The organism is Lachnospira hominis (ex Liu et al. 2021), assembly GCF_014287955.1.
Lineage (GTDB): Bacteria > Bacillota > Clostridia > Lachnospirales > Lachnospiraceae > Lachnospira > Lachnospira hominis.
The window spans coordinates 1-57,671 of record NZ_JACOPD010000008.1 but is presented as its reverse complement, the minus strand read 5'-3'; the positions used below and the strand labels follow the sequence as shown (position 1 = coordinate 57,671).

General features: G+C 39.3%; 44 protein-coding genes and 3 pseudogenes (1 of these 47 running past the window's edge). 3 read left to right on the top strand and 44 right to left on the bottom strand.

Annotated features, from left to right (window positions below):
• From H8S01_RS14490 to H8S01_RS10975, 33 genes are all read right to left on the bottom strand, one after another.
• Positions 1 to 149, bottom strand: partial view of a helicase-related protein gene (locus H8S01_RS14490; RefSeq protein ID WP_243036948.1) — the 5' end (the start) only. It extends 2,398 nt beyond the left edge of the window; the window shows 149 of its 2,547 coding nt (coding positions 1-149); its start codon is at positions 147 to 149; its stop codon lies beyond the left edge, outside the window.
• 3,842 nt (positions 150 to 3,991) lie between these two features.
• Entirely contained in the window at positions 3,992 to 4,294 is a 303-nt protein-coding gene (locus H8S01_RS14485; RefSeq protein WP_243036946.1) for a TnpV protein, read from the bottom strand.
• An 855-nt stretch (positions 4,295 to 5,149) separates the two neighbouring features.
• Positions 5,150 to 5,518, bottom strand: a complete 369-nt coding sequence (locus H8S01_RS11125) for a hypothetical protein (RefSeq protein ID WP_005340528.1) — start codon at positions 5,516 to 5,518, stop codon at positions 5,150 to 5,152.
• Positions 5,515 to 5,733 carry a DpnD/PcfM family protein gene (locus H8S01_RS11120; RefSeq protein WP_106765261.1) on the bottom strand — a complete coding sequence of 73 codons (219 nt, stop codon included), beginning with the start codon at positions 5,731 to 5,733 and terminating at the stop codon, positions 5,515 to 5,517. Before H8S01_RS11120 ends, H8S01_RS11125 begins: the two co-directional genes overlap by 4 nt.
• 27 nt (positions 5,734 to 5,760) lie before the next feature.
• Positions 5,761 to 6,657, bottom strand: coding sequence for a hypothetical protein (locus H8S01_RS11115; RefSeq protein ID WP_106765263.1), 897 nt, complete (start codon positions 6,655 to 6,657; stop codon positions 5,761 to 5,763).
• Between the two features lie 50 nt (positions 6,658 to 6,707).
• Positions 6,708 to 8,600 (bottom strand): C40 family peptidase, encoded by a 1,893-nt coding sequence (locus H8S01_RS11110; RefSeq protein WP_106765283.1) that lies wholly within the window; start codon positions 8,598 to 8,600, stop codon positions 6,708 to 6,710.
• 171 nt (positions 8,601 to 8,771) lie between these two features.
• A complete protein-coding gene (locus tag H8S01_RS11105; protein WP_117922625.1) occupies positions 8,772 to 9,200 on the bottom strand; it encodes a GNAT family N-acetyltransferase in 429 nt (142 codons plus the stop codon).
• A gap of 30 nt (positions 9,201 to 9,230) precedes the next feature.
• Positions 9,231 to 9,725: a lincosamide nucleotidyltransferase Lnu(C) gene (gene lnu(C), locus H8S01_RS11100; RefSeq protein ID WP_117922624.1), complete on the bottom strand. Its 495-nt coding sequence runs from the start codon at positions 9,723 to 9,725 to the stop codon at positions 9,231 to 9,233.
• A 15-nt stretch (positions 9,726 to 9,740) separates the two neighbouring features.
• A complete protein-coding gene (locus tag H8S01_RS11095; protein ID WP_117922623.1) occupies positions 9,741 to 11,279 on the bottom strand; it encodes an ATP-binding cassette domain-containing protein in 1,539 nt (512 codons plus the stop codon).
• A 399-nt stretch (positions 11,280 to 11,678) separates the two neighbouring features.
• Positions 11,679 to 11,888, bottom strand: a complete 210-nt coding sequence (locus H8S01_RS14480; RefSeq protein ID WP_243006952.1) for an aspartate dehydrogenase — start codon at positions 11,886 to 11,888, stop codon at positions 11,679 to 11,681.
• A 90-nt stretch (positions 11,889 to 11,978) separates the two neighbouring features.
• Positions 11,979 to 14,351 (bottom strand): VirB4-like conjugal transfer ATPase, CD1110 family, encoded by a 2,373-nt coding sequence (locus H8S01_RS11085; protein WP_186837238.1) that lies wholly within the window; start codon positions 14,349 to 14,351, stop codon positions 11,979 to 11,981.
• A 92-nt stretch (positions 14,352 to 14,443) separates the two neighbouring features.
• Entirely contained in the window at positions 14,444 to 14,956 is a 513-nt protein-coding gene (locus H8S01_RS11080) for a PrgI family protein (protein WP_055062573.1), read from the bottom strand.
• Between the two features lie 12 nt (positions 14,957 to 14,968).
• Positions 14,969 to 15,379, bottom strand: a complete 411-nt coding sequence (locus tag H8S01_RS11075) for a DUF4313 domain-containing protein (RefSeq protein ID WP_055062572.1) — start codon at positions 15,377 to 15,379, stop codon at positions 14,969 to 14,971.
• A 12-nt stretch (positions 15,380 to 15,391) separates the two neighbouring features.
• Entirely contained in the window at positions 15,392 to 16,234 is an 843-nt protein-coding gene (locus H8S01_RS11070) for a hypothetical protein (protein WP_004611540.1), read from the bottom strand.
• A 54-nt stretch (positions 16,235 to 16,288) separates the two neighbouring features.
• On the bottom strand, positions 16,289 to 16,690 hold the full coding sequence (locus H8S01_RS11065; RefSeq protein WP_044986705.1) for a hypothetical protein: 402 nt from the start codon (positions 16,688 to 16,690) through the stop codon (positions 16,289 to 16,291).
• A 305-nt stretch (positions 16,691 to 16,995) separates the two neighbouring features.
• Positions 16,996 to 17,415, bottom strand: a complete 420-nt coding sequence (locus H8S01_RS11060) for a nuclear transport factor 2 family protein (protein WP_006573504.1) — start codon at positions 17,413 to 17,415, stop codon at positions 16,996 to 16,998.
• An 86-nt stretch (positions 17,416 to 17,501) separates the two neighbouring features.
• Positions 17,502 to 19,697 carry a VirD4-like conjugal transfer protein, CD1115 family gene (locus tag H8S01_RS11055; protein WP_118341523.1) on the bottom strand — a complete coding sequence of 732 codons (2,196 nt, stop codon included), beginning with the start codon at positions 19,695 to 19,697 and terminating at the stop codon, positions 17,502 to 17,504.
• 6 nt (positions 19,698 to 19,703) lie between these two features.
• A complete protein-coding gene (locus tag H8S01_RS11050; protein WP_118341524.1) occupies positions 19,704 to 20,822 on the bottom strand; it encodes a PcfB family protein in 1,119 nt (372 codons plus the stop codon).
• On the bottom strand, positions 20,822 to 21,226 hold the full coding sequence (locus H8S01_RS11045; protein ID WP_006858865.1) for a hypothetical protein: 405 nt from the start codon (positions 21,224 to 21,226) through the stop codon (positions 20,822 to 20,824). Before H8S01_RS11045 ends, H8S01_RS11050 begins: the two co-directional genes overlap by 1 nt.
• A gap of 9 nt (positions 21,227 to 21,235) precedes the next feature.
• On the bottom strand, positions 21,236 to 22,420 hold the full coding sequence (locus H8S01_RS11040) for a hypothetical protein (protein ID WP_077326144.1): 1,185 nt from the start codon (positions 22,418 to 22,420) through the stop codon (positions 21,236 to 21,238).
• A gap of 29 nt (positions 22,421 to 22,449) precedes the next feature.
• Entirely contained in the window at positions 22,450 to 23,868 is a 1,419-nt protein-coding gene (locus H8S01_RS11035) for a relaxase/mobilization nuclease domain-containing protein (RefSeq protein WP_117761394.1), read from the bottom strand.
• Between the two features lie 10 nt (positions 23,869 to 23,878).
• Positions 23,879 to 24,211 (bottom strand): plasmid mobilization protein, encoded by a 333-nt coding sequence (locus H8S01_RS11030; RefSeq protein ID WP_055262787.1) that lies wholly within the window; start codon positions 24,209 to 24,211, stop codon positions 23,879 to 23,881.
• A gap of 4 nt (positions 24,212 to 24,215) precedes the next feature.
• Complete coding sequence (locus H8S01_RS11025) at positions 24,216 to 24,737, bottom strand: multidrug transporter (protein ID WP_117477939.1); 522 nt, start codon at positions 24,735 to 24,737, stop codon at positions 24,216 to 24,218.
• 393 nt (positions 24,738 to 25,130) lie between these two features.
• Positions 25,131 to 26,108, bottom strand: coding sequence for a DUF3991 and TOPRIM domain-containing protein (locus tag H8S01_RS11020; RefSeq protein WP_117947322.1), 978 nt, complete (start codon positions 26,106 to 26,108; stop codon positions 25,131 to 25,133).
• 4 nt (positions 26,109 to 26,112) lie between these two features.
• A complete protein-coding gene (locus H8S01_RS11015) occupies positions 26,113 to 26,652 on the bottom strand; it encodes a JAB domain-containing protein (protein ID WP_117947321.1) in 540 nt (179 codons plus the stop codon).
• A 109-nt stretch (positions 26,653 to 26,761) separates the two neighbouring features.
• Positions 26,762 to 27,757 carry a DUF5688 family protein gene (locus tag H8S01_RS11010; RefSeq protein WP_118341525.1) on the bottom strand — a complete coding sequence of 332 codons (996 nt, stop codon included), beginning with the start codon at positions 27,755 to 27,757 and terminating at the stop codon, positions 26,762 to 26,764.
• 73 nt (positions 27,758 to 27,830) lie between these two features.
• On the bottom strand, positions 27,831 to 33,209 hold the full coding sequence (locus tag H8S01_RS11005) for a SpaA isopeptide-forming pilin-related protein (protein ID WP_182447796.1): 5,379 nt from the start codon (positions 33,207 to 33,209) through the stop codon (positions 27,831 to 27,833).
• A gap of 91 nt (positions 33,210 to 33,300) precedes the next feature.
• Positions 33,301 to 34,143 carry a hypothetical protein gene (locus H8S01_RS11000; RefSeq protein WP_118341527.1) on the bottom strand — a complete coding sequence of 281 codons (843 nt, stop codon included), beginning with the start codon at positions 34,141 to 34,143 and terminating at the stop codon, positions 33,301 to 33,303.
• 181 nt (positions 34,144 to 34,324) lie between these two features.
• Entirely contained in the window at positions 34,325 to 34,498 is a 174-nt protein-coding gene (locus H8S01_RS10995; RefSeq protein ID WP_015516967.1) for a hypothetical protein, read from the bottom strand.
• 5 nt (positions 34,499 to 34,503) lie between these two features.
• A complete protein-coding gene (locus H8S01_RS10990; protein ID WP_118341528.1) occupies positions 34,504 to 34,953 on the bottom strand; it encodes an ATP-binding protein in 450 nt (149 codons plus the stop codon).
• Positions 34,954 to 34,961: 8 nt separating this feature from the next.
• A complete protein-coding gene (locus H8S01_RS10985; protein WP_118341529.1) occupies positions 34,962 to 35,882 on the bottom strand; it encodes a ParM/StbA family protein in 921 nt (306 codons plus the stop codon).
• Positions 35,875 to 36,069 carry a hypothetical protein gene (locus H8S01_RS10980; protein WP_015568850.1) on the bottom strand — a complete coding sequence of 65 codons (195 nt, stop codon included), beginning with the start codon at positions 36,067 to 36,069 and terminating at the stop codon, positions 35,875 to 35,877. Before H8S01_RS10980 ends, H8S01_RS10985 begins: the two co-directional genes overlap by 8 nt.
• Positions 36,066 to 36,365: a hypothetical protein gene (locus tag H8S01_RS10975; protein WP_015568851.1), complete on the bottom strand. Its 300-nt coding sequence runs from the start codon at positions 36,363 to 36,365 to the stop codon at positions 36,066 to 36,068. The genes H8S01_RS10980 and H8S01_RS10975 overlap by 4 nt, the downstream gene beginning before the upstream one ends.
• A 571-nt stretch (positions 36,366 to 36,936) precedes the next feature.
• Here H8S01_RS10975 and H8S01_RS10970 point away from each other — a divergent pair.
• Complete coding sequence (locus H8S01_RS10970; protein ID WP_015516962.1) at positions 36,937 to 37,440, top strand: helix-turn-helix domain-containing protein; 504 nt, start codon at positions 36,937 to 36,939, stop codon at positions 37,438 to 37,440.
• 353 nt (positions 37,441 to 37,793) lie between these two features.
• Here H8S01_RS10970 and H8S01_RS10965 read toward each other — a convergent pair whose 3' ends face one another.
• From H8S01_RS10965 to H8S01_RS10930, 6 genes and pseudogenes are all read right to left on the bottom strand, one after another.
• Positions 37,794 to 38,993 carry a site-specific integrase gene (locus H8S01_RS10965; RefSeq protein WP_186837237.1) on the bottom strand — a complete coding sequence of 400 codons (1,200 nt, stop codon included), beginning with the start codon at positions 38,991 to 38,993 and terminating at the stop codon, positions 37,794 to 37,796.
• 119 nt (positions 38,994 to 39,112) lie between these two features.
• Positions 39,113 to 39,466, bottom strand: coding sequence for an excisionase (locus H8S01_RS10960; protein WP_330605596.1), 354 nt, complete (start codon positions 39,464 to 39,466; stop codon positions 39,113 to 39,115).
• A 102-nt stretch (positions 39,467 to 39,568) separates the two neighbouring features.
• Positions 39,569 to 40,854: pseudogene (locus tag H8S01_RS14540) on the bottom strand (VapE domain-containing protein).
• The gene (locus H8S01_RS10940; RefSeq protein ID WP_186837233.1) at positions 40,820 to 41,446 is read right to left on the bottom strand and encodes a CHC2 zinc finger domain-containing protein; all 627 of its coding nucleotides are present in this window, start codon (positions 41,444 to 41,446) and stop codon (positions 40,820 to 40,822) included. The pseudogene H8S01_RS14540 and the gene H8S01_RS10940 overlap by 35 nt, the downstream one beginning before the upstream one ends.
• Positions 41,443 to 42,918: a MobQ family relaxase gene (mobQ, locus tag H8S01_RS10935; protein ID WP_186837232.1), complete on the bottom strand. Its 1,476-nt coding sequence runs from the start codon at positions 42,916 to 42,918 to the stop codon at positions 41,443 to 41,445. The genes H8S01_RS10940 and mobQ overlap by 4 nt, the downstream gene beginning before the upstream one ends.
• Complete coding sequence (locus H8S01_RS10930) at positions 42,918 to 43,220, bottom strand: DUF3847 domain-containing protein (RefSeq protein ID WP_186837231.1); 303 nt, start codon at positions 43,218 to 43,220, stop codon at positions 42,918 to 42,920. Before H8S01_RS10930 ends, mobQ begins: the two co-directional genes overlap by 1 nt.
• 366 nt (positions 43,221 to 43,586) lie before the next feature.
• On the opposite strand from H8S01_RS10930, the gene H8S01_RS10925 reads away from it, so the two are divergent.
• A complete protein-coding gene (locus tag H8S01_RS10925) occupies positions 43,587 to 44,408 on the top strand; it encodes a helix-turn-helix domain-containing protein (RefSeq protein ID WP_186837230.1) in 822 nt (273 codons plus the stop codon).
• A 251-nt stretch (positions 44,409 to 44,659) separates the two neighbouring features.
• On the opposite strand, the gene H8S01_RS10920 is transcribed toward H8S01_RS10925, so the two are convergent.
• From H8S01_RS10920 to H8S01_RS14475, 5 genes and pseudogenes are all read right to left on the bottom strand, one after another.
• Positions 44,660 to 49,879 carry an AAA domain-containing protein gene (locus tag H8S01_RS10920; RefSeq protein WP_186837229.1) on the bottom strand — a complete coding sequence of 1,740 codons (5,220 nt, stop codon included), beginning with the start codon at positions 49,877 to 49,879 and terminating at the stop codon, positions 44,660 to 44,662.
• 34 nt (positions 49,880 to 49,913) lie between these two features.
• The gene (locus H8S01_RS10915) at positions 49,914 to 53,573 is read right to left on the bottom strand and encodes an ATP-dependent DNA helicase (protein ID WP_186837228.1); all 3,660 of its coding nucleotides are present in this window, start codon (positions 53,571 to 53,573) and stop codon (positions 49,914 to 49,916) included.
• A gap of 110 nt (positions 53,574 to 53,683) precedes the next feature.
• On the bottom strand, positions 53,684 to 53,917 hold the full coding sequence (locus H8S01_RS10910) for a hypothetical protein (protein ID WP_186837227.1): 234 nt from the start codon (positions 53,915 to 53,917) through the stop codon (positions 53,684 to 53,686).
• 598 nt (positions 53,918 to 54,515) lie between these two features.
• Positions 54,516 to 56,126 (bottom strand): DUF4435 domain-containing protein, encoded by a 1,611-nt coding sequence (locus H8S01_RS10905; protein ID WP_186837226.1) that lies wholly within the window; start codon positions 56,124 to 56,126, stop codon positions 54,516 to 54,518.
• 115 nt (positions 56,127 to 56,241) lie between these two features.
• Positions 56,242 to 56,884, bottom strand: a pseudogene (locus H8S01_RS14475) (site-specific integrase); the annotation flags it as partial.
• Positions 56,885 to 56,968: 84 nt separating this feature from the next.
• Between H8S01_RS14475 and H8S01_RS10895 the strand changes: the two are divergent.
• A pseudogene (locus H8S01_RS10895) lies at positions 56,969 to 57,671 on the top strand (IS21 family transposase); the annotation flags it as partial.

Sequence of the window (57,671 nt, the reverse complement as noted above, 5' to 3'; positions counted from 1 at the left end):
AGTCCGAGTCTCTTCTGCTCCATGCAGGCAGCCATCATCTCAAAGGACTTTCCGGCACCAACGCAGTGTGCCAACAGGGTGTTTCCTCCAAGAAGGATTCTTGCCACCGCATTCTTCTGATGTGGCTTTAACTCAATCGCCGGATTCATTCCCGGAAACTGTAAGTGACTTCCATCATACTCACGCAGACGGATGTTATTGAATGTCTCGTTGTAATACTCCACATATTTCTGTCTTCGCTCCGGCTCTGCAAACAGCCATTCCTTGAACTTCTCCTTGATCATGTTCTGCTTTTCCCTTGCAAGCATTGTCTCGTTCTTATTGACTTCGTAATGATATTTGCCATCACCGTCATCAATCCTGTCCCTTACTGTTACAGTTTTAAGATTCAGCGTATCCTCAAAAATAGAATAAGCATCCATGCGGCTTGTACCATAAGTCTTAGTAGCTGCCACTGAATGCTTATCCATGCTCTTATTCTCGATGAACCATTCCATGCTCATCTTATTTAAGTGTACCTGAATGCCTGTATTGTAAAACTGGCTTCTGACTGCCCTTGCTCTTCTTGGTGTATTGAGAAGCTCATAGATAAACTGCTCATAATCAAGCGACTCAATCCATGTCGTACCAATCTTTACATCAATATCCGAGGCTTCAATCCATTCCGGCTGCACCTTTTCAAGTGCTGCCACATTGCCTGCAAATCTTTCTGCCTGCGGATTGTCTGTATCAGCCGCCATAGCCTTTGCTACACGAAGTTTGTCTCTCACATTTCCCGAAAGATACTCGTCTGCTGTCTCCCAGCCGATGTCGGGATTGTTCTCGTTGTAGCGGTCTGGATTGAGGAAAACCAGTCCGTCCAGCTCTTCCACAAGAACTGCCCTTTTAAGCTCTGCCAAAGCATCATCACTTAGCGTTATCTCATCCACTGTCTGTCCGGACTTTTCTGCAAGTTCTTCCTTTGCATTAATAATATCCGGCTCATAGATAGAAAGCATATAGGCAAGATTTACATATCCAAATTCATTGACGGATACATTTAATGCTTCCACAGCGGTCTCCACTCTGTCTATGACTGTCTTTGCCTTAATCGTCTGCTTATAAAACATATCCGCTTTTTTCACCTCCCCATCTTCGTTTACTTCCTCAAGGCTGCAAAGAAGTGGATAATCGCTGTCATCCCTGAATGCTATTCTGTTTGCTTTTGAAGTAATGGCTCCATACTGCTTTACGAAGGCATCATATTTTACATTAAGAAGTTTCTGCTTATCAGAAAGCTCCTCCTCGCTGCAGCCATCCATCTGGATATCAATCAGCTCTCTTGTTATCTGTCTGATTTCATCAAGGCTTCGGATTCGCTCTTCGGCAGTCTGTGATACTTCTTTTTTTACCATCTCGGAATTTTCCCTGTAATAGAGTTTTCCTTCAAAAAATGTGTAAGTGTAGTTTCTCACATCCGGATCAGCCGGGATAACTTCCTCCGTCTGCTCCGCCTCATCTGCCACTCTCTCAAAATCTGTCATCTGGGCTTTGATATTACCGATAGCCTTATTGAGAGTCTCATACATATTGAAGTTCTCATCATTATTCACACAGACTGTATATCTGCTGTCCTGTCCGTAAATCCTTGTGTCATATTCCATAGATCCAAGCATCATCTCCGGATGCTCTGCAAAATAAGAGTTGACTGCAATGCCATTCTCAGTTACACCAAGGTGTACCCAGTCAGGTTCAATATCAATCTTTCTCTCCCTCTTCTGCAAAAACAGGATATCTGCTGTCACTTCGGTTCCTGCATTATCTTTAAATGCAGTATTCGGAAGTCTTACTGCTCCCACAAGCTCTGCTCTTTCAGCCAGATACTTTCGGATAGTAGGATTTGCCTTATCAAGTGTTCCCTTTGTGGTGATTACTGCAACCATGCCTCCCGGTCTTACCTGGTCAAGTGCTTTTGCCAGAAAATAATCGTGGATACGGAAGTTATACTTGTTGTACTTCGGATCAAATACCTTATAATCTCCAAATGGCACATTTCCGACAACTACATCAAAAAAGTTATCCGGATATGTGGTATTCTCAAATCCTGTAATACTGATATTGGCATTCTGATAAAGCTGCTTTGCGATTCTTCCCGAAATGCTGTCAAGCTCCACTCCATACAGCTTTGCTTCATGCATTGTTTCCGGCATACTTCCAAAGAAGTTACCGATACCCATAGATGGCTCTAATACATTGCCGCCTCTGAAACCAAACTGGACAAGTGCCGAATTTATGCACATGGCAATCTCCGGTGAAGTATAAAAGGCGTTATTTACTGTTGCCCTTGCAGCACTGTATTCCTCATCAGATAAAAGGTCTTTCAGCTCTGCATATTCTTTGCTCCAGCCTGCGTTATTCTCATCAAATGCCTGTGACAGTCCGCCCCATCCGACAAACTTCGACAGAGTTTTCTGTTCCTCAGGTGTGGCAAGCCTGTTCTCTGATTCAATCTGCTTTAAAGTGCGGATTGCATCCATATTCCACTGGTATCTGGTCTTAGCACCGCCTTTTTCCATTTCCCAGAGGTTGTAGTGGAAGTTGTGTTTTTTCTGTACTGCATCATCTGAAACCACATGTCCATTCTCATCAATCTTGGTTTCCCAGCCATTCGCTATTGCTCTTTCCCTGGTTTCAAGACGATTGGCTTTTACACTATCCTCGATATCAAAGAATCTCTTATAGACCGGATTCATCTTATCCCTGTCAGCCTTCTGCTTTGTCTCATGATAATACTTCTTCTGGTCTTCTCCGCAGTAAAATGGCTGTTTTACCATATAGGATAAAATCTCGTATAACTCACGCCAGTCGAGAGCACCTTCCTTTCGCACACCATTCCTGTTCTTATAGCTGATCTTCACATATCCGCTTCTGATTGAGTACTCCACAAGACCATACTTATTGTTGGAATATGCTTTTCTTTCTGCATTATCTGTCCCTAATGCGATATCCCTGATAAGGTCAAGTTTATTGGGCATAAATGCAAAATCAGACTGCACAACATCCATAAGAAATGCTTTAAATGGTGTGTAACAGCTGCAATCTGTCACCAGAATCTCAGCTGCATCACGCAGGTCTTCATCAAGCTCTGCTATCCTCTTGGCATAATCAATCGGTGTAATATACTGCAATTCTGATGGATCTTTTTCAGTTGTTTCAGCTTCTATCTCAGCACCATATTCTGCCTGTGTTATCATCCGGTCTTCATCGGCAGCTTCCTGTGGTGTCATGCCTTTTGCACTTACATAATCTCTGTTAGAAGCATAGCTCTCCGGCTCATCCGGTATTGCATAATCATCAATCTCTGATTCTGCCTCCTCCGGTTGCACTTCCCGGTATTCGGCATCAATGACCTCATCATCCTCACGGAGTCCGTCCATCGCAAGCTCATCAATACGAGGTGTCTCAGGCTGGTATTCCCCTGTAAGAATAAGGACACCAAGCTCTTTTTCGATATCTTTCCACGAAACATATCCTTCTACCTCTCCATCCTCATCTCGCCACTGAAAACGCAGTCCGTTCCCATGAAATGTGTCATATCCGTGCAGTCCCAGTCCGTCAACCGGCCAGCCTGCACCTCCCTGACCATATTCTGCTTTGATACGCTTTGCCCTGGTTCCTGCATCAATCTCTGTTTCAAAAATCTTGCATACCCTGCCCTTGCCACCGATAAAACCTGTACCTCTCATAAGCACCTGTTTGATATACTCACTTGGTACTGTGGATGACTTCTTTGGATTCAGGTAATTGTATTTACCTGCTAATGCAGCTTTTCTGTCCTGCTCGAACTGACGCATAAACTGATTATTGTTTTCATCCTCAGTATGAATGGTGCCAATGCTTGCCTGCCCGTTCTGGTCGAAAAAAAAGGAAGCCTGTGTATATTCGGCTTCCTTACTGACACCCAATGAATTGATTTCATCAAGTTCCCTATTCAGTTCTGTATCATCTGATTCTAGTGGAATCGCATCACTATCTGATTCAGTACCACTTCCTCTGCCTGCATCTTCGCCTGCTCTCTTATCTTCCACATCTCCATTGTCGATGACAGATCCTGTGGCTTGTGCTTCGCCAGATACTGCATCTCTAACTGGTCGTACAGCTGGTTCGCTTCCTCCTCTACCGCTGACATCTTCTCGTACATCTTCCCGAATCTCATCAGCGTCTTGTATCTTGCCGGCTCGTTCTCTTTGAGATAGTTCATCGCCATCCTTCCGTATTTGCCCAGCTTCGTGAGATCCTCCGTCTCGTCCGGCATCTCTATCTGCGGATAAAACAGTCCGTCCACTTCCTTGTAAGTCATTTCTTCTAACATATCCAATTCTCCTTTCGCTCTCGATTGCCTTTAAGTTACGACTAAATTCTCTAAGAACACTACAGGAGACATCGCATACAATGGAACCAAGACGGTAAATGATCTCTTCGTCTTTGATATTTACGATCTGACTAAAATCCTGTTCTTGCACAGATAAGTCAAATCCGCATCTCGTCCCTACAGCATACATGACACTTGTATATACAAGCTGCTCCATGTCCATTTCCTGCTGTAAGCCATTGCGTTTCTTACTTTCTTCCTTTATCACACTACCTGATAGCTGCATAAGCTCGGTCATTCGGTCTCCGAACTCTTCTTTTATTATAAGCCAAACATCTGTTCCTGTAAACTGTTTTAATATATTTTTTAGAGACTCCCTGTCGCTGTTATCGTACTGCTCAATCTGACCTTCTGACACAAGAAAATCCACATAATCCTTAAGATTTTCTCCCTCAAGGTCCCATGTCAGTTTGACATTCTTCCCTCCGGTATCACTGATATCAAAGATATATCTCATGCGTGGATTCAGTGCCCTTGATGGGAAGATAGCACAGCCTTTCGCACCACGCTTTACATATCTTCCCACCTTTTTCCAGGTATCATAATCTGCCATGAGTGTGCTTTTTTCCGGAGGTCTCTGAGCTGTTACCATAACGATATTGTCAAATTCATAGCGGTATAACTGACCTGCAACCTTTAACACATCCTTCCAGTTCTTTTCTGATCTTGTGATGTTACCAATTTCAGAATCGTATATCGCTTTGACCTTCATATCAACGCCCATACCTTTGTCCTCCTCTACTTAAACATCTCTGCAAACAATCCCTTAAATAGCTTTAACTCATCCTTATCCAGCTCGATTGCAAATTCATTGTCGATTGCCTGTTTTTCGCATTTATCCTTTTTCTTTGCAATCTTACGCACCACACGAAGAATCACATAGCACTCCTTGGACTTTGCAATGCTCTGTTTAAAGGTCAGCTCATCCTCATCGACTGACTTCTGTGTCTGATAGATAATCTCTTTTAACTTATCATTGATACCATCTACTTCCTCAAGGGAAATAATAACGGATGCCTTAGAAGCACCCGATCTGTCCCACTCCTTATGAAGTTCCTTTACTAAAAACTCCATGTTCTTAATTACTGTTGTTGAATCACTTTTCATCTTGCTTTTCCTCCGTTTTCTTTTAATGAATAAGGGAGCTGACCTTCGCTGATAGGCGCAAAATCAACTCCCTTCATGTCCTCTGCTCCAAGGACTATCTGCTCTGCATAATACATATCCATTGCCTTATTGATGGCATCGTCAAGCGACTCTGCCTTTACTTTCTGTACTCGTGAAAGCACTTCTTTTATCTCAACATCAAATTCCTGTTCCATATGATATCGCCTCCTGTAAAAATCTCATCACCGGCTCTTTTCTTCCTTTACCTGTCTTTCCTTAAAGCCTTCATCGTACTTTCCATCTTCCAGCCTGTCGTAAAAACAGTCCTCTTCAATCGTTCCAAAATCCTCATACATCTGGTGAAGGAAGTCATTCTGCAGCTTCTTCGGTACATCATCATCCTTTGACATATCCTGATAAAAATAGAACTTCTGCTTTAGCTTTGCCCTGTAATCATAGATATCCTCTATCTTTTCCGGTGTGCCATACTCCCTCTTGCATGCCTTGAAATTTGTAGTTGAAAGTGTGGAACCTAGATAAATGCCATGCTCCCACGATACCCCGATTGTGGTATTGTCCTTTGTAGGCTTCTCATCCTTCGGATAACGCTTATACTCTGTCGCACCAAGGGCGATTGTAAGAGAACCTGACTTCATATCCATCACCACAAGATTTCTTGGTGATAATGCTTCAAGCACCATGTAATCATGGTCATTGAAGTTATGAAATGTCTGTCCCCTTTCAAATGAGCGGTTCTCCATTTCATAATGCAGGTTAAAATCATCCACCCAGCCCTTATCGGTCATTCCAATCTCCTTAAGCTTTGCAACACATTCATAAGAACTGGCTTCTTTATCAAACCGAAATTCTTTGGAATCGTTATAAAATCCCTGAAGAAAGTGTCCCAGCTGAATATCATCCAGACAGAATCTCGCAGATACCGTTACATTTGCTGCCCTGTAATACTCTGTGAAGTTATCTGGTTTACCAAGCGTCCTTCCAAGCTGCAACAAATTGTCTGCAAGCTCTGACATGTCATCAACTGCTATAAAACTCTTATAATCATCCAGAGTCATCAGCATATTTGTCTCTGTTCCCCTGTCGTTTTCTGTTACCAGTATCATATCTTTTAAATCCATTCTTACCTCCAGTCTCAGAGAGGGACTATGCCCTCTCTGCAAATTTCCTGTTATGGTCTTCCTATCACAACTATCTTCCCTGTGCTTGCCACATCCCTGTAAACAACGCCAAGACTTTCATTAAGTGCCTCTACCACCTTGCCATTTCCGACGTATACTGCCACATGGCTGATGTTCTTATATCTTCCATTACTTGTAAAACTGTAAAAGATAAGGTCTCCCGGCTGTAACTCATCAAAGGAAACAGTCTTTCCGGCTTCATCCAGTCCCTGTGCCTCCGCTGCCGCTGTGGTTGCACCACCGTAACTAATATCCACACCTGCATCCTTCCATGAATAATAGGCTAAGGAACTGCAGTCATAATAGTTACCGCTGTCTCTTAAATCCTGACTATAAGGGAAGCCAACTCTGTGTAGTGCATAGGAGCAGACTGTTTTCTGCCTGCTGTCTGTAATTCCACTAAGGATGGCATTGATTTCATCCTCAGTCATGGAGCTTACTCCCGGACTTCCGCCTCCGCCACCACTTCCGCTTCCGGCATATCCAAGCTGTCCCATAAACTCCGGACTCATGATCTGCTCAAGCATTTCCACCTGATCAGAATTAAATCCATAGACCGAAATCATATCTCTGTACGATTTCAGTGTGACATTCACATACAGAACCGACTTCGTAACAGTAGTTACATTACCGTCTGCATCCGTTTCTTCCACATCCTTTGTTCCTGTGCTTGTGGTGTATGAACACATATCATTTACAACTGCCTGCAGCCAGCCTTTTGAAGTCTCATTCATGACTGTTGCAGTATCTCCGACACCATGCTTGACCATATAGACTGCCATGATGTCATAGTAATTGCTTGGGGTTTCTTCCATACCTTCATAATCCACATAGACAAGCTCTCCAAGGTCATATCCGGTATGCTCATTCACTTTCGTATTCACATCCCGGTTAAACTCCTGCACATAAGCACTCGTTACTATCTGCACGGTATCTCCTGATTCAAGTGGTGGCAGAAATAAAGCAAATGGAGAATTGTAAAGGATTGCTATCACCGCTATAACCGGAACCGCAATCATGGCAACTACAAGTACAAGTAACAACAGCACCAATCCAATAATCGGTGCAGCTGCCTTTACCCAGGTAATCACTTTTCGCACAATCAGATCCTTTACCAGCTTTGCCACGCTATCTGTCTGATTCTCCTGTGCTTTCATCTTATCCAGAAAGAATTTTATCTTCCTGCTCCGGTTGGTCATCTTTTCATCCTTGACCTCTATGGACACACCTGCAGCATATCCGGCTGCCATGCCGATTGCCGTGCCTACTCCCGGTGCAACTGCTGTTCCTGCCGCTGTAGCAGCTGCCTTTGTAGCAGTTTTTGTTGCAACCTTGGCAGTAGTCTTGGCTGTTTCTTTTGCTGTCTCTTTAGCTACAGTCTTTGCAGTATCTTTGGCAGCTTTCTTTGCTGTCTTTTTTGCCAGCTTCTTTCCTGCATCTACCTTCTTGATACGCTTCCTTGCCTCGGCTGCCGCCTTTTTCCTGAAAAGTGCTGCACCCTTAGAAGCAGTTCCGGTAACAGGTCGGCTCGCTTCATATGCAAGATATGCTGCCTGCGATACCTCCTGCCCGCCTTCCACCTGCTCCGTTACTGCCCCGGCTGCAAGTGCACCTGTTCTTCCTGCTATGTGAAGATTGGTGTTCTTGGTCTTGATGGAAGTGTTTGATTCTCTATAGTTTCGCTTAAATCTTGATAGTCCCCTATTCTTCGGCTCTGACTGATGAATGGTACTCTTGCGATAGGACTTCTTTTTATCATCAGATACCTTTGCACCGATAGTCTTAGGACCTCTCTCTACTGTATAGATGTTGCTGCCTTTAATCTTGGCACCCTTTGGCTCGTGGGCATGAATCTTAGCTTTCTCCTTTGTGTGAATGATCATCGGCTTGTCATCCACCTTTTTAATTTTCATTTTCCTCACCTCCTATCGTGAAATAAAATAAGCCGCTAAGGAGCTTAATTACTCCTTAACGGCTATGTAAAATCATCCAATATTCAATTTTAAAAGCTCCGTAGAACTGGAATTTTCTGTTCCCTACAAATTGGAATTTGTCTATCGGCTCCAAGCCATAACCAACTCTTTTTCGTTGGTATTATCATCCGTGTTTTCTGATTGAACTACAAATTGTTCTCTCTGATAAAATTGAATTGCACGGATATTCTTATTATAAACGCTCAAATACATATTGGATTTAATGCCTTTTGCATAATTCAATAGTTGTTTCCCAATGCCTTTCGACTGCATATCTTCTTTTACGAATAATCCCGCAATATAATTATCTGTCAATCCAATAAAGCCTTCTATTTCTTTTGTGCCATTGTTTTCATACACATATATTTCTGCTTGTGGAAGAATCTTTTTTACCATATCATAATTATCCATCCAATAGTGCTTTGATATGAAACTATGTGCTTTAATGTTTATATCAAGCCATATCTGCATAACAGCAGATAAATCATTTTCCTTGACTGCTCTTATCATAATATAACCTCTACAAATTTGAATTTACAGTTATCTATACTCATTTGGAATTTCGATATGAAATGTCTCACACAATAGCTTCACATCATGTACATCATTTTCATCAAATTCATATCCCAAATGGAACATTACTTGACTATATGGTTCAATACAAGAAACCTCTATCTCCTCAATTTTTCCTTTACCAGAAAAAGTTTCTACCGGAAAGTTATCCCCCTCATAAAGAATTTCACCTTCGCCCGTATATTCAAAACAATGCAAATCAACAATCCTGTTTTTCGCATCTTTCCATACAGTATGGTTCAATGTTGTATATTCCATCTTAATCTCATAAAAGTCATTATCTTTCATTATCTCTATAAAGTTCTGATAATCTTTCTTTTCTACAAAAATATCAATATCGTTATGGACTCTTGACTGATGTCCAAGCAACGCATCTACCCCCCAGCCACCATCAAGAAAGACTTTAATCTCGGCATCTATCGCGAGTTGAAGAATCTGTTTTACATCTGTAATATTGACCATCTTATCCTCCATTCATTACAAATTTCTTAATCCACTATAATCTAACTCGTATATTTTATCACATACCTCATCAATATACTTTCTATCGTGAGAAATACTGATAATAGCTCCCGGGAACTCTCTAAGCATTTTTCTGATTACAGGTCCCGATAAGGGCGAAAAGTTTCTTGTTGGTTCATCTAAAATAAGTACATTTGCTCCGCTCAAACTCATACTTAAAAGAAGCACCTTGGCCTTTTGCCCTCCGGACAGTTCCCTTATAGGATGTTCCATTTCATCCGCAGTATATTTAAGGGAACCAAGATATGTTCTAATTCTTGTTCTTTCTTCCTTGTCTCCGGATTTATCAAGAAAATCAACAGGAGTCATATCCAAATCAAGTATCTCTTCATAGTTTTGCGGCATATACTCTGCCTTAATATCATCTCGCTGCGAAAGTTCTTCCGCTATTTTTCTTAAAAGAGTCGTTTTTCCCACTCCATTAGCGCCAATAATACATATTTTCTCCGAGCCTCTTATTTTCAAGTTAATGTCTTCAGCCAAAACCCTTTCCTCATCCTTAGTCGTAAGTTTTGCAAGAGTATACTCTATAACTGTTTTTCCTGCCGGAATAGATGAATCTTTGTCTCCCAGTTTAAAGAAAATAGCCTCCTCCTGTTCCGGCATCTCCGTCATGTTTTCATCTTCCTTTTCAAATCTTCGTTCCATAGACTTAACTGCGTGCATTTTATCTTTTAAGTTTTTGGCTTCGGCTGGTGACTGTCTGGAACAGTTCCCTAATGCGTTCTGAACACTTTGCATGATTTTTCTGTATTTTTCATCACGAATCTTTTTTTCTTTTCGATCATTTAATGCTTGTCTTTCCTGGCTCTCAAATTTATGAAATCTTTCTTCTAAATATTTTCTGTAAGGAATTTTTGCGACTGTATATCTGGTCTTTGTTTTTCGCACAATCTGTTCAATATGAATTACCATATTCGCTGTATTTTCTATCAAAGTTTCATCATGAGAAATGAAAAGTACTATGTGCTCCCAGTCATTTATTATTTTTTCAAGGATTTCCAGCGTATTGATATCTATATCATTTGAAGGTTCATCCAACAAAAGCACAGTCACATCCTGAATAATAAGTCTCATTAGGTGTGCCTTAACTTTTTCTCCACCCGAAAGACTTCCCATTTTCTGGTCACTATAGAAAAATTCACTTGTCATTCCGAATTTTCCGGTAATTTCAGATAACTCTTTCGGTGTTCTATTCCAAAACATTTCTTCTGCAGAAAAGAACTCATAAATAGTTTTTTCTTTATCTTCTTCAGATATTTCCTGTGGAAGATAACCGAGTATTTCTTTTCCGACCAACCTTTCTCCTTCAGCTTCTATATAATTATCAATAAGTAATGGATTGTAAATCCACTTCATCAATGTTGATTTTCCATTTCCTTCTTCACCAATGATTACCGCCTTATCACCTTTATTTAGTACAAGGTTAAATTCACTAAGTATGACTCTTAAATCCTTTTTATGTGTTAAATTTAAATTTTTTATCTGTAACATATTGGTTCCTCCTTTCGCCTGTGTGCAAAAGTAAAAAACGAGCCTTTTTTGCATACACAAAAAGACCCGCCAAATAAACCTTTATATATTCTCACAAATGAAAACAAAGGAAAATCTCTTGCGATAATCTAATTCAAGCGTACACAAAAACAAGCCTGTGTACCACAGGGCTTAAATCATATATGTCTTGCTCAAACCAAATTATCTGTTATACATCTCCTCACCTTTCACTTCATGTGCCTTTCTTTTTTCTGTTAATCATACTAACACATTGTTACGTAATTGTATATAGTTTTTATTATCCACCTCTGCAAGCCTATCTGCAGTATAAGAAATCATTGTCTAATATAATTCATTTATCTCACCGCCAAATTCAAATTTTCCATCCCTTAATGATTACTAGTATTCCTTAGAAATCGTTGCCACATCATACATTTCCATAAATGTATCCAAATCAGCTGTGTCACGAATCAGCATAATCTCGTCAAAGTGTCCGGTATATATATCCTTAAACCCAGCCACCTGTTCTCCAGTACAAATGCTACATTTAAGAACTGCCTTTTTGTTCGTCTTGTCATATTTGGGTCTTTGTGGTTTCTTCTTAAACATAGGTAATACCTTATTCATAATCATCAAGGCCGGACTTACATCCGACCTCTTGATTATACTATAGAATCATATAAATTTCATCTGTTATCCTTACGACATTGCCTCTTTTTTCTTCTGCTCCGCAATCTTCTCGTGGATATTTGTGTTATACAGTCTGTAAAGATCTGTATCTTTACTAATCTGATTGTCAAACGGAATCACCACAGAACCACACTTAATAAGTCCCATTCCGGATGCTGTATTGGTTACGAAACGAAGCTGTGCCTCTGATACCCCGATAACCTCCGCCATCTTTGAACTATCTGTATTTGCCTGCTTCAAGAGTGCCACAAACTCAGAGTTTGCAAGCATTGTGGTTGCTGTGTAATTCTGCAACAGATCGACAACATTCTGCGTGATACCGGTACAAAGACCTCCCTGCTTTCTTACCTTCTTCCAGAGCTGCTGCAAGTATTTTGCAGAATACTCGGAATTAAGCAGAACATGGAACTCATCAATATAGAGCCATGTTGCCTTGCCTCTCTTGCCATTCTCAACAATCCTGTTCTGAATGGATTCCATCATAACAAGCATTGTGATAGGACTAAGTTCTGTACCCAAGTCCCTGATGCCATATACTGTAAATCTGTTATCCACATCCACATTTGTCTGGTGATTGAAGATGTTAAGCGAACCATTTACGAAAAGCTCTAGTGACAGTGCAATGTCCTTTGCTTCCTCCTCCGGCTGCGCCATAAGGATACCGTAAAAATCACTCATCACCGGGATATACTTCTCTTTGCTTCTTGCAATGTCGATATACAGCTTTCTCACGCAGCGGTCAATGATTGACTTCTGTCTTGAATTTAAGCTGTCTCCGATACACTGCTCACAAAGACCAAGCATAAACTCGCCTTTTTCTCTTACCATTCCCTTGGAATCATTCGGATCAAGGCTCCATACATCCATCTCCAGCGGATTCACATAGTTATCCGTGTAAGTGGACATATTTACCACTGTTCCACCATAAGTCTCAGCAATATCAAAGTATTCGTTCATTGGATCTATGACGATTATCTCATCATCTCCCGACAAGAATACGCTGCCCATTTCCATCTTACAGAAGAAGGATTTACCGGAACCCGGCACTCCGAAAACGAAGCCATTTCCGTTTATCAGCTTCTTTCTGTTACCGATATTCACATTCTTGCTGATCTGATTGATACCATAATAGTTCCCTGTGCTGTCATTTAATTCCTGCACATTGAATGGCATAAGCACCGCAAGTGACTGGGTAAGAAGGGTACGCATTGTCTCCACCTGTCTTACACCAATCGGAAGCGCTGTGTTGAGTGCCTCCCTCTGCTTTAAGTAGTGTGTATCAATCGTACAGCTGTTACGCTTTCCGATAGTCTCCACTGTCTCACAGACGCTATCAAGCTCTTTTTTGCTCTCTGCCATAAGAATAATAGTAACTCCCACGAAGAAAAGGCACTGGTCATTCTCACGGACATCATCCATGATTTCCTCAATCTCCTTTTTCTCCGTTCTCTTGGCATATGAAATTTCCGTAGAAAAGTCGTTATTCTTATTACGGACTCTCTGCTGCTTAATGATATCCGACTCAATACCAAGGTATTTCTTCTGAAGCACCTTTGTAGTCAAATCCTTAGGAACAGGCACCACATCAATGCTCGTGATGGAATGAACCGGAAGGGAAGTAATCTCATTGATAAATCTGTCTGACAAACTGCTCGGATACTTTTTGATAAAAAGTGCCTTGCAGAATTTACTCTCATCCTCAAAATGGTCCGGGAAATATTTCACCATCCCATTGCACAGATCATTTCTAAAATCTGCTCCGACCTTCTTTGCCTTTTTGATATCAAAATCAAAGCTGCCCTCATCTCCAAGATGATAATAATCATAGAGCACTTTCAGTCTCTCATTGCCATTAAGCGGAACAATCTCTGCCCCAAGCTCAATGAAAGCCTTGTGTATCGTTGCCTCAAGGGTAGCAAACTGTGCCTTTGCCTCCTCGAAGTTCTTTCTCTCAATCGTGATTGTCAGGTATCTCTCCTGCTCAATCCCCTGTCTGCCCTCAATAATCTTCTCCTCAATGATGTCATTGTAGATTCTTCTATAATTATTGAAGCCATCGTTTTTCTCAGCAATCAGAACCTTGTCACGGAGTTCATCCATGTTTTTGTTCTTATTGTTGATCGTAATCTTATAATTACAGTCCAGCGAATTTAGGAACTTGCAATACCTCTCGAAAATACCGATCTGCTCATCCTCCGTTGCTGTCGTGTAATTGATGTCCTGAAAGCGGTAGCATTTGGAATACTTATTTTTGCTCACTTCAAAAATGCCGTTTTCAGCCACCGCCATAATCTCTATGGTTTCCTGAATGGATTTAGGTGTCTTATACAAAGGCTCACTCGCCTTCTTTAATAACTTAAATCCGTCTGTAAATAAACCCATGTCTCTAACCTCGCTTTCTTATAATGAAAGCCCGCCGGGAACTTCACCCTGCGGGCTGTGTTCCCGACCTTGCGGTCAGATACTATTCGTTTCTAATGCATTGCCTTATATGCTGCAATGCCTGCTGCTGCCGCCACAATGACTGCGACAAGTCCAAGCAGCATGTTTCTCGTCTTTTTCTTCATTGCTTCAAACTCCTCCTGCTTCTTTACAGCCGAATCAGCTGTTACAGTCTCCGGTTCAGCCTTTCTGCCTTTCTTCTTTACCTGTTCATTCTGTTCTGCTTCTAACTGCTTTATTGCAGGCTCTCCCTCTGTTGATACATAGGTAAGTGTCCTGTTCCCAAACATAAAATGCAGTTTCTTTCCCATATACTCGTAGAAATTCATCCCATTAAAGGAATAGAAACCACCAAGTGCAATCGGTGCCACACAGGGAATTGCCACATAAGCAGAACCCGTAAGACCGATATACTTGTAAAGAAGAAGGACGATACCGCCACCAACCACTACGCTTGCAATGGAAAATATAAGCTGCCTTGCAGTAAGTCCCATCGCAACCGATTCCTGATAGCGGTCAATATCCTTGTTTACTTCGATTACCATTGTCCCTGCCTCCTATCTTGATAAATCCTTTGTCTCCGGCTTTCTTGTCATTCCAATATTCGCCTCATACTTATCCATTCCATCCGGACACAGTTCTCTAAGCTTATCTACATTGAACAGATAAAGCGGATATTCGCAGAAACCACTCCTTTGCGTGAATCCTGTAAACTCTCCAATGTCATTGTCTGTAATAAACTTTTCAATATCCGGCATGTCATTCACATTCAGATATCCGCAGTAATTTGGTGCTGCAACCGACAAATTCACAGTCACATCCCCAAAATGCTCCTCATGTCCATCTTCATTACACATAAGACCAATAAACATTGCCCTGTTATTCATATACTGCTGGATATCAAATGTCACCTGCGTTTCTCCGGTTATGCTTGAATTATAAGTAACCTGTTTCTTTTCATTATCCATTTCTGCCTCCTTCTATAATCCAAATGCCTTGCTTGTAAGTGTCTGTGCTCCCTTCACACTTCCAACAGTCATTGCTATCGTAAATGTCATTTCACACAGATAGATAAGTGTCTGTGCCCAGTCAGCGTAACTTCCTGTAAATGCCGGAAGTCCTGCATTGATAAATGCATTACATACCACAATTGCAAGTGCCATCGTTACTGCCTCGAATACACACGAAAGAAAATATTTGCAGTAGGTAGCCATTGTATGACTGACCATTCTGTTTCCTGCCATTGTGGAGCATGCAATCGCACCAAGCGGCACAATAATCAGTATCTTTAAGAACCTGAAATACACTGTGTAAATGATAAAGAATCCACAGATAATAATGATGATTGCAAGCAAAGCTGTAAGTATCAGCATTACCAGACTCTCACCAAATCCGAGTCCCTTAATGATGTCTGCCTGTGTACTGTCAATGGCAAGCTGCGTCGTTGTCCCGGCAGATATAAGTCCCACCAGATTTCCTATGGAAGTAAAAAACGCTTTCATAATCGTGACATTATTTGCAACAAACCATTCTGCAAGTCCCAGTCGGATAAGCATACGAAATATAGACTCAAACCTCATCTCATCTTTTACATCTATGCTTTCCGAGCAGAAACCGATAACAAAGAACAGCACAACGAGGGAAGAGCCGACCGCTACAAAGACCGGCTCAATACCCTCAATAACTGCCCAAGGACCTCCGCCCTTGAAACTGACCGGTGACTGTCCAAGCATTGCAAAGACCAGGGATATCTGATTGTTCCAAAACCCAAACACCGCCTCAAGAAGTGCAAGGATCTTGTCTCCAAGCTTAAAAATATCCATACTTGTTATTCACCTCTTTCCTTTTACTAAAAGGGGAACTCTTTTTCCCCAATCTTAGAAGCCTAAGAATGTCAGTACTGTTGAAATACCAGCCATCATGACACCTGCTACAATTCCTTTCAGTGCAGAGTTCATAGTAGATGAATCCTGCTGCTGATAGGCTTGTGCGAACTCCATGACATTCTTTGCAAGAATGATGACACCAACAGCACCAATGACTGCAATGATAAGTGTCTTTAAGTTCTCAAGCGGCTGTGTTACTGCGGAAGTACCTGTACCTGCAGCAAAACAAGTAGTGCTCATAAGCATTACTCCCATAAGTGCTCCGGATACTGCCGGAACCATTCTTTTCTTAAAATGAAGTAATCTTCTCTTCATGCCTTTTCCCTCCAAACCCTTGTTTTCTGCACTATTGCAGACTGAATTGTTAGTTACTGTAATCTGTTCTTTTCTCATGATAAAAATCTCCTTTTTCTTGATGTGTGACAGATATGGAAAAAGCCAGAAAGGAATGTACACATTCCAATCCGGCTGATTTCCGAACGGAATATATACATTCCTCTCTGTCTTTGTTTTTTTACTATATGATTATCAGGCAATGCCTGTTGTAAAGATTAATCGGGCTTTCCCCGATGCGTTGTGCTTCAACCACCTCCTTTTATGGCATGAAAAAAGCACTCTAACCTATTATTGGCTAAAGTGCTTTGTAAAACAGTTATTAAATTATTTATCAGTCAGACAAACTTGAATTTATAGTCCTCTCAAAACCAATTTGCTTTTTCTTCTCGAAATACGGGAATATCACTATCTCGATATGGATTGTAATTATGAAGATTGCAACCAAACTCTTTTAATGATTTTATTTTGTTATCCTGTGTCCATACAATTAAAGATATTCCGTCAAATTCTTCAACATTTCCATTATTCATTTTGTTTTTAAAATACCACTCCACGATTGTTTGATTGCCTTGATGAAAAAATTGCTTAATCTCCCAGACAAGAACACTTCCACGTGTATTCCATTCGTCAAACCAGTGCTTTACCGTTTTGCGGTTTTCATATTTAGGACTCCAACTCTCAGTATATACAACATCATCTGTAAAAATATTGTCAATTCCTAAATCTGCTTTCTTAATCCACATATCAAACCATAATCGGATAATTTTTTCTCTCTCGTTCATAAAGCACCTCCACAACTTCCGATTTGTAAGTTTCTTTAATCTCACATAGACACAGTATACCACAACTTCTGTGCCTATGCGATAACTTACTGCTTCTTTCGATAAGAACTCATCTTCTCCACCGTTACCTCTGGATAGAAATAAGTCAGTATCGTTGCTCTAGGAATTCCTGCCGCAAGTGCCATCTTTAGCTCCTCTTTCTGCTCAGGTGTATATGACCAATGAAGCATTCGGTTTGTAATAGTATCTTCCCACTTAGGCTTTTCCCTTTCAGGATTCCTTACAGGCTTACTACCAGCGTTTCCACTAGAACCACTGGCAGTTGCTGTACTATCTGCTTTCTGCGATTCATCGACATACTCAAGCTCATTTGCCTGTTCCCTGTCTATCTTTGCTTTCTGCTCTGCTTCATCCTGCATGGAGAATCTTCTGCTTAATTCCGCATCGCCAAGCATCATAAACTGCTCATAGGTTAGAGAATCTATATACACATTCTCGCCCTTATCCTTCAGTTTTTCATAATACTTAACTGCCTTGTCTGAAAGAATCTCAAATGGCGGACCGATAAGATTATTTGCTCCTCTTATCTCGTGAACATAAGGCTCTCCCTTGCCATCTGCTGTCTGGTTAAACATCGGATGATTAAATGGAATAAACTTGTTGTCCATGATAGGATCAAATCCACGGATAAAAATAATACATTTCTTATTATCCAGCTTTCTTACCTCATCGGGTGTAAACAGTTCCCTGCCTAAAACATCATAATTTCTTGACGAGCTTCCCTGCCTCCCCTTTGTCTCTCCGCTTGATTTTTTATCAATCGTGCCTTTTCCAAGCAGTTCCGAGACATACTTGTGCGTACTCTGCTCATTGCCTCCAAGATAGATGAAAGTATCGCAGTTGCCTGGAATGGTTTCCCAAGTATCCTTGAAAAGTGCCTTTAACTGGGCAAAGTTCTGTATGATGATAATACTGGAAATTTCCCTGCTTCGCATTGTAGAAAGCAGCGAACAAAAATCATCTGGCAATGCAACATTCGCAAATTCATCTAACATAAATGTCACATGAATCGGGAGTCTGCCACCGCAGTTAAAATCCGCCTGATAGTACAATTCCTGGAATATCTGAGTATAGAGCATTCCGATAATAAAATTATAGGACTTGTCACTATCGGGGATTACACAAAAGAGTGCTGTCTTCGTCTCTCCATCACCATTGACTCCAATACCTATATCAGATAGATTCAGCTCATCCTTAGAAAGAAGTCGTAAAACCTGCTTATTCTCAAGAAATGCAAGTCTTGAGTTTGCACTGATAATAATGGAACGTACTGTATCTCCTGCACCTCTCATACACTTGTTGTACTGTTTTACTGCCGGATGATTAGCTCCAAGTGGAGAACTCTCCTCTAAGAACTTCATTCGCACATCCAGTTTCGATGCCTTTCCCTGCTCTGTCACTTCTGCTTCTCCAAGAAGCTTCAGTACTGTCTCAAAGTTTCTCTTTGCCGGCTGTACTTCAAGCCATACATAATAAAAGATTGACTGTAAAAATAATCCTTCTGCTTTCTCCCAGAATGGATCACTTGGAGTGGAACCCTTTGGTGTGGTATTACTGATAAGATTGGTAATCAGCTTTACCACGTCCGTTTCCTCTCTGATATAGGAAAACGGATTGTAACAGTCTGACTTATCCATCTCAAGCAGATTGATGACCTTCACATTGTATCCGTTATTCTTTAACATCTGCCCGCAGCTTCTAAGAATCTCACCTTTTGGATCAGTACAGATAAATGAACAGTTATGTGGCATCTGCATCAGATTCGGCTTTACCTCATAAAATGTCTTACCGGCACCGGAACCACCGCAGATAAGAATATTTCCATTGAGCTTCAGCCTTCTGAAATCAAGTGATATCTTCACATTCTGGCTTAGTATTCGATTGAAATTCTCGTCCTTATCCGCCAGTATCTTATTAACCTGCTTTGGATTTTCAAATCTCGCTGTACCAAACTCCTTGCCGGGCATATAGTTTCTCTGGCTGGTGTAATACATAACAATAGCCATCGCATAGATTCCTAATGCAATGGCTACCGCTTTTATAGTATTCGTATTGTAATAGTTTGCAAAGGGAGCAGCACATACTTCATTGAATCTGTTCATAAATTCATTAAATGCCACTCCCTCCGACCACGCACCATTTATCAGATAACCAAGGTACCCCGCTAATACTGCACCCACAAGAATGAATATCAGTGATGGTTTTTTCTTTGTTGTCTGCATATAAAACTACCTCGCTTTCTTGGTAGTGACTGTTTTCTGCTGCGTGGTCTTTTTCTGCTGTTTCTGGACTTTCTCATAACGCTCCCTGACAGATGCCTCCACCTTATCATAATGCGTATAAAGCTCTGTTCCCTTCTGTGTTGTTACAACACGATTCTGGCTGTCATACAGCTTATAATCCTTATTGGAATCGAGAAACGTGAGTATAGTCTTTCCATTATGGATGTCCATAATGTTTTCTTTACGAAGCCATACATATCTTGCTTCGTCTCCCCATGTTCCGGGGATTCTTGTCTTAACTGCATGGTCATTCTCCTCAATAATGAGTTTCTTACTGATTGTAACATCCGAAAGATTGGCATTCTTTGATGCGGCTACTGCCCTCATTCTCTCTGCAAGGTCCTGATATCCTCTGACACGGTTGATAAATGCATCCTTATCCATCATGACTGCATGCGTACCATCTTCCTTCTTACTGCCAAGCACACCGATTGTCTCAAGCTGTTTGATAACACTTTCAGCCTGCTCACCATTGATACTGAAATTCTCCTTGACCTGATCCACACTGATAGCTTTCTTTTCCATTGCAAACATTCCGACCTTTTCGATCAGTCCGTCAATGGCGGTATTAACCCTATCCCCTTCTATCGTGTGGCTTTTCTCGTTTCCCTGCTGTTTCTTCAAAAAATCCATCAGCTTGCCAAGGGATTTTTCATCTCCATTCTTCAGATAATCGTCAAATGTGGCAATCTTACCAAACTTGAGCTTCTGTATCATCATATTCACACGGGGAACTGCCTCTGTATGAAAGATTACCTCACTCAGTCCATCTTTCCTGTTACAGTCTGGAAGTACCGAATACAGGATTCCATACTTCTTTGCCATCTTTTCAACCTTTTTCATATCTTCGGTATTAAACTGCAACACCTGTAAATCGCCACCTTTTAAGATCAGCTTTCTCATGGATGTCTTGCCAAGTGACTTTTCATAATCAAGCATCCCTTTTAAGAAATCTATTGCCTTCTGCATGGCAGCAATGCCGCCGCTTCCTACCTTCATGGCAATCTCAATGCCATCATAAGCTACACGGATGATCTGCACCGCTTCCTGAATCTCTTCTGCCATTATCGCACCTCCACTTTCTCTCTGACTGTTGTTTTAAGCGTTTCTGTCTCTGTAGTACGGATTTCCTCGGCTGATACATCAATACCATAAGCAGTCAAAATATCTGCCAGATGATTGATTGCTTTCTCCTCCTCGATACGATACATTTCAAGTGCCACAAGCAGGTTTTCCACCTGTTCCACCCATGCAGGCTTCATATCATATTTAGACCTGTATGTGACCATAATCTCGTCCGACTCAGCTTTATCCGCTGAATGTGCCAAAGCTTCAATAAGAGAAATCGTGTCTTCCTTGCTGCCACTTCTGAATGCGAACTGGACAACAAAGTTTTTCTCTTCCTCTGTAAACTGATGCTCCACACCATTCATTTCTGTTACTGCTTCATTTACTACTGCTAAATTCATAAGTTCCTCCTAATCTGCCATGCTGTTTTCAAGCACAGCAATCTCAATGATCTCCTTCATCTTTTCCGCTGAAATGTTGTTGTTTATAAGCTCTACAAGCTGTGACTCAGTAAGTCCCTTTTCTATTGCACTCTTAATCTGCACAAGCTGCGCCGGAACAAGGTCTCCCGATGCAACCAGCTTTACAATGTCTGCTCTTGACTTTTTCTTAAATGACAGTCTTGCAAAAAGACTTGCCACTCCGCTGTTGCTGCTCTTTCTCACACTTCGCTCAATCGGAAGTCTCTGCACCACATTTCCAGTACCATCAACTACCGGAATCTGATAATAGACCGGAATTCCGTTTGCCACAGCCTGCATATTCTGAGGAACTGCAACTGTATCAACCATCTTTTTATCTGCCTGTGATACGGACTGGCTTTCCTGCGGCTCTGCCTTACTTTCTGCCTCTTTCTTATTCTCTGTGGCAACACTTATGATCTTATCTTCCAATGACTCTATTCTGTCTCCCATACGCTTCATCTCCTTATCCTTTTTCTCAATATCATCCCTGAGTCTTGCAATCGTACTGCTTGCCTTATTCAGTTCATTCTGCTGACTGTTGATAAGAGCGTCCTTATCCTGGTTCTCCTTGACCAGACGCTCCCTGACTTCCTCGTCATCTTTGGAAGTTTCTATTTCAGAAAGCTTCTTATTCAGGGCATCATACCTTTCATTCTGATGATTGATCTTTGCAACCACTTCATCCATCTGAGCTACAAGACTTTTCACATACTCTAAATCCTGTGGCATCTGCTCTTTGGCTTTATTAAGCTTTTCTAATACCACATCAAACATCCTGCGCATGTTTACTGCTGTATCATCTTTTTGGACTACCTCTCTGATTGCATCAATCGGCACACCTTTTTCATAGTAATCCAATGCTGTCTGCATCTTAGGTGCTGCCATCCTGCTATCTTTCAGCAGCGTTAACAACTCTTCTGATACACCCTTATGCAGACATTTTGATAACACCTTCATCTGCTCAATGTCATAACTTTTGTTAAGATACAGACCGATTTCATCATCAGTCAGTCCATATTCATAATCGCTTTTGACAAGAGCAATAACCTCACTGTCCATATGCTTATTACGAAGAATCTGTATCTTTCTCTCAATCGCCATTTCACTTAATGGCTCTCTTTTTTCTTCCATATATGCCTCCTAACCACTAAAAAAACAGCCTAACGTACCGGCTGTTCTTTTCTGTCTCTTATTGTTTCTTTGTCATACTGCTTCTCTTCTGCCGAAGCTGATACCGTAAGTTCCTTCCATATTGATCTTCCAAGATTAAGTTCCTTTGATACCGCCCGTTCTGCCTTACAGTCCTGTGCATACTTGCTCTCATATTTTTTTCTAAGACTCTCGACCTCTTCCACACTGTATCCCTGTGCCAGAAGCTCAGTGTTAAGCCTTTCCCATGCATTGTGCTCATCTTCAAAGAAGGTATCCCCACTCTGATAACACGATTCCGCATCATCAAGCCCCCGGATCTGTTCAGCCTTGTCAAAAATATCTTTGAATCTTTCCTTAGCCTTATAGGTCTTACTCTTTTCCTTTGATGCTTCTTTTTTCTTATCCGTCAGATTATCAAGTACCGATACAAGTTCTTCCGCACTCTCAATCTTATGCCTTACCAGAAATAGATACTGCTCCTGCAGCTTATGCATCTTTCGGATATCATCCTTATACTTCCATACCTGACTGTATGGCTTCTTTTTCAGCTTTCCAATCCGGTAAAGCTTTGCATAATATCTTTTCTGCAAGCCTGACATCTTCGCCCTGCGGTATCTTTTGACATAGCACTTTACTATCGCTGCCTGTTTTTCCTCATTCTGTGACTGGTAAAAAGATAAATCTTCCTTAGCAATACGCTCCACAATAGCTTCCTGTGAATAATTCTCGCCAAGAGTCTTACATCTTCTGAATCTTGTCATCCCCTGTGGTCTGACTGCCAGATACTTTCCCTGCTTGACCTCATATCCTTTTTCCGACAGTAGTTCCAGAAATCCTCTGAAATCATTTGCCTGTAAAATGCAGGCATCCAAATCTCTTTTTATCATATCTGCCCACACAAAGCTGCCTTCACGATATTCGCTCCAATCCTTATAATTCTCGTGCTGTTTCTCTTTGCTGCCATCCTCCACATCTATAATGGAAAGACCATACTCCTGACACAGCTTATTGGTAATCGGCTGGATATACTTTGCCCAGTCACCTTTCTCGTAGCGATACTTTTTCCCATCCACAAAGCTTACACTGTTAAATACAATGTGTGAATGAACATGGTCTGTATTATCATGAACCACAAATACCGCTTCATAGGCATCGCCAAGATATTCTGCTACAAACTTCTGTGTTATCTCAAAAGCCCTGTCCGGTTCCACCTCATCCTCTTTGAAGGAAAGAATGATGTGATACCCCTGTCGCTTGTCTGTTTTTCCAAACTGCTTCTTTGTATCCATCATCTGTTCAAAAGCCATATCTGCCTGACAGTTAACAGCTCCCACAAGTCTTCCTCTCTGAGTTTTCTCAGGATTCATCACATAATCCAGTGCCCGTTTCAAATGCCTTGCATGAAAAGAATTCCCGCTGTCCTTCATGTGAAGTATCTTACTGATTGCCAATCTTTACCACCGCCTCGCTGACAGACTGATTCAGCTTTTTCATATATGCCACAAGCTGTTCCTTATCTTTCTTGGAATACAGCTGTGCATTGCTGTTAAATACAATCTGATTGATGTTAATGCCGATTCGGTTTATCTCATTGATAAGCTCTTTAAGAAGTTTCCTTACTTCCGGATAATCATTTGGTTTCTGACTGATTAGAAGCCTGATATATTCGGCTTCATTCATTCCATTTGCCTTTGCCTTATCAGAAAGTACCTTCGCTTCCTGTGGCATAAGTCTTAGTGTTTTCCTTATACAATGAACTTTATCCGCCATAGAATCACCTTCCTCTCTTACCCGTACTGTATTCTCTTACTCCTTCTGCTACTGTTACAGCAACTTTTTCCAGTTCTTTATTACCCAGCTGGGCAATAACCCTGTCTGCAAGCTCTGTGGCAACTTCTATAAGTTCCTTACCATAACAGGTTTTATCAAACAATCTGTCCAGTCTCTTTTCATCTGCTTTCAGACTTTCATACTTGCTCTGATACTCGTTATAGTCGTTAAAATCCTTTGGATCACTCCTGTGTGCTTCCGCATCAAGTATCAGTTCATAGTTCCATTCACAGACAATATCTATAACATCATCTATCGGGTATGGTTCAATTTCACCATTCTCCTCAGCTACATCCTGCCTGTACATCTTCCCATCTGAATCTATGCCAATGGCATAATCATGTCCTTCCATATAGTTAAGCAGAATTGCAGCATCTTCTATCGAAGGGTTTAGTAAGATATCAAATGTGTCTGCCCAGGCAATAAGTTCCTCTGGTTCTGCGATTATTGTAAGTTCTTTATCCATTGCTTTCCTGCACCTCCCTTATCCGTGTTTTGTATATCTCTTCCACCCACACGCCTGTCTGAATCTCTTAGGTTTACGGCTAGATACGCATTAGAGACATCTCTGTCCTAATGCCATCTAGTTAGGGAGAAAATCTCCCTAAAACCCTCTGTTTATGAAAGTGGGGGCGCTTTTTGCCCCCACTTTGCTACTTTGGGGGCGCTTTCTGCCCCCACTTTGTTATTTTGGGGGCGCTTTCTGCCCCCACTTTTATACTGACTTTCATCCGGATTTTGTCGTGTCCGAATTGCGGGGGCGCTTTTCGCCCCCACTTTGACATTTTGGGGGCGCTTTCTGCCCCCACTTTGCTGTTTTGGGGGCGCTTTCTGCCCCCACACATCAAAATCCGGTTTCTCATGCCCTGACTGGTTCATCTGCTCTCTGATTCATCTGGTTCAGATTAAGCTTTGCAGCCACAAGCCACTCGTTGTAATCCTTATATCCGGCTGGAGGCGGACAGTCTTCTACCTCATATCCAAGCTCATAATACTTTCTCATAAGTTCAGCTGCTGCTTTTCTCCCCGGCTCATCTCCATCAAGGCAGAACCGGATGGAAGTTATCTGCGGATGTTCCCGAAGAAATGTTTCAAGTGGTGCATCTGCAAGCATCCCAAGTGCCAGCTTATTTGATTCATAATCCGTGAAGATATCCACATAACTCATAAGGTCGATTGCAGCCTCAAATACTACAAGCTCTGTACTGTTAACATTTACCACATTAAATCCATAGTTCTTATCATTGCCTGTGACATCACACTTGAATGGCTTGCCCTGCTTATCAAACACTCCACGCATACTTGCAAATCTTGTCACTCCATTTTTATCATTTCCTTTGAAAACAACATTGTGGTAATGCCTGCTCTCATAAATCAGTCCATCTTTTAAAAACAGATCTATGACAGTCCTGCTGATTTCTCTCTCCTGATTCAGATATGAAATAAGATAGGAATTATCTCCCGCCGGTTCCGGTAGGACAAATGGCTTTCTCTCCTCTGCCTGCTTCTGCGATACCTGATGAACAAGTGGCTGCTTTACAGGATTCTCGATCCTTCTATATCCTGCAAAATCTAAAAGCCAGAACACAGCCTCTTTTACACTCATTCCACAAAACACCCGCAAGAAATCTACCTGTGAGCCGCCATTGTTGCCTTTGTCAAATTGCCTTGACCATCTGTACCAATGGCTTCTGTTATAGATACGGATGGAATCCATCTCCTTTAAAGTGTGGTATTTGCCAATCCTCTTTACTGTATACCCAAGGCTTTCAGCAACTGCACACAGGTCAACACTCTTTGCTATGGCAAGCTCTTCATCCGTAAATCTTCCATCCATGCTTTCACCTTGCCTTTCCCTGCTCTGCTACAAGCGGTGACTTGATATCAAGTGTCCGGTAATCTGTGCTCAGGGTAATCTTAGGATTATCAATCATGCCTTTTTCCCTGAAACTGAAAAATTCACGATTGTCTCCACCGACTATGATATGGTCAATGAGCGGTATTCCCATCAGTTCACACAGCTTGTTCATGCGGTCTGTCATCATCGTGTCTGCCTTGCTTGGGAATACATTTCCGGATGGATGACAATGGATTAACATCATGCTTGCGGCATTGCTTAAGATACTTGATTTAAACAGTTCTCTCGGATGTGCCATTGCCTCATTTAAAGAGCCAACACTTGCAAAATGCACATTGATAGGTTTTAAATCTGACCTTAGATTGACCACACACACTACTTCCCTGTCAAACTGGCACATACAGTCTCCCATGACAGCAGCTATATCCGCCGGATTATTAAAGGTGTGCTCCAAATAAATCGGAGCATCCTTTACAAGTCTTACCGAAACCACATCAAGCTTGAAGTCATTCTTCTTTGGCATCAGACACCGCCTCCTCTCCAGACTCGACACGGATAACAAAGTCACCTTTCTGGCTGTTTATGAGAGCAATGAGTTCTTCCATTGTAAGTTCCTGCTCCATAGCTGCCTCCTATCTGGACTTTTCCTTCGCGTCATATACAAGGGGAGGTTCTGCAACGATACCATCAAGTCTCTTGTTTGGTGTATCAGTTGCAAGGGTGAGTTTTCTTAAATCCTTATCATAGTGATATACCTGATTGGAAAGTCTCTCGTCCAAAGACACCTCCTGCATATTTACCTCGACTACCATCTGTGCAAGCATCTCAGGGCTTCCCATATCTGAAGATACTGCAATAACCTCATGCACGCTCGAAGGGAGAATATAAAGGTCACTCTCTAAACTCTCTGCCAGCTCATGAAGCTCATTCTCATAAAGCATGGACGCTGCACCATTGATACCCTTTTCATTGGAAATCACCCACATCGTCTGCTCCGGTGGAATCTCAGCTATCATCATCTCTGCGATCTCCTGTGGCATCCCATCCCTTGCGAACATTTCTCTCATAATGTCATTCATGCTACGAACGACAGGTGGGAAGAGTCTTCTTGTGTTTTCCGCTGCACACTTAAAGAGCTGTTCCTCGCTCATTCCAAGTCTTTTCGCAAATTCATTTGTAATTTTTGAACTCTGCACCGCATCCTTATCGGCACTGATTATTACCTTATACACAATAGAAAGATCCTGAAACTCCCTGTGAGGCACCTGTTCCAAAAATGTTTTATTCTGCTCTGTATTGATGAGCTGGAATACAATCTTCTCGTTAGCATCCTTCATAATGCTGTCCACATCAACAACCGGAGCCTGCTCATATGCCCTTTCCATAAAATCACATGCAGCCATAAGTGTTTCCTCAAGATCACCACAGTCCTGATACTTCTTATACATGTCATTGATATAAATCGTAGGCGAAATGTTCCTGCCTTCTTCTCTTAAGATGATGCCATCAAGAGTCACATTCACCTTTTCCACTGGCTCTGCCACAAGCTCCATTCCTTTGAATTTATCAGGCATATAATCCATAAACTTTTCTTTTACTACTTCCTTAAAAATCTCGTAATTCATCATATTACGGTTCCTCCTTAATCTAAAAAAGCTGGGAACATAAGTTACTGGCTTACATTCCCCGCAAGGTTAATTGTTACTGTTTATTCTTTTTCTTTCTTCCACGAAGTCCTACTCCAACACCTGTAATAAGTGCAAGTGCACCGATTCCAAGATAAAGAAGCGGATTTGCATTGTCGCCTGTCTGTGGAAGCTTAGGCTCTGTCGGTACATTGACAAGCTTAAGAGTTGCTACAACAACATCCGGTGCATTGTCATCATATCGAAGAGTTACATCATGAGCTGTTTCATCAAGGATATATCCGTCAGCTGCTTTTGTCTCAACTACTGTATAATGGATATCTTCCTTAAAAGTTCCATCCTCGTTGTAAGTACAGATAGGGAGCTCCTTGCTCTCTGCATGACCATTCTTGTCAGTAGTGAGTATATCAAGCACCTTTCCGTCCTTATCTCTTACTTCAAATACAACACCCTCGATTAGCTTTCCGGTTACTTTGTCAGTTTTCTCAATGACAATCTTTCCGACAACCTGCTCATCCTTCATGGATACCTTCTGGATTTCTGCTGTCTCCTTTACTTCAAAGGTTACATCACTTGCTACCTTATATCCATACGGTGCAGATTCCTCTCTGAGTGTGTACTTGCCAACAGGAAGTCTTTCAATCATATGAGTCTTTCCTGCTTCAGATATCCAGCTCTCAACAAGCTTTCCATCAGCATCAATAACAGAAAGCTTTGCTCCAGGCAACTCTTTCTCGCCTGTGATATCAGTCTTTGAAATCTCTACCTTGATCGGTGCGTTTTCAAATGCTGCGTCAAACTCGATAACCTTTACCTTATCTCCCTGATATGAAGCATCAACATCAAAAATCTTATCAGACTTCACATATCCCTTTGGTGCCTCAATCTCTTTGACATAATACTGTCCAAGCGGAAGGTCAGAGGTAAATGCAGCCTTTCCATCCTTACCTGTTACTGTTCTCTCAATCTGTGTATCAGCTTTTACGATTACCTTGCCATCTTTATTTACGATATCTTCTTTCGCAAATAAACCGAATACTGCTCCTTCAAGTGCTTCCTTAGTCTCTGAATCCGTCTTGGTTACAGTAATCTGCACTTTCTGACGCTCATTTGTCACATCCATTCCTGCGAAAACAACCTTTGTATTCTGGTCGATATAGGAAAGGTCTGCCTCAATCGGTGTATCATCTAATACAAATCCATCAATGGTCTTTGTCTCAACAAGATAATATCTGCCAAGTGGAAGGTCATCAATTCTTGCGATACCCTTATCATTTGTCACAATGGTTGCCACCTTGTCTCCTGCCTTATGATATACAGTGTCAAGTCCATCAGCACTTACGATATCCTCTTTTGCATATATATCAAAAGTTACTCCTGCAAGGCTGTCCTTGAAGTAATTGAAAATGAAATCATACCAGTGTCCCTTCATAAGAGTGGTATCTGTTACAAACTCGCCATCCTTGTTTATCACGATAGAACCAGTCGGAACTTCATCCTTCATCTCTACATGCTGCACTTTGCCCGTGTCCTCTACTGTAAACTGTATATCTGTTGCCTTGATATATCCGTAAGGAGCAAATTCCTCACGAAGAGTGTAAGTCTCTCCTACGACAAGTCTCTTGATCACATGTGCTTCCTTAGCATCAGATGTCCATGTGTCTACCACATTTCCATCCTTATCAAGTACAGTAAGTGTTGCACCTGTAAGCTCTGCACCGCTTGTGATATCTGTCTTTGTAAACTCAAAGGTTGTTGGAGTGTTTTTATACTCGCTGTTATATACAGCAGCCTTAACATCCTGTCCCTGATATTTTGTATCAAAGTTTACTGCTTCCTCATTTGTCACATATCCGGCAGGCTTTACAAGCTCCCTTGCAACATATTTTGCAAATGGATAATCCTTAACAAAAGCAATCTTTCCATTCTCATCAGATGTTGCCTTCTCAAGAAGTGTGCCTTTCTCGATAATTACCTTGCCAGCAACATTCTTGATATCCTCGTCTGCATAAAGACCAAATACTGCACCTGCAATCGGTGTGTTATCTTCTGCATCAAGCTTAGTCACAGACATATCAAGCTTCTGTCTGTCATCTGAGAAAGTAAGGCTCTCCTTGATAACAGGTGTCTTATCATCCACATATGTGAATGTCACTTTCTGCTCATTCGGATTTAATACATATCCGTCAGGAGCAGTTACTTCAACAACTCTGTACTGACCAAGAGGAAGATTCTTGGCTACTGCCTTTCCATCTTTTCCTGTTGTAAGAGTTGCCACAAGGTCGCCCTTGCTGTAATACTTTGTACGGTTGCCATCTGCGTCCTTCTGGTTGTCTGCTGTGAAAATATCTTCCGCTGCATACACCTTGAATACTGCTCCGGCAAGAGAGCCCTCTTTATAGACAAACTCCTTATCCTCAGAGTTTGCAAAAAGTCCGCCCTTAAATCCGTCAAGTACCTCTCCCTTCTTTTCAACAGTAAGTTCTCCTACTGCCGGGGCATCGGAATATTCCACTGTGATGATGGCATCATTGGTATCTCCATCAGTCTCAAATGCTGTGTCTGTATCAACCGAAATGTTGATATAGTTATCGTTTACCACATATCCGAATGGTGCTTTGACCTCTTCAATGCGGTAGTTACCGATTTTAAGTGCTTCCGGTAAGATTAAATCTCCATCCTCATCTGTAAAGAATGAAGTATGCTCTACCTTTGACGGATAAGTTGTGTACTGCTTTACATATTCGTTCTTATCAATATTGAAGATCTTAAACTCTGCGTTTGGTACAAGTACTGTCTGCTTTGTATCGGAATCCTTCTTGATTACACGAAGCTTTGCAGTAAACTCCCTGTCAAGGAATACTCTCCATGTCTGAGGCTTGTCAGGATGGTTCTCGCTGATTTTCACCTCAAATGGCTTGATTGTCTTCATGTTATGTGGAGTCTTTGACTCTACTACCACATAAGTTCCATAAGGAATTGCAATGGAAACTGCATGTCCCTTGTCATCGGATGTGATTATTGTTGCTCCGTTTTCCCCGATTACCACAGGAGTAGCCTTATCAAAGTCATAACTTCCATCTGCCTTTACGGATAAAGAAGATTTTAAGTATGCTGTGAACTCTGCACCTGCCAACAAGACTGCTTCAGTATCATCGCCATTGTCAGATACCTTGATAAGCTGGAATGGCTGCTTGATGACCTGCTCTGCTGATGTTGTGCTTCTTGATACCTCTGCTACAAGGTCTCCCTCATAGTCGCATACTACATCGTGCTCCTCTTCGTCTAAGAGATACCCCTCTGATGGAGTGATTTCTTTCACATAATAGTTTCCAAGGTAAAGGTTATTGACCTCTGCTTCGCCATTCTTATCTGTTGTAAGTGTTGCTACAAGGTCTCCTGCTTTGAATACAACTCCTGTTGCTCCGTCCGGATGCACGATATCGTTTCTCGCATAAAGACCATAAACTGCACCTTTAAGGCTTGCATCTCCCTGGGCTACTGCCTTGCCTGATTCCTTGTCTACCTTGTAGATATGAATCTTTGCTGTCGTTCTGTCATTTACAAATGTGTGACTGAATGATGCCTTTGCCTGTGTTTCAGGTAATACATTGAAATTGAATCTGTAAACATCTTTACTGTTTCTGATATACGCATATGGTGCCTGTGTCTCTTGGATATAATATCCGTTAGAGATTGGCAGATCCACGCTGTAGCTCGCCTTTCCGTCCTCACCTGTAGTTACTGTTTCAAGAGCTGTACCCTTTGTCACAATAACCTGTCCGGCATAGTTTTTGATGTCATTTCCGGCATAAAGTGTGTACTTACCGCCATCAAGAGGGTTCTCTGTGTCAGAGTCCTTCTTTACGACAGATACATCCGCTTTCTGTCTTGTATTCTCAATCGTAGCTGATTCATACTGTACTGTCACAGTCTGGTCCTTATACTCAACTGCTACTGTCTGAGGTGTGGTATTGATTGTATATCCCTCAATGCTCTTAATCTCTGTAACCACATAAGTTCCAAGATGAAGGTCAGATAATACCACCTGTCCGTCAGTTCCTGTTGTAAGGCTTTCTGCCACTACATCGCCAGCATTGTAAACCTTAGTACCATCTGCCTTGTAGATATCTGCTCCAGCAGTTACCTTGAATGCTGCTCCGGAAAGCTTCTTTTTCTCATAAATAAAGTTACTTCCATTCCATGAGCTGAGCACTTCACCTTCCTTGTAGATTGTGATTGCTCCAAGCTGCTCCTTATCTGTTGCAGAGATTCCGGTTGTCTGTCCCGCTCTTACAGTAAGAGTATGAACCTTACCGGAAAGAACATAGCCCTTTGGTGCTGTAATCTCTTTTACATAATAAGTGCCTGCGACAAGTGCAGCTGACTTTGCATATCCGTTTCCATCTGTTGTCATGGTCTGTACTCTGTTTGTGCATCCGCTGTCAGAATAAATTCCATAGACTGCACCGGAAAGCTTCACTCCGCTTGACTCATCTGTCTTTGTAAGCTCACCATATCCGATGTTCTCTGTCTTGACCTTGATATAGGATTTGACAGGATCTGCTGTCGGTCTTTCAGAAATAAACTCCTGATATCCGCTCTTTCCTGTAAGCCAGAATACACAGCTTGATGTTGTCTCAACCTTGCCAGCATTGGATGTGAATGTTCCTGTTGTAGCTGTGGTATTCACACTCGTTGAAGAGATTGTAATACTGTTGCCATTCTTATCAACAGAATATCCGCTGATGCCAAAATCAAAGTCTGATAAGACACCATTGCTGTCAGATAATGTTGCTTCAAATCTCTGACTTCCCTCATTCCACTTCAGCTCATAAGTTGGTGCCTCACTGGTTCTGCGTGATGCAAAACTTGGAAGTGTTGCATTGTAGGAGCTGCTGATATTGTCCCTAAGTCTCTCATAATAGCTGTATGAAGAATCAGGACTTGGTGCTGTGTTACAGAGCTTTCTTGCTGCTGAATCACCGCTTCCGGTTCCAAAGATATCTGCTACAATAACCCATACCATTGCCTGAGTTGCGATATACTCATCGCACTGACTGTTGCTTGGTGCCGCCTTTTGTGTACTGTTAAACCCATAATAAAGGCAGTAACTTAAAAGCTTTCTCTGCTGTGCTGACATTGATGTGCTCGCATCATCGTAGCTGTTCATAAGCTGACCGCCATCTGCTCTTAATCCGAAATTCATACAATATGCAGAATTTCCGTCAAGAATTGAATACAGAATCTTGCCATGATTATATCCGGGCTTCAGCTCACTTACTTCTCCGGAATTTTTGACTGACGCATTCCAGAACGCAATATTTGCCTGCGGACTGGCTGCAAATGCTGTTGTTCCATTCGTAAAGAGTGTTCCAACCAGTGTGAGCATAGCCATAAATCCTGCCATAAAACGCTTTAGTTTCTGTTTCATGTGCTCTTTCCTCCTTAATTTACGCATAAAAAAAGAAAGACATAAGTTTATAGCTTACATCTTTCTTCCTTCTGCTTCTATTCGTTTTTATTTATCTGTGACATCGAAACTCGTAATAGTTTGTACCGCCTGTCGTGTAAACTCCATCATAACTGATGTAGAATACCGGATCTGTTTCCAAAAGTAACATACTTGCAATATATCCTGCGATTGCATCCTCAGATGATAACCGCTGTCCATCAATGGTACTTGCTTTGTTGAGGTCTGTCTCTACAAACACACTATAATAAGAGCCTTCCATACCATCGTAAGGATAATACTCATTGTACTCTTCCTGCGTGATACTGCCGTCATTCAAATGATTCTGTAAATTCTGCTGTGTGGTAATCATCCCTCCTGCCTGACACTTTGCTGTTGCAAGTGACACAACATTCTGTGGACTGTATGCCACGGATGCAGGCTGTGGATTGCTCACATTGTCTTTCGGACTGTCTGTAGTCTGACCACCATTACCTGCATTACTCTGATTTCCGCCAGCTTCCTCATTATCATTTACTGAAGCTTTCTGTTCCGGCTCGTCATTCTGCTCTGGCTTTTCTTCCTGCCTTGAAGCAGTTTCATTATCAGCGGACCGGTTATCTTCCTTATCATTCTTCTCTTCTGAATCTTTAACCTCGGCAATATCTTTCTCTGTCTCTTCGCTTCCAGCTTCGGTTGTGACCTCTGTGACAGCTTCCGTTGCCATTTCTGCTTCTTCAGTTGGCTTTACGCTTTCCGTCTGTTTCTCTGTCTGATTATCAGCCTTTTCCTTACCACCATTACAGGCAGCCATTGAAAAGACCAGTACTGCGGATAATAAGATAATACTTATCTTCTTCATAGTAATCGCCCATCCCTTCTCCGCAAGAGGGACGGGCTTTGTGTTCCGTGCCATCCACCCTTGCGGTGAACTATTTATCTGTAATGCACGGGACACATAGGACTGTCCCGTATTCTGTGCATCTTAAACTCCTTTCATTATACCAGCTCTCTTATTCTAAAGAAATACTGCATAAGTCTTCTGTTTTTCTTGTAATTTAAGAATAAACCCTTTACCTGCATACGCTCACCTCCTCTCAGAATGTGCCCATTCTTACGAATGAAAGAAATATCCTTGCCACCATAGCGAATAGAAGAAGAATTATTCTGGCAAGTCCTAAGACCAGCTTCAAAGCTCCAAGAATTATCCTTAATATCCACTTGAGTATCTCTAAAATTACTGTTCCTACGGCTCCCATAACTCTTCTCATAATAATCAGTCTCCTTTCGACATCCATCCCATTGCAAGTCCTGCAACATCTGCATCGTCCATAACATCTTCTGTAGGTTCTTGTGCTTCACTATTGGCTGCCTGCATTATTACCGGCTGACCAACATTCATCCCGGATATCACTACGCCTAACAGCTTTATTACCTCTTTTCTAGCCTCATTGGTTGCTGCTTCAATGACCTCTTCCTTAATGTCATCAATATCTTCTGACCGGATATATTCAGCCCTCTCTTTTTCCTTCTTCTTGATAACAAAGGTTTCTTTTCCATAATTATCAATGTAAAACTGAATCGCATCTATGATGAACTGATTCTTAGATTTGAAAATCTTCGGATCAAGGTTCTGAATCACATCATTGATTTTCACATGCTGAGGATTGCTCATGTTGAGGCGGACAGAAGTTTTTACTTCATATTCAAGTCTTCTTCCCATCATCTGCCTCCTTATGATAATCGCTTAGTGCTTTTAAGTCCCATTGTGGCAAGCTGCTCATATCCTCTTGCATTTGCCTTTACATCAAGGTTATAGGAAATGTTCTTAGCATCATGACTACCAAAATTCTTCATCACAACTGCCCCGCCTCCGACAAATACAATCGGTGTAGTCTTTAAGTTATACCCAAACTCACGGATTGAGTTATATACCTTATCAACAAAATCCTCTATCTCTGCCTTAATAATGGCAAAGTATTCATCATCAATATCTGACCTGCCATATCGCATGATGTTCTGTATCTCTGACTCGTCTACCTCTCCGTTAAGTTGTCTTACACACTGTTCATTGATAGAACGCATACAGGTAATAAGACCTTTTGGTATCGTCACACACTTTGATTCATCCGGTGACTTGTTGATTACCGGCATAATGTCGATTGTCCAGCTACCGATATCTACTATCAGCGTTTTCTTTGCCATTGTAGGAATCTTGTCCACTACTGCCGCATAGCACTGTGGGAATACTGCCACATCATCAATCTCGATATGATACGGCTCATTCTCATATTTGAAGCTCACCCGCTTATTCTTTGTCAGGTACTTGATAAAATCATTCTTCTCAGCTCCAAACCTTGTAAGTGGAAGTCCTACAGCAAGGAATACCTTTGCCTCTGCAAGACCTCTTCTTTTAAGTTCCTTAGCAACTGCTGCAAGAGTGAGAAGATAAAAGCTGTCATCTTCGACCTTGGTATCCTTTACTTCCTGCCTCACAGTTCCAACCTTATAGAACTTTCCTTCATACTCAAGTACATCGCCGAAAAGTGCCGGAGTTGTTGTAATCTCCTTAACACCTGTGACAAATACCTGAGAGATTGTTTTCATCATTGACCATCCATGATCAATGCCGATTACTTCTAACTTGTTATTCATGTTCCTGTCTCTCCTTCCCTTCCGTAATATTTGCTTCCATATCCTGCTCATCTGTATCTTTTCTCCCTTCCTCTTCCATAAGCTGCTCAATAAACCTCTCTGTTCTGGACGACATTGCAACTAATGAATATAGAAAAACCAGGATGATACTTATTCCGACCAACACTACAATCCAACATAGCTTCATGTAAATACGCCTCCTTCCGTAGATTCTTCTAAGAGACACTTACAATTTGCCTGACATTTTCGTGCCAGTCTTTGGAAATAAACACATTTCAAACATTCGTGCTCTGCCATAAATAATGCTTTCTCATTTCTGGCTACAATCTTTCGGTAACGCTTTTTCAAATAAGAAACATCATATAAATCCTGCTTGATTTCATTCATGGCATTTTGCTTCATTATCGCTGTGTTCAGTGAATTAATGTAGCTGACGAACTTTTCCTCAGTGCTTATATCCACACCTTTAAAAGTTAATTTCATTCACTACTTACCTGCTTTCTACACGGCTCATGCCATGTAGGTGTGCTTTTTTCCCATTTGCCTGCACACATAGGAATTACAGATAAGCCGCATCTGCGTTTACGACGCATTAAGTTAAATTAAATAATGCTATCCTCTCTACCGCCTTTTCGAGAGCCAGGAAGTTCCCTTTGAACACCTTCATAGTTTATTATCCTTCCGCAACAGTATTGACTACCCTTACTCGCTCCACTTTCATTTCTCAATCCTTCAGCACTCTTCGCAAGTATATTTGATTTCCATCAGGTATCTGAACCGGAATTATCACTATATCTGTAATTGTTATTCAATTGTATGAGCTGCTTTGCAACTCGCAGGATTATGATATAGCAAAATTTTGAATCCTTGAACTTCGCCAAAAGAAGTATTTTCAACATATCTATTCTTTTTATGTTAGTCCTCATTTGTGGTCTGTTCGCATTTTTATTATATAGTCCACATTTGTGGTTGTCAATATATTTTCAAAATAATGTACCACTTTTGTGAACTCTGTGTTAAAATATTCATATCAATTTGTTTGAGGTGATTATTAATGGATAATAGACATTCAATTGGAAGTAAAATTCAAAAATATAGAAAATTAAAAGATATGACACAGGACGAATTATCAAAACAGTCCGGTATTTATTTATCTACCATAAAGAAATATGAAAGCGGTGAACGCAATCCAAAACCAGATCAACTTCAAAAAATAGCTGAAGCTCTTGGCATTAGCGTAACTGTATTTCTTGATTACGATATTAATACCGTTAGTGATGTTCTTTCTTTGGTTATGAAGCTTAATGAACAATCTTCATTGAAAATATCTGCTGATAAGGATAAAGATGGCAACTACATCCCCAGCAGCATACACATGACATTTGAAGATTCACAAATAAATGAAGCTATTTGTTCTTATCTAAATTGTAAACAACAGATGGATTTAATTTCCTATGAGGATAATGATAAAGCTGTGATTGAACAGCAAAAAGAATTTTATGATGATAAGATTAACAGATTGCTTTTATTTAATGAACGTATTAAAAAAATCCGCTAAATTGCGGATTTTTCTTTGCTAGGACTCTTTTATAATACTTCTCTTTACATATCCTGAGTAGTTTATCCACTACTCAAATAGCTTTGGTAAATCGTTGGTAAAATCTACTGTAACATCCCCAAAACACTGTAAACTCAAGTATTTTTAATCAAGGTTAGTATATTGCCGTGGCAAACAAATAATATTTTTATCATCTTCGTATAACCTCGCATAAGTCTGTATATATTGATTTTACTGGCTTTCCAGATTTCTTACATTTTAATTTAATCGCATATCATCTCATAATCCGGCATAATATCGTCAGTATTAGGGGCACAAACAGGGGTATAAAATCTTGTTTTGCCCCTGTGCGTTTACACAGCCTGTATCTTTCGCATTTCTTCCTGTGCATCTTCAAATTTTACATGTGTATAAGTATTTAAGGTAACACTGATATCCGAGTGTCCCATGATATACTGCAGGCTCTTTGGGTTCATTCCGCTTTTCGCCATATTGGAGCAGAACGTATGTCTGCACACATGTGGTGTCACCTTTGGCATTTGCACTCTATAGATATTGTTATATTTCTGCAAGATATGTTGAAAATATTTTTCCCAGTGAAGTGCAACCATCGGCATGTCATTCTTATCCAGATATAAGAATCCCGAATAACCATCCACCATTGGTTCAACCTTAGGTTTCTTGCGATTTTTAATGATTGTTCTAAATGCATCCTCAACATCTGGTGTCATTGGAATTTCTCTCACACCGCTCTCTGTCTTAGGAGCTTCAATCATGTATGTCATATCGCTTGTCCGAATAAGCTGATGATCCACGATAATCTTGTGATTGGTAAAATCAATATTTTTAATTGTTAATCCTACAAACTCGGAGATTCTAAGTCCGGTTTTGAATAGAATAAAGATTCCTTCATAATATCTTTTAAAATGAGCATCATTCTTTACAAATTCCAGATATTTCCGTTCCTGTTCCAGTGTAATGGCTTCTCTCGTGACACTGTCATTAACAATCACTGTTGCCAATTCAAACTCAAATGGATTACGCCTGATTAAATCATCATCTAGAGCCATCCGAAATGCCGGTCTAAGCACACCTCTTATAGAATGAATCACACTATAACTTTTTCCATGCTGCTGTTGCAATCCAATCAGCCATAACTTTGCATCTGAAATCCTGACTGTATCGATTCTTCTACTACCAAAAGGATCTTTTTTGAGAAAATTGATTGTAGTTTTATAACCAGCTCTCGTAGAATTTCTGACACCGGTTCGTGTTGCAATATATTTCTCAACCAGTTCCAGCACTGTCAGATTTCCGCCATTTGTAACAATATGGTCAAACATATCTGCCTGAAGTTTTTTCTCCAGTTCTCTTAGTGATGGACCTGTACGCTTTCCTGCCGGAGTTTTATCATTCCTGTCTAAGCGCCAGCTATATAAATATCTGTCTTTTCCTGTGCTGTCATAATATTTAAATCGATATCTTCCGTCTTTCTGTTGAACCTCTCCGTGGTGTAATATACGTCCTTTGCTGTCTCTCCCTTTTTCACTCATATTAGTTAGTCTCCTTTCTTGATCAGAAAAGGACTACCCGATACGAAAAGTATATCATATGGGAAGCCCTTTTTACATAGCAAAATTGCCGGTTTACTATGGCAGAATTCTGACACTACCTACACACATGTCGCTTTATCTAAGAACTGCCCAAACAATTCACGTTTAATTTTAATATGTGCTCCTATCTCAAGAATAAAATCCTCTTCCTCATGCTCTGCTATAATCTGATATAACCTTTTCTCTCCAATGCCAAAATATTTGGCTGCCTCTTGAATACTGAGTGCATATCTTTTCCACAATGGAACTCTTTCCTCATAAGTTATCTGTTTCTTATTAAATTCCTGTGCAATCCTCTGTGCTTCACCAATTTTCTGATTAAGCATACCTACAGCCTGATAAGCTAATGGCACAATTGCTGGTACTTCTTTTTGTGTTATATTTCTTTCTACATATAAATTAACCTGATTCACGCTTTCTCCCTTCCTTATCTGCTGCCGGCAACAAAGTCTGGCAACAGACTTATAAAACTTATTTTTCTTTTCATCATATTGTTATACATTCCCTGAAATTCCCTATTTCTCTACATCAAATGGTATTTCCATCTGTGTTGCTTCAACTGGCATAAATGTTTCATCATTGTTTCCGGACTTTGTTTCCACGCGCATCCATCCACGCTGTTTTCCATACCCAGGGATATTTCTCGGATTGGGATATGCCTTCCATCCCGTAACTGTGCCATTCATAATCTGTCCTATTTCCCTTGCTTCGCTATTTCTTGGCTTTCCCAATTCTTTAAGTGCTTCGTTATATATCTGCTGCACACATACCACCTGATTAGATGTATGATCAAGCCACTCCCGTATCAATCCTGTCCAGGTATCTTCCTGCAAAATGGTCTCTGGTACTCTATCAGATGTTTTTCTATCCCTTTGGGTAGTTTCAACCTGATTTTCCCTTGTCTGTATATGACCATGATTTCTGCCCACATCTGTTCTATGTAAACGCGTGATTCTGCTTCATTTTCCAGAATATGTACTTCCGCTCTGGATGCGTCACACATAATAGGTAAAAATCTACGATTTCCACTCCTGTCTAGTGGCAGAAAGTTAATAACTTTAGATGTTCCTGCAAATACACATTGTCTTGGAATATCTTCTGCCCTTGTCCCATATGGTTTTCTGTAATTATCATATTGCTTACTTAAAAATGCTTTGGTAGCCTCGTTATACTTCGTATTAAGAACAGCCAGCATTTCTGCCATTTCACATATCCAGTGCCCCATAAGATGCTCATACACCTTATCATCATCAAGTCTTTTGATATCGTCCGTAAACCATCTGTCCTGCATACACATAAATCTTATAAATGTAGATTTTCCGGCTCCCTGTCCACCTACAAGACATAACATATATTCAAACTTACATCCCGGTTTAAATACTCTGCTAATAACCCCTAGCATAAAAAGTTTCAGACATTCATACTCATAATCACTTCCAGATGTTCCCAAAAAATGAGGCAATGCATATCGCACACGCTCTGTGCCATCCCACTCCAACGATTTCAATCAATTTCTGACTGGATGGTATTCATTCTCCGTTGCCACAATCTGCATAGCATCACGCACAGCCTTATCATTCCTGTAGTGATACGTCTTTTCTATATAATGCCTGATATGAATATCATCCTTATCCGTTACATCCACATAGCTCCTGCTCCACGGCATATTTCCATCCAATTCTATTCTTTCCCTAAAAAGATTATCCTTGATATTTCCGGCAAATAACGGATCATTATTCAGTATTAAAACTGCATTATCAATTGTATTAAATGGCTTGTTTTTCTCCGACAATTCCAACATCCTGTATACTTCGCCCGTTGTATTCTTTTCCGTATTTTCGCTCAATTCTTATAACCTCCTCCAATATATGCTTATACTCCTGTTTTTTCGTCTGATCTGATGCTTCCAAAATGTAATATTCATAGAGATGATCCACATATTCAAAGTCATCAATATAGGATTTCAGGCTTGTAAAATTTCCGTTTGTTACCGGCTTTTGCTTCTTTTCTCTTAAGAAAGAATGCAATTCCGACAGTTCCTTACACAAATCCCGAATCTGCTTTTTTTGCAATCTCTCTTGATTCTGTTTTATCTGCGCCCTCTTTATCTCTATAGATGCCGGTATCTTCCTGTCATAATCGATTCCAAAATCATCCGCCAGTTTCATCGCTGCTTCTTTAAGTGCTAAACCATAGTACTTTGCCACAAAATCTATGGCGTCTCCATGTTCTCCACATCCAAAGCAATAATATCTCTTATCAACTTTCATACTTGGGTGCTTATCATTATGGAAAGGACAGCAAATCATCTTTGACCTATTAGGTGTAAATCCGCAATAAGCAGCTGCCTGACTTGCAGTTACATTTGCTTTTACTGCTTCAAATAATCTCATAAAATGTTCTCCTCCTTCGCTTTCTGCTTCTTCTGTTCTTTGGGTTTCTGAGAAAGCATACAGATATCTTGAAGCTGTTTAATATCTTTCGACAGTGTCTTATACCTTGCATAATTTTCTTTTGTTTCAGCTTTCAATCTGCTGATTTCCTGCTGTAAGGCTGTTTTATCCATTTTTCCTAACAGACCTTTTTCTGTGAGAATTCTTTTTGCTATATGATATCTGCGAAGCGTATCGCCATTCTCTGCTTTGATGCGCTCCTTTGCCTTATTGAATTTTCTTTTTTCAATCTCACCTATTACCGGGATTCCTTCTTCATACCAGTTTAAATATCTGAGATTTTCCTTGAATTCAGCAATATCCGCTTTCTTCCGACGATTTACTTGCCCCAGTATTCCAAGCTCCGCTTTCTTACCTTTCACATGCTCATTTAATTCTTCAATCGTCGAAATATGATGTTCTTCCAGATAAACCAATAATTCCGCCATTTTCTTCAAATTTGTTTTTCTTGCCTTGTTTTTTCCATAACTATAAGATTCAGCCATTTCATTTCTGTCCGCAAAATACTTTTGTAGACACTGTGGAAGATCTGATTTTGTGGATTTCTCGTTTCTATGCATTTCCTCCGATAGTTCAGAAATAACATCCATAATATCTTTGACCTTTTCCTTTAACAAAAGAATTCCCTGATTGATTTCTTTAATCAGACGATTAAGGCTTCCTTTCTCTGTGCGAATTCCTTTTGCCTCCATCTTTCGTACATTTGGTCCTTCATGAATCTGTGGAATCAGCATAATTCCCTGTGCTTCATAACTCCTGTGATCAATCCTCTCCTGCATTCCTTTTTTCTGAAATTCGTCGTTTATCATATCCGCCCAGGCTTTCCTCCATGTTTCCAGCGTTTCTGGTCTGCCCCAATCTGTTGTAGGAACCGCATTGAATTTCTGATGTCCTTTACTGTCAAGAACAGGCTTTCCACCCTCATCAAAAAGGTATTCTCTTCTCTGCTTTTCTCCCCATGTTCCATCCGTATTCATTGGTCTGATTGGACAGAGCACATGAACATGAGGATTATCTCTTTCCTTTTTGTCGGGATTATGAACAGCCATATCAGCGATCATTCCTTTAGCAATGAAGTTTTCTTTTATAAATCTTTTTGCAAGTATAATGTTTTCTTCCATTGAAAATTCATTCATAAGTGCAAAATCAAAGCTATATGCAAGCTGTGCTTTCGGATGCATCTCTACCCTCTCTACTTCATTCCATAACATTTCCCTGTCACGAAAAGACTCCGGCACATACTCTGGAACTATAATCTCGGTATAAACCACTCCACCTTTTGCTGTATAATCTGCATATTCTCCATAATAATGATCCTGTAGTCTTTCACCAGCTCGATACGCTGCTGCTGCGATTGCTGACTGCCCCTTCCCTCTGGAAACCTGTGTTACATGAAAATGATAAATCGCCATCAGCAATCCTCCTGTCTGCTATTTACTAATGCCTTATTAAACGCTCCATGAAGTGCATTGATATCTAGATGCTCCATCATCTGACCAAGCTGTACTTCCGATAACTCTTTTAGTTCCGGAAAATACTGTTCCATAACCGCACCAAGCACAATTAATCTATGTGTTCTTGCCTTCCTGCTCAGATTCTCACGATACTTCAAACGATTCTCTGCTCTTACAATCTGCCTTTCTGCCTGCTTTTTTTCTTTTTTTGCTTTTTCAAGTTCTACACGAATCTTGTGTAACTTTTCATTTTCTTCCATTTGAAATCCTCCCTATCCAAAATTCATTTTTGTCATTTCCCCTCATCATTTCCTGGCAGGTAACCTCTGGTTTCTTTAGCTTTATAGACTATCTTGGACTGTGCCGTTATCACGCTCTTGGCCGGCTCTCCGAATTATTTCCGGATCATCGCTGACTTCCCCGATGCGGTAGTGATTTGGAATGCTCATGAAGTTGTATAGAGATTTTCTCAAATTCAAAGTGCATTTCCCATATATCCGAAAGGTAGGATTTTTTGCAAAAAAATAAAAATTTCCACTCTTTTGGAAATTCATCTTGATAGGAACATATGTTCTGTTGTATAATAAAAGGGATTTAATCGCTATAAATAAAAAGGACTCTGCTATATGAATTGTAAATTGACGCTACAGGAAAAGTTAAAAGATTTAAGAACCGAACGAGGACTCTCTCTCGTAGAACTATCCGAAAAAACTGGAATCTCAAAATCTGCTCTAGGCAGCTACGAAAGCGATGATACCAAGAATGCGATTACCGTGAATGTAATCATTACTCTGGCAAGCTTCTATGGAGTAACCAGTGATTACTTACTGGGTATTACAGAAAACCGTGAATGCCATCCTTTCCCTGTTGATGAACTCGGTCTGGATGATGATACGATAGATTTGCTAAAAGAACACAATCTGAATGTTCGACTGATTTGTGAAATGATAAAGGATCCTCATTTTCCAGATTTTTTATCTGACCTTGAAATCTATGTTGACAATCTGGCATCTGCTCAGATTCGCAATATGAACAAATACATAGAACACAACCGGGCAATGATAAAAAACAAATATGCACTCTCTGACAGTGACCACTATATGTGCTCACTAAAGGCAGCTCTCATTGATGAAGATAATTATTTTGATAATCTGTTGGGAAATGATATTTCTGCGATTGCAAAAAATCTACGTGAATTACATAAAAAAGATTCCAATACCGGAAGTGATGATACTGTTTTTGATGAATTCATGGATACCTGTGAGGAAGTCCAGAAAGCAGACAGCATAACCCAAAAGCAGATGCTGACATACAGCAAACTTTTTCAAATGAATTTTACGAAAATGGATCCTTACGAATTCAAGACTTTTATGGATATTGTGGAACGGTATTCCACAGCATTCAAATCTACCAAAGGAAACGGACGTGGCAAAAAGAAGAGAAAATAGCAGTTTACCGCGTGTATGGATAGCAGCCCTCGTCTGTGCAAGGCCTAGCCTTGACCGGGATTTATCCCGCAACTCCCGAAATAAAATGAGGGCGCACATCACCTGCCGTATAGGTAGGTATAGAAGTGTGCCCTTAGTGGCTAAGGGATATATGAGCTTGTTTCATATTACAAATAATATTTCAGTACTATATTAAATATTATTTAAGCTTGTTTACATATTAACTTTTTCCTTATTAAACAACTCAGAAATTAACAAAAACTCTTTTTCAGTCTAATTCCTTTAGGTTCTCTTAACCCTTGTTCATATATTTTGAACATATCAGAGGATATATAAATAATTCTCTCCTCCTCAACAACAGAAACACTAACCATTTTTTCCTGTCCATTTCTCATTATTGGAATAAACATTCCAACCGTCTTTTTGACAGTGAAGTGTTTCAGTTTTCCCTCATAAGGCACCAAATAGCACCAGCCATTTATAGCCCCTCTTACATGAAGATCTATCGCTTTTCTTCTCAATTTTTCTGGTATTAATGCCTTATCCAAATTATAAGAATCATAATCTTCTGATATCTTATTAGCTGTCTTTTCTATAGGTACAGCTTGACCTACTGCTCTATGAATCTGAACATCGACAGCAGTGTCTTCCGTTCTTACTTCATATATTTTTTCAGGCAAACAGTAAACATTTACACTTTGATGACTGGTTGAAAAGACATTATTCTCCAAGTATTTAGAATCACCAAACATCAAATCTTCTAAATCTGGTGATGCAAATTCATTCCATGCGTCTGTACTTTGAATAAGCCCCTCAACTTTCTTAACTAAACGAAGATTATCAATATTCTCTGTTTTGTCATCCGGCATTACAATAAATAAATAGTCTCTCGCTCTACTAATAGAAACATTAATGATATTCTTCTTGTTTAAGAACATTTCCTTTGACGCTGATATTGATGGCGGTGTATTAAATACTGCAAATATAATGTCACACTCATCACCCTGGAAACCATGAATTGTCCCAACCTGAACATTAACTTCTTTTGGAAAATTCTCTGATGCCAATAATTTGTCAATCATATCTGCCTGTGCTCTATATGGTGCAATAACTCCAATTCTAAATAACTCTCCAGGATTGTTTTCTGCTATAGCTCGTGACAAATAACTAACATATTCAAATGTAAATATTGCTGAATAAACCTGATAGGAACTGCTATGTTGTAATCTTTTACAGCGATAAATACTTTCATATTTACTTACAGGGAACTTGATCACATTCAGTGTCTCAATTCCAAGGTCATTACCTACATTCAAAGGTCTTTGACTATCTGCACTACGATAATGCTTTAAAATACCTCCATACGCAAAGTTACTAAAAACATCTCCAATATCAGGAACACTACGATACTGTGTTGTCAAAAATTCCACTTTATACTGATATGGTATCGTCTCCGGCTTAACAAATAAATCCAAATGTACCATTGTATATATATTTTCGTTCTTCCAAAGGTCAATAGATGTAATCGGTTCAATCTGAAAAGGATCGCCTGCAATAATAAACTTCTTAGGAGTCTTTTTATAAAGAGGATATACAATATTTACGAGAGGAATCATTGATGCTTCATCAATAATAATGTAATCCCAATTCATTCCATTCAAAAATATTCTTGCACCATCTGGCATAAAAAAATCATAAGGAAATCTTGCTATCGTAGTGACTGTGACATTCTTTACCAATGTTCTTATATCAAAAGTTTTATCTCTAAACACTGGACTCTGCTCAATTTTCTCTTCACCTGTAGCACCAAATCTTACTAACCAATCATTATATGATGTGTCACTTCCAGACACTTCCATGATTCGATTTACAAGGACATCTGCTGATTTATTAGTAGGAGTCAACACAAGGACCTTACATTCTCTACTATTTTTCATAATAGGCAGTAAAACATTCTTTACTAGATGAGTTGTCTTTCCTGTACCTGGAGGGCCAAATACAAACTCGATATTCTCACACAAATTTTCCTGCATATTATAATCATCATCAAATTCAAACTCTGCAAACTGCTTACGCAATTCTTCAAGTAAGAAAGCAGGACTTTTAGCATCAATAGTTGCAGATGTAACCATGCTCAAATCAATATCATCAATAGCCTCTGTATTTTTCATTTTTACTCGAAGCGTATATGACTTAATGTTTGCAACCTCGATAGCAACAGTTTTTGTCTGATCACCCATATGAAGTACTAAAGGAATATCAGACAAATCCTCCATAAACTGTGGTATGTATTGATTCGGGTGTTTCAACACTAATGTACGTTTAGTGCCTGGTTCTTTTTCTACCTTTGCAAAACTTATATATACCTCCCTACTTCTTGAGTTAGTCTCATCACCATTAATACTCTCCATCTCAAGCAATGTCGTAAACCAGCCATATGAGTATCTTTCTGTTGAAAGAACCTTTTTCTGTAATTCCTCAAAATAAGTAATCTTATCAATTTCCGCTGCACTTTTCTGTTTTGCACGTTCTATCTTCTTACTGTAATCTATAGCAGAAGGCATTAATTCATCTTCATCCGTATCATCGTCTTCTGTTATTTCTGAAACGAATACTTCAGTACCTCTTTCCTTAGTCCTTCTTGCAATATCCTTAATAACATCTGTAATTGCTTTATTTATTTTCTTTTTTTCCTTTGGTTCTGAAGTTTCTTTATCTTCTTCATCGTCAAGTAAATCATCTATATCTTCAGCTTCGATATTCTTTTGTCCACCATTTGATGAACCATTTCTAGAATTATGTTCTATTTCAGTAACTCGTTTTTGAGCTTCTTTTTGTTTCTTAAACTCCTTGAAGTCCTCCAAGTCATCTTCATTGATTCCCAAAGCATTCAACTTATCTGCAAATTCTATCTTTTCACGTTGAGTGTCGGTCAAGTAACTATCATCTTCACTTTCATCCTTATATTGTCCAACATCCGAAATATCGAGAATAGCTAACAGACTAGCCGCTCCTTCATTTTCAATATCATAAATTGAAGATAATTCGCCCTTTGTAAGTTCTTTTGCAACCACAAATACACCTTCATTATTAACAAGCCATTTCTTGCTAGTCAAATCAACTTTAGTAGATGAATCCTCATATTCCGTTCTAAACTTATAACGTCCATCTGGTCTTGTTCTTAATGTCTTTTTTAGGACATAATAATTCAGCTTATTCGTTTCAACCATTACACATAGCTGTTTCCACAAAAAGGCAGACAAATCTGAATCCTTTGATTCTTCAACAGATTCTATTATTTCTCTCAAACCATCTACAAAATTCTCCGATGACTGACTATAATACCCATCATTCCTTTCTGTGTACACAGATGGTGACGATTTGACTCCTAATTCTGTTAGAAATGAAATTAAATACTTCTCACGTTCACGACCAACCATTGATTTATAACTATCCAAATCAATAAATCTAGTTGAAGGCTTGCTTTCAAAATATCTAACAAGTTCATCTGTAGGCATATACATTTCTGAAGCACGACCTCTATACGCAACTCCATCCTCATAAAACGTCAAAAAATCATATGCCTTTATAAGATCTATAAATTCTTCTATCTCTTCATTTGAACACTTACAGTAATAATTGAAGAAAATCATAAAATGTGGATTTGTGTCAATATCTGCTTCATTAGTGTATTGAGGCAAAATGATATTATAAATCTGATCTTTTAATGAAGGCTGTTTAACCCCTATCGATTTAATAAACTCAAGAGTATCTTTATTTTTTAGAAGTTCTTCATTTACAACCTTGTATCCCTCAACACCTTTGACAGGCAAAAATAAAATCAACTGTTCTTCATCATCAAAAGCTGCAGCTGCTTTCCCATTCTGATCTAAAAAAATAGGTTTATCTGTACTAACATCCATTCTATGTTTTGTCTCCGATAACCACTTATAAAACTCATGTAACCAGCTTATTTCCTGATTTTCAATAAATGTACCAGTTATACCTTTTACACTTTCAAGTGACTGTCTTACGCCTAAAACACGGTTATAATAGAAATCTCTCGATCTACCATTTATGATCGCATCTTCATTAAGATTTGTTTTTACTAAGTCTTCAATATAGTTAAATAATGCCTTGTTATTTCTCTGAACTTCATCACGTCCCAAAGATACAAAAGCCCACTGAGCATCTTTGTTTTCTGTTATCTCTCCAAGCTGAACATTTGAAAACAATTGTGCAAGCTGAGGTACTGCTGCCCAATATGCATTATCTGGCATAACATAGTCATCCAATGTAGGAATAAGCTCTGTCACTTCAAACTTCTTCTTTATTGATTCATAAAATGGAAGGAATGACACCTTACGTTTATCAGATGGATCGCTAAAGTCACTCTCATCAACTGGAATAATTTCGACAATATTATCGTTGATTAAACGATTAGATTTCTTCACACCAATATCTCTAAGATACTCCATAGAATCAGCAGCCAAATCCGCTAATCTTTTTATCATCTTATCATTATGAACAACCCCCGCACGAATACCTTCACGGCTATCTGTCAACAGGAATGGCGCATGTAAAATAAAATTCAAATTTGTAACTTCCTTAGTTGGAAAGAAGCAAAATGCAGGTTCATTAACAGGTCTCAGATGTCCTTCCCTATCCACAAAGAACCCAACTGAATATCTACGTTCACATTCGTCTAGACGAGAAAAGAGCCATAAATCCTCATCATATAAATCATCACCTGCATTCTGAGTAAGAATCATATGCTCAGCAATTGTCCCATCAAGTTTTATTGTTTCCTTTATATCCTTCCCATACAAACCAAGAACATTATCAAATTCAAATTCGATATACTTTAAACGTGTCAAAAATAATAAAGGATACGAAAGATTTCTTAATTTATTAGATATGTCACTATAAGCTTCCGCTGCATCTCTCTCATGATGATTGAACGGAAATACAAATAATGTTTCATCAAATCTTCTGCCAGGGAAATCATCTGTTAGCATAACCGGTACAATAAATCTTTCAATCTTAAACCTGAAATTCGGATCATAAATATATGGAGTTTGAGTATATTGAAATACAGCCTTAAATCCAACACCAAACTTACCAATTGATGCCCCTGTTTTATTTGAGTTAGCAATAGAAGTGATAGCATTAATATCACCTAATGTTTTATTCTCTGAATCCACATCTTCATTTGCAGGGTTAGATACAGAAAAATGTCTTGAACCATTATGTGCAAAAATAAGCCTATTTTCTTCAAGTATAAATCTAGCCCTTGTTGCACAGGCATCATCCGCATTTTGCAATAATTCATAAATAAAGTGTGCCTGATCAGAATATTTCTCAACAACACTATCCTTATATCCTCTAACAGCACGTCGGTCTAGAACATTAGCTATTTCAGATCTATCTTCTGATAAAGCTAAAAAGTATGTTTCTTCTTTCTTATTCATCTAACACACCTCTCTTCTACAGTAATTCACGCATCTACTTATGCTGTTCAATCAATGCAACCGCATCTGTAGTAAGCTCGTTTCCTTCAAATGTAATTAACAATCTGCCAGGAAAATGCCTATTATACCAGGCTTCCTTTCGAGTCCAATGTGCCATATATTGGGGATCGTTAATTCTTCCGATATGTTCCCAATAATATTCTTCTCCCCTAAATGTAACTGTAAAATCAGGCAAAAACATTGTTCCATCTGGAGCATATAATGGCTCTTCGTATTTAAATGGAATCTCCCTGTCTACAAGTAAATTTACAATAATGGCTTCAGATTTTGACCTTACAAAATATTGTGAAAGTGTTGCTATCTTCTTCCCAGATTCATACCACTTTGAACCAGCATACAAAACAACGTCTGGTAAAGGCGTAAATTTAAATACGGATGAATTAATCTTTCTCACCGCTGACTTTTCCATATGACTCAATGTTGTAAGCGTACTTATATCTTGCTGAATAAAAATCGTAACTTTTTTCTGTGCACGAGTTATAGCAGTATAAAGTAACTCCATAGAGAGCAAATGGCTTTCCTTATGAGGAATTACTATATATACATAATCAAACTCTGAACCTTGAGATTTATGAACGCTTATTGCATAGGCTAATTCCAGGTTATCTATTACTTTTTGTTCAGGTATCCACTTGCCATCTTCATCCTGCCCAAGCTTATTTCCAAAGTTATATCTCAATCCTTGTCTGGTCTTCCCTGAGAATGCAACCTGTAATCTTTCAACATTGCCTTGCCATTTATACTTAGGTTGCTGCCCCTTTGGAGCATACGAATCTAATCCGTGAATCATCGTAAGTCCAATCTCACCATTGAAAATTTCAGATTTTATATTTTTTCTCGACGCGTCTTGGTACGCATACGCGGGATCTGACTGTGGTCTATTTCTAAACTGAATTACCTTATCGTAATATCCAATTCCATCAAGCTGTTTCTTACTCCAATCAGGATTAAATGTTCTTTGCATTAATGTGTTCAAAGAATCAGTTCCATAAAACTCTCCACGATATGGTGAAATAACCTGAATTATTTCTGGATTACTTTTTCCTTCTTCATCTCTAATCATCTGATGCCAAAGTTTATCAACATTTTTAGGATCTAATTCCATTCCTGTATATAATTGCATATCTCGCAACATAACATTTGAAAGAAGGTTTTCGAGTTCTTCCTGTTCATTCCAAAAATAAACACCCAAATCCTTGTCTATGTCTCCATTACCATTTTCAACTATTTGTTCAAACAAATCTTCTCTTGCTGCTTTACGCTTAGAAGTTTCATCTTCATTCTCCATCTGTTGATGTTCTTGAATGAATATATCAGCTAAATCTAGTATACCATGGCCATTACCTTCAACAGTATTAACAAGCTGACGAATATTATCAATCAATGTTCCAACATTATCTGGAAATTCTTCTTTTAACCATTCAATTGCATCTGCGAATACTCTTCCTCTTCCAATAGGTGGAAGCTGGTTCGGATCACCAATGAGAATTAATCTTTGAACACTGTTCCAATTAATAGACCGCATAAGTGTTGCAAACAAATTCAAATCAATCATTGAACACTCGTCAATAATGATAGTGTTTACATCTTCACTTGTTGCTCCGCCACTACGCTTTAATGTAAAATTCTTATTGATCCATCCACACTTCGCTAAATGAGAATGTATTGTAGATGAATTTTTACCTGTCTGTGTTTTAATTCTTTCTGCCGCCTTTCCAGTAGGCGCCAATAATAAAAAACTTGTTCCAACACCGTGTACTCTATCGATGTTCTCAAGGATTGCTCTTATAACTGTTGTTTTACCAGTACCCGCAGCTCCTGAAAGCACACACAGCGGTTTTGCAAATATCTGCATACAAATATTTGCCTGGTGATCCAAAATCTTATGATACTCATCTGTCGCTTTTTCCAGAAGAGGCGAATCTTCAACTTTTAACCCCTTTTTAAATTTTTCTGGCGTAATTGCCATCTTGAGTTGAATGTCAGGTCGCTCTGCAAGATCTCTTAATACCTGTTCAACAATTCTTTCATCTTCATATGTTGATTTAAGATAAAGATATAAAACGTCATCTTCAGCTTTTTTCTGTACAAGTGCGCCATCTAAAATATCTTGTTCAACATTAAAATTCTGCATCTTGTACACATAGTGCTTCCACTCTGGCAAACAATCTATTCTTGCATTAACCATCTTTAATATCGATTCTGCTTTACCAAAAGAATGTGCAGCAATTTTATTTAGTTCATCGACACAAAAAGCTCTAAATCTTTCTGTTGACCCATTATCCAAAATTTCATCAATACCATATTCCGGCGAAGGTATAACTCCATTATCAATTTTATAAAATGGAATAGTGTCGTCTGAGTCATATCCTACATACTGTTCAAAAATAATATATGGATTTTCCGCCATCTCTTTAATAGATGCTGTAATAGATACATTCTCTCTGTCGTCAGAAATAATAGCTTTGACCTGATCTGCCCTAAGATCAAAACGTGCCAATATATCAAACATAAAATCTGTAGTAGTTTTACCAAGCAACTGATATTCTCGTCTAATCTTTTTCATATCAGCCTTAGATGGTGCAATTCCTGCAACTACATCGATTTTACCATCAACGAACGACCTTACATCATCTCTAAACCGTTTCATTTCTGAATTAACGGTAAGACTAATATACTTGGATATAAGATTATTAAGTCCCATATATTCCATAATTGATGGAAATCCTGGAAATGGTCCTCTAGCAGTCCACAATTCACTCAAGACACTATTCAACCATTCTTTTCTCTTACTCCAATCCTCTGAATCATCTTCTATTTCAATCAGAGTTTCTACAACTGCTATTAACTGATTTATAACTTCAATAGCATCGTCATTACTAACCTCTCTGCTTCCATACTTAAATGGTGATTTATTCTGCGGTTTTATTACAAGTTTCTCAATTAAATCTTCATCATCCATATATTTCCAGTAAGGAATACAAAAACCTTCATTAGGATATGTTGAAGTAACTGGCTTCTGCCATACGAAACCACCTGAATACTTTCTTTTAACTTCTTCACTTGTATTATCGTAATAATATGTATCACCAATCTTCTTTACCCGAGAAATACCCACAATAACATAGTTATTTTGTTCATCCTCACTAAAAGGATTGCTATATCCCGCATAATAAAAAATCAAGGATTTCTCTGGCTCAAACTGTGCAAAATATCGTTCTGCACCAGCCTTCCTTTTATCATAATTGTACTTCTGTGTACTCCCGCCTTTTGTTTCAACATCATCATTATACATAACTTCATAACACCAAGTACAAACAGTTGATGGTGGCAAAGTAATATTTATTGAATTTGCGTCTCCTGCTTTCCAAAAAGATGGTGGTTCTACTTCTACTGTAATTGAATCTTTACCAAATGCATTAACGCTCAAACCACAAGCTGCCCCACAAGGATATTTTGAGCATGATTCTCCTGCGTGCTCCGTTTCAAACTCCAGATTTCTGGTGCTAGCAATCAAATTACCCGGATATGAATGTTGTCCGATACAATAGGTATTCTCGCATGGCTTCTTACAAAAATGTCCATTCCATCCCTCACTATGCCATGCTAACCTTATACTCATATGAGTTGCCATACAACAAAACCTCCAATACTTTACAAATTAATATACTTAATCCAAATTTACTACCCCATCTCAGTAAAAAAATTAGTTATTAACTTTATATAGTCTTCACTACGCCCCGTTTATAGTTCTACTACTAACTTTTTTATCTTATAATTAATTTGGAATTCATGATTATCATTCAGTGTCTTATAAAAAGAAAACCATATTTTTTGTTCTTTCCGTGTTTGTAATTTAATTACAGCATTTTCTTGAAATGAAATAAATTTATAAACCTTATCACCTTTTATTATTGTTTTTAAATATTCTATTTTATATGCTGTAGCCAAATCTGGCTTATCTTTTAAATTTCCCATTCGTGACAAATATTCATCATAAAATCCTATGTTCTACATGCACTCTCTCATTTCAATAAAATCAGTTGCTTTTATTATATCGTCTTCTTCAAAATTTTTCTATAACAAAAGCACCCAGCAATTAATCTAAACTTATGTTCATTAAAGCCATTAGTAATTCTAAATCCGTATAATCTCTCTATAACGTAAAAAAGCTGAGAAACGGTCTCAGCTTAATGCGAATATCAATAAGACTTTTGGCAATTCTGTTATCATTATCGGGTAGCCCTATAATTCCATTACTATTTCAGGGGCAAAACAGGGGTAAATTATCCTGTTAGTTTTTGAAAGCCCTGATTTTACGGGCATTTCAGGCGAATACACGTATATTGCCGTGGCAGATAAAAAGAATCGCCACAGGCGTTTCTTGTATTTTTATCATAGTTTTGTTTCTCCTTGATTTGCCCTGGAATGCCCCGTTTTGCGAAGGTTTCTAGGGATTTGTAAATGTGTATTTTTGCTGCACTCTTGGCAAAATAGGGCAAGATGGAGCAAGTTGTTACTACCTGTTAGTAGTAAAATTGGTAGTAAAACGAAGATTCTTACTACTAAGGCATTTTTAGTCTCCCAATGTAACATAATTTCCAAATATATTACACAACTCCTCTGAAGTACCATCTTGGATTCCAAGCAACCTAATTACATAATCAATATAATTTTGCTTTTTCCATCCAAACGCATTTGACACATTTGTAAAAGGCAAAAGGCCTTTATTATTTATCACTCTAAGCGATGCAAGATAATCTTTATCATCTACAATTTTCTGTAATTGCTTACATGCCTTACTGTACTCTTCTTGCGGTTTTACCTTATCTACTATTTCATCTAAAGATGTTTTATAATCATCAATTGTTTGTGTTGATTGGTTACAAACATTATTAATTGTATTTTGACACCTTTTCTTTGTAAACAACAACGCTTGTTCTTCTAAATGTAACTTCAAAAATTCTATTGTTTTTTCTTTCGTTTGTTCTAACAAAACATCTACATTCTCAATACTTTGCTTTCTAGCAACCAGTTCAATAACTTGTGGAATCAAAAATAAATTTTCAATCTCCGCAACAGAAGGTACATATATTTTATCCTGCAATAGCGAGTTTATCTCACCTTCAGTTCTTCTATCTCTATCAACAATTCCTTTTATTGTCTTGTAATGTAACATTGGCAATTTGTTATATGCTTTTGTAGCTTGTATAACTGACGCACACCCCTCTAAGGGAATAATGTTATATTTAGGGAATAACCTAGAATACAATTTTCGATCAATACTTTTATCCGGTGTTCCTTCCACAAACAATACTCCATGCCTATTACCTAATATCTCAAGTAATAAATCATCTGAAAAATCATTTGAATTTAATAATTCATAATCCCACTTTTGTTTATCAATCATATTTTTTATCCAAACAATTTGTGTATTATTCCTAGTTCTGGCAAAATCCAAATTATGTGTTATATATAAGTATACACAATCCTGTCTTTCAGCCTCTATCTCATTCCAAAGTCTTTCTAATATTGAATTATGCAAATGATTTTCTGGTTCATCTATAATAATTAAAGAATTATCTTTTGCTGAAACTACTTCAGCAATGTAATGAAAAATTGCTCTTTCACCATCACTCATAGCATTACCATTATATTTATCCGAATTACCATCTACACTTTCAACCTCAATCTTTCCAGCAGAAATTTGTAACCTTCTGTGTGTTATCACCTTTTCCCATATTTTCTTTATCTTTTCCAATTTCGTCTCATTATCAAATTCTTGATTACCTTCCTTGTGTTTTTCTCGGTATTCAATACTTTTTTCAAAATTTTCTGTCATCAAAAATTCCATGAGAGGCTGATAATCATTCAACATATGAGTTTCAGGATTATTTCCCCATCGACTATATCTTTTTCCATCCTTTTCAAGCCATATTCTATTATCATCAGTAGTTCCATATAAAAAACGATCCTCCGCCTTTTTTAGTTCAGTTGGGCTTACATATTCTGGCATATCAAGCGATTTTTGTGCTGAAATTCTATGTACATTTAATTCTGGGTTATTTTCATCAATCCACACACTCATTCTAGTTTTTCCCGCTCCATTAGCTCCTAATAAAACTATTGACTGCTTACCTTCAATGAAACTTTCGTTATCATTTATATCGGGAATTCTAATTTTCATAATTGCACCTCCATCAAAGACTCATTTCCTTTATTTATTATTATATCGTCATTTCCACTTCTTTTCCATAGAAAAAACGCCCCAGCATAAGCCAGAGCGTTACCTATCTTCCATATCAAATTACCTTAAACATCTTCTGTGACATCGGTTTCTCCTTCTTCCGCCCAACCTCTGCCTGTGCTTTCCTAAACTCTTACATCCGTTTCAATTCTTCCTCGGCATCATCAAATCCGATATGCGTGTACACATTCATTGTGACCGATATATCCGAATGCCCCATGAGGTACTGCAGTTTCTTGGGATTCATTCCCGATTTTGCCATATTGCTGCAATAGGTGTGTCGGCATACATGAGGCGTGATGTTTGGCATCTGCACCCGATAAATGTCATTGTATCTGCCGACCATGTGGTTGAATCGGTGCTGCCAGTGCATTGCTACAAGGGGCATTCCATTGTCATAGTAAAACAGGAATCCACTGTAGCCATCAATGGATTTTTCCACTTTGGGAGCATTCCTGTCCTCGATGATTGCCTGAAACATCTGTGCCACATCCTCTGTGATCGGCAACCCTTGTTCCGGCATCTGTTTTTGTTGTTTCGATGATATATTGCATATCCGATGTTCTCCGCAACTGGTAATCGATATTCACTGTCATTTTCTCAAGATCAATATCCTTTAGTGTCAGACCACAAAATTCCGATATGTGCATTCCTGTATGAAAGAGTATGTACACCACTCCATAATATTTACAATATATAAAGTTATACTTAAGTATGTACAATAAATATTAAATAAGAATGTACAAATGTTATGATATGTGAGTTGCAAGGAGGAACTCATAATGATGCTAAAGCATCAAATCATAACAGATATAAGAATAGAAAGTGTTAATGACCTGTACAAGTTAAAACCATTTTTGGAGGATGGCACATTGAAGATTAATAAAAGTCAAATAGCTAGAGAATTAGAGGTAGATAGGCGAACTGTTGATAAATATATAAATGGATATACAAAGCCAGAAACAAGGAACTGTGATGATTGCATTACATCTTTTTATGATACTATTACAGAGTTGTTATCAGATAAAAATCAGCAGGTATTCTACTACAGAAAAGTATTATGGCAATATTTGGTTGATAATCATGGCTTTAAAGGCGTTTATTGTAACTTCTGTCATTATCTCAGGAAATATCCTGAATTCGATTCATATTTCAGAAAAAGCAGACCATCAAATACCAATAAGGTTACTGTCAGATATGAAACACCTATGGGTAAACAGGCTCAGCTTGATTGGAAAGAATCTATTCCGTTTATTCTTTCTTCAGGTGAAGTTATAGAAGTGAATATTTTTGTCCTGTTGCTTTCATATTCAAGATTCAGAGTATACAGGGTTTCACTTTCTAAAACACAGGATATACTCTTTTTGTTTCTTGATGATGCATTTGAAACACTTGGTGGCATTCCGGATGAAATAGTTACAGATAACATGAAGACTGTTATGGATGAAGCCAGAACAGAATATTATGCCGGTAAAGTTAATAACA

Bases quoted from the DNA above. Each gene is read 5' to 3' on its own strand.
- H8S01_RS11000 (WP_118341527.1), bottom strand. From the start codon at position 34,143: ATGGCACGGAACACAAAGCCCGTCCCTCTTGCGGAGAAGGGATGGGCG.
- H8S01_RS14480 (WP_243006952.1), bottom strand. From the start codon at position 11,888: ATGTTTAAGAAGAAACCACAAAGACCCAAATATGACAAGACGAACAAA.
- H8S01_RS11105 (WP_117922625.1), bottom strand. From the start codon at position 9,200: ATGATAAGAGCAGTCAAGGAAAATGATTTATCTGCTGTTATGCAGATA.
- H8S01_RS11080 (WP_055062573.1), bottom strand. From the start codon at position 14,956: ATGGTAATCGAAGTAAACAAGGATATTGACCGCTATCAGGAATCGGTT.
- H8S01_RS11125 (WP_005340528.1), bottom strand. From the start codon at position 5,518: ATGAAAAGTGATTCAACAACAGTAATTAAGAACATGGAGTTTTTAGTA.
- H8S01_RS10985 (WP_118341529.1), bottom strand. From the start codon at position 35,882: ATGAATAACAAGTTAGAAGTAATCGGCATTGATCATGGATGGTCAATG.
- H8S01_RS11035 (WP_117761394.1), bottom strand. From the start codon at position 23,868: ATGAAGGACAGCGGGAATTCTTTTCATGCAAGGCATTTGAAACGGGCA.
- H8S01_RS10940 (WP_186837233.1), bottom strand. From the start codon at position 41,446: ATGAGATTATTTGAAGCAGTAAAAGCAAATGTAACTGCAAGTCAGGCA.
- H8S01_RS11010 (WP_118341525.1), bottom strand. From the start codon at position 27,757: ATGATGAATTACGAGATTTTTAAGGAAGTAGTAAAAGAAAAGTTTATG.
- H8S01_RS11055 (WP_118341523.1), bottom strand. From the start codon at position 19,697: ATGCAGACAACAAAGAAAAAACCATCACTGATATTCATTCTTGTGGGT.
- H8S01_RS11025 (WP_117477939.1), bottom strand. From the start codon at position 24,737: ATGGATAAAGAACTTACAATAATCGCAGAACCAGAGGAACTTATTGCC.
- H8S01_RS11115 (WP_106765263.1), bottom strand. From the start codon at position 6,657: ATGGATTTAAAAGATATGATACTGGTAACAGAAAACGACAGGGGAACA.
- H8S01_RS11015 (WP_117947321.1), bottom strand. From the start codon at position 26,652: ATGCCAAAGAAGAATGACTTCAAGCTTGATGTGGTTTCGGTAAGACTT.
- H8S01_RS11065 (WP_044986705.1), bottom strand. From the start codon at position 16,690: ATGAGAAAAGAACAGATTACAGTAACTAACAATTCAGTCTGCAATAGT.
- H8S01_RS11030 (WP_055262787.1), bottom strand. From the start codon at position 24,211: ATGGCGGATAAAGTTCATTGTATAAGGAAAACACTAAGACTTATGCCA.
- H8S01_RS11110 (WP_106765283.1), bottom strand. From the start codon at position 8,600: ATGATCATTCACACAAAGGAGAAAGCTAAGATTCATGCCCACGAGCCA.
- H8S01_RS11005 (WP_182447796.1), bottom strand. From the start codon at position 33,209: ATGAAACAGAAACTAAAGCGTTTTATGGCAGGATTTATGGCTATGCTC.
- H8S01_RS10930 (WP_186837231.1), bottom strand. From the start codon at position 43,220: ATGGAAGAAAATGAAAAGTTACACAAGATTCGTGTAGAACTTGAAAAA.
- H8S01_RS10970 (WP_015516962.1), top strand. From the start codon at position 36,937: ATGGATAATAGACATTCAATTGGAAGTAAAATTCAAAAATATAGAAAA.
- H8S01_RS10990 (WP_118341528.1), bottom strand. From the start codon at position 34,953: ATGATGGGAAGAAGACTTGAATATGAAGTAAAAACTTCTGTCCGCCTC.
- H8S01_RS10925 (WP_186837230.1), top strand. From the start codon at position 43,587: ATGAATTGTAAATTGACGCTACAGGAAAAGTTAAAAGATTTAAGAACC.
- H8S01_RS11120 (WP_106765261.1), bottom strand. From the start codon at position 5,733: ATGGAACAGGAATTTGATGTTGAGATAAAAGAAGTGCTTTCACGAGTA.
- H8S01_RS11040 (WP_077326144.1), bottom strand. From the start codon at position 22,420: ATGGAAGAAAAAAGAGAGCCATTAAGTGAAATGGCGATTGAGAGAAAG.
- H8S01_RS11070 (WP_004611540.1), bottom strand. From the start codon at position 16,234: ATGGATATTTTTAAGCTTGGAGACAAGATCCTTGCACTTCTTGAGGCG.
- H8S01_RS11045 (WP_006858865.1), bottom strand. From the start codon at position 21,226: ATGAATTTAGCAGTAGTAAATGAAGCAGTAACAGAAATGAATGGTGTG.
- H8S01_RS11075 (WP_055062572.1), bottom strand. From the start codon at position 15,379: ATGGATAATGAAAAGAAACAGGTTACTTATAATTCAAGCATAACCGGA.
- H8S01_RS10905 (WP_186837226.1), bottom strand. From the start codon at position 56,126: ATGAAAATTAGAATTCCCGATATAAATGATAACGAAAGTTTCATTGAA.
- H8S01_RS10920 (WP_186837229.1), bottom strand. From the start codon at position 49,879: ATGAATAAGAAAGAAGAAACATACTTTTTAGCTTTATCAGAAGATAGA.
- H8S01_RS10995 (WP_015516967.1), bottom strand. From the start codon at position 34,498: ATGAGAAGAGTTATGGGAGCCGTAGGAACAGTAATTTTAGAGATACTC.
- H8S01_RS10965 (WP_186837237.1), bottom strand. From the start codon at position 38,993: ATGAGTGAAAAAGGGAGAGACAGCAAAGGACGTATATTACACCACGGA.
- H8S01_RS11060 (WP_006573504.1), bottom strand. From the start codon at position 17,415: ATGAACGAGAGAGAAAAAATTATCCGATTATGGTTTGATATGTGGATT.
- H8S01_RS10910 (WP_186837227.1), bottom strand. From the start codon at position 53,917: ATGGGAAATTTAAAAGATAAGCCAGATTTGGCTACAGCATATAAAATA.
- H8S01_RS11050 (WP_118341524.1), bottom strand. From the start codon at position 20,822: ATGGCAGAAGAGATTCAGGAAGCGGTGCAGATCATCCGTGTAGCTTAT.
- H8S01_RS11085 (WP_186837238.1), bottom strand. From the start codon at position 14,351: ATGGGTTTATTTACAGACGGATTTAAGTTATTAAAGAAGGCGAGTGAG.
- mobQ (WP_186837232.1), bottom strand. From the start codon at position 42,918: ATGGCGATTTATCATTTTCATGTAACACAGGTTTCCAGAGGGAAGGGG.
- H8S01_RS10975 (WP_015568851.1), bottom strand. From the start codon at position 36,365: ATGAAATTAACTTTTAAAGGTGTGGATATAAGCACTGAGGAAAAGTTC.
- H8S01_RS10915 (WP_186837228.1), bottom strand. From the start codon at position 53,573: ATGGCAACTCATATGAGTATAAGGTTAGCATGGCATAGTGAGGGATGG.
- H8S01_RS11020 (WP_117947322.1), bottom strand. From the start codon at position 26,108: ATGGATGGAAGATTTACGGATGAAGAGCTTGCCATAGCAAAGAGTGTT.
- H8S01_RS10980 (WP_015568850.1), bottom strand. From the start codon at position 36,069: ATGAAGCTATGTTGGATTGTAGTGTTGGTCGGAATAAGTATCATCCTG.
- H8S01_RS14485 (WP_243036946.1), bottom strand. From the start codon at position 4,294: ATGCCGGACGAGACGGAGGATCTCACGAAGCTGGGCAAATACGGAAGG.
- H8S01_RS11095 (WP_117922623.1), bottom strand. From the start codon at position 11,279: ATGTTACAGATAAAAAATTTAAATTTAACACATAAAAAGGATTTAAGA.